Origin of the sequence: Streptomyces sp. NPDC053431 (assembly GCF_044544925.1) — a bacterium.
Lineage (GTDB): Bacteria > Actinomycetota > Actinomycetes > Streptomycetales > Streptomycetaceae > Streptomyces.
Window position 1 is genome coordinate 690953 of record NZ_JBITXX010000002.1, and the last position, 47969, is coordinate 738921.

The window sequence follows — 47969 nt, forward strand, 5'->3', positions numbered from 1 at the left end:
GGGGTGGGGGGGGGCCGGGGGCTGGGCTGACGGGTTCGGGGGCGGGCTGGGCGGCGCCGGGGGTGGGTGGCGCCCCCCCCCCCCACCGCAGGACCCGCACTACGCGGTCCCGGCCGGACTCTCTCCGGCCGCGCGCCGCCTGGCGCCGGGTGAGGTCGGTCTGCGAGACCACGCCCATGACCTTGTCGTCGTCGTCCACCACCGGCAGACCGCTGATGCGGTGGGAGGTCAGCAGGCGGGCGAGCTCCTTGAAGGAAGTGTCGGGGTGTGCCTGGACCACTTCGCCGGTCATCACCTCGCCCACCGTCCGGTGCTTCACCACGGTCCTCATCTCCATTCGCCTGATCGACTCTTGCCGGCTGCCCACGGCGTCACGGTCTTCGTCCCCAGCAGGGGGGAACGGGTCTCGGGGGTGCGGATGTGAGGGTCCACTTCGAGGGAGGCCGGGGTGCTTCACATGCCGAAGACGATGCGTGCCTTGACCCGGCCGTCGAGCACCTCGTCGATGCATTCGTTGACGGACGAGAGGGGGCGGGTCTCGTAGAACACGCGGGTGCGTCCGGCGGCGCCGCGTGGATGTCCGTGTGACACAGCCCGGACGCCTCGACACGGATGCGTACCTGCCCTGGGCCGGGCACGGGATCGGGCCGCTCCTCGATCACCAGCGGCTCTCCCAGCGCCTTCACCACTGCTGCCTTCATCGCCTGCTCCTCTTGTTCGTCGTTACAGAGTGGTGCGAGGCGCCAGGAGAGGACAGAACCGGTCAGGACCCGTATCGCGGGCCGTTCGACCCATGATCCGCCGGGCCGCTCGGCACGTGCGGGAGACGAGGGCCCAACGGCCCTGGGGCATCCCGTTCGACCCCTGCCCCGCGGCAGGCGGGCGCCCGCACGCTGACACCACCTGCATCGGCACCCGGGGAGGGCGACGGCCATGACCGTACGCATAGGAATCAACGGCTTCGGACGCATCGGGCGCAACTACCTGCGCTGCCTCATCGGAACGTGCGGAGGCCGCCTGCGGCACCCCCGTGGAAGTGGTCGCCGTCAACGACCTCGCCCCTCCGGCCGCGCCGGCCCACCTGCTCACCTACGACTCCACCCACGGCAGGCTCGGCCACACCGTCGAGCACGATGACGAATCGCTCACGGTGGACGGGCACCGCATCGCCGTCAGGTCCCGCTCCCGCAGCAGGCGCGAACGCCTACGAAGACCAGTCGGCCCCGGCCAACCCGCGCATGCCGATGCTGGACGACATGGAGGAGATCATGCGAGCCGCCTACTACGCCGGGCCCCGGCCACTGCCTTGATCTGACGCTCCGGGCCACCCGCTCGGCCATTAGGCTGTCACGATACGGGCGGGTGATCGACGGAGGAGGCCCAGTGGGCGTGGAGGAGCCGCTGTCGCGGATGCCCCAGATGCGGCTCGACGAGCTGCTGGAGGAACTGCAGGCGCGCATCAACGCCGCACGTGGCACCCGGGACCGTGTGCACAGCCTGCTGGAGGCCGTCGTCTCGGTCGGCCGGGAACTGGACCTCTCCCAGGTGCTGCGACGGATCGTGGAAGCCGCCGCGCTGCTCGGCGACGCCCAGTACGCGGCGCTTGGAGTGATCGGGCCGGACGGCCGGACCCTGTCGCAGTTCCTCACCTTCGGCCTGACCGAGGAAGAGATCGCGAAGATCGGCCCCCTGCCGGCCGGACACGGCATCCTGGGTGAACTCATCCGCAAACCCGAGCCGCTGCGCCTGACGGAACTCGGCGCCCACGAGGCGTCCTACGGTTTCCCTGCCCACCACCCGCCCATGCGGACCTTCCTGGGCGTGCCCATCCGGGTGCGCGATGAGGTCTTCGGCAATCTCTATCTGACCGACAAGCACGGTGGTGTGGCTTTCGATGCCGAGGACGAGTCGGTGATCTCCACGCTGTCCGTCGCCGCCGGTGTCGCCATCGACAACGCGCGCCTGTACGACGCGTCGCTGCGCCAGCAGCGCTGGCTCCGGGCAAGCGCGGAGATCACCAACCGCCTCCTCTCCGGCAGCCCGCGGCTGGCGGTGCTGGAGCTCATCGCCCGTCGCGCCCAGGAGATCACCGGGGCCGGACTCGCCGACGTCTCCGTTCCCGTCCCCGGAACGGACGACCTCGTCGTGGAACTGGCCGTCGGAGCGGACGACAGCACCCGCAACGGACTGGTGGTACCGATCGAGGGCACCCTTTCCGGCGCCGCGCACCAGGCCGGCACGCCCGTGACCACCGTCGCCCTCGCGCAGGACGACCGCTACACCGCAGACCCCCGCCGCTTCGACGGACTGGGCCCTGCGGTCGCCGTGCCCCTGGGAACCGCCGCCAAGGACACCCGCGGTGTCCTGTTGCTGGCCCGGCACCAAGGAGACCCGGTTTTCACCGAAGCGGAGCTGGAGCCGCTGCTCGCCTTCGCCGGACAGGCCGCGCTCGCCCTGGAGCTGGCCGAGCGCCGCAGCGACGCCGAGCAGCTCGCCCTTCTGGAGGACCGCGACCGCATCGCCCGTGACCTCCACGACCTGGCCATCCAGCGGCTGTTCGCGACCGGCATGACCCTGCAGAGCGCGGCGCGTCTCGTGCAGCACGAGGGCGCCGCCGAACGGGTCTCGCGGGCCGTCGGGGACCTCGACGAAACCATCAAGATCATCCGCTCCACGATCTTCGGCCTGCGCGCCCGCGAGGAGGACACGGGACCGAGTCTGCGCGCACGGGTCGCCCGCGCCGTGGGCGAGACGGCGACCACGCTCGGCTTCCCGCCCCGTCTGAGCATGGAGGGCCTGCTCGACACGGACGTGCCGCCGCACGTGGCCGATCATGTCACGGCAGCCCTGACCGAAATGCTCAGCAACGCCGCCCGCCACGCCCACGCCACCCGGGTCGAGGTCACCCTCCAGGCCACCTCCGACGAAGTCGTCCTCACCGTCACGGACAACGGCCGTGGCATCCCCGCCGACGGCAGGCGCAGCGGCCTGAGCAACCTCGGGGAGCGGGCCCGCAGCGTGGGTGGCGCCCTGGAGATCGTCTGCCCTGAGGAGGGCGGCAGCCGGCTGGTATGGCGCGCGCCTCTCATCTCCGGCCCCGCGGAGTAGCCGCCGTATCCCCAGCCGGAGCGCGTCCGCTCCTCCCGGGTGGGACCGGGTCCGGTGACCCGTCTGCCGGCCTCCCGCCGCTCCGAGGGGGTGCCGTGCAGCGGGTGCCCGCAGTCCCGGTGGCGGGGGCGTGTGCCGCCGCGGAATTCGGCTGTCCGCACGACCGGCAGGCCCCTACACGGTCAGTTGCATGCCCGTCACCAGGTCCGGCCGGATGCGCAACGCGGTTGTCGTGGCAGGGGTTTGCGCCCATGGGCGCAGACGGGCGGCGAAACCCGCGAGTTCCCCCTCCTCGGTGACCCGGCGGGCGTATCCGGTGACCACCACGCTCCAACCGAGGTGCGTCTCGGGGTCGATGACGTCAGCCTCGTAAGCCACCACGACACCTGCGGCCTGGGTAGGCGTCACGATGGAGGCGAGCGTGGCGCCGTCGTGCAACTGGACGATGATGTCCTCGCCGTCCATGACGTGGTTGACCGGACGGATGGCCGGCAGGGCCTGATGCGTGAAGACGATGCGCCCGAGCGAGATGCTGCCGAGCAGCTGCAGAGCCTCGGCACGGCCGAGCTGTCCCATTCGTCGCGGCGCCACCGCCTCACGGTGGTCGTCCACCGTGGTACTCGCGGCTTCGTCCTTCATCGTGCTCACCTTCTGCTCCGGCTCGGCCCCGGACGGCTTCGCCGCCTCCGGCCAGCGTCTCCCCTTGAACGGCGGCTCGGTAGGGCCGAACGGACCTTCTCGGCCGTGCCGGTTGCCGGCGGTTCCGAAGGCTGCGTCTTCGCGACGGGTCACGCGAAGGAGCAGGGCACAGCGCGGTCCACGCCCAGGGCGCGGATGACACGAGCGGGAAGTCGCTGGATGCGGCACAGGCGCAAACGCACACCGGCCGCTGCGCACCGGCGGTGCATGCGCAGGAACAGCGCCACGCCGGAACTGTCGCAGAAGGTGACGTCCGCCAGGTCGAGCAGCAGTTCAGCCTCGGTCTGCCGTGCCAGGTGGGTCAGCTCCGCCTCGATGCGCGCAACGGTGTACAGGTCCAGCTCCCCGATCAGGGCGACTGCCGTCGTGCTGGGGTCCAGCGGGGCCGTGGTCAGGCTGATCGGGAACGTCGTCATGGCGGCTGCCCAGCTTTCTTGATTCAGGCGTGTTTTCTGGGGACTGAGTGCCCCGGCCGTGCCGGCGCCGGAAGTCCATCAGTGCGCGAGCGTGGACAGCAGGTCCAGCGGGCCCGTACTCAGAGGGCCGAACGTCCCTCGCGGCGATGCCTCGGCGCAGTGGAAACACGTGGCCGAAGGGCGAGGAGGGCGACGGGTGCCGTTCAGCCGGCTCGTGATCGTCGGCCCCAGGATGGGCAGGGGATCTGCGACATCGGATACGGCTGTTTCCGGACCCTGGCCGGCTATGAGGGCCATCCGGCCCTGGGCGATGGTCCCGCTCGCACGGCACGATGCGTGTGGAGCCCTCAGGGGCGGAGAACTCGGCGAACACGGAGTGTGTGATGACGGACAGCAGCGGCGGCCTCACGGAGAAGGAGCCGGTCAGGGTCTTCCTCCTTGACGACCATGAGGTGGTGCGTCGCGGTGTGCACGACCTCCTGGACGCCGAGCCCGATCTGACGGTGGTCGGGGAGGCGGGCACGGCGGAGCAGGCGCTGGTGCGGGTGCCCGCACTGCGCCCGCAGGTCGCCGTTCTCGACGTGCGACTGCCGGACGGGGATGGTGTGAGCGTGTGCCGGGATCTTCGCTCGCGCATGCCCGACCTGGCCTGCCTGATGCTGACGTCCTTCGACGACGAGGAGGCACTGCTCGACGCGATCATGGCTGGCGCGTCCGGCTACGTCCTCAAGCAGATCACCGGCACCGACCTGGTCAACGCCGTGCGTACGGTCGCCTCCGGCCAGTCCATGCTGGACCCCGGCGCCACGGCCCGGGTCATGGCCCGGCTTCGTGGCGGGTCCCCCCAGGAGGAGCAGCGGCAGGGGCTGCCGGGACTGACCGAGCGGGAGCGGGAGATCCTCGCTCTGGTGGGGGAGGGACTGACCAACCGGGAGATCGGCAAGCGGTTGTATCTGGCGGAGAAGACGGTCAAGAACAACATTTCCCGACTGCTCGCCAAGTTGGGTGTCGAACGCCGGGTGCAGGCCGCCGTCATCGCCACCCAGGCACTGGCTGCCCGGGTGGACCAGGGTGGTGCGGCCGGGCGGTAAGGCCGCCCGGGAGTCTGAAGCCGGTCCGACATGCGGATGTGAACCGGTGAAACAGCCCCTGCCTGGTCCTCCACCAGAGCTGAGCAGGGGCCGCGGTCGGCATTGAGCGATGTACGAAGAACGCGAAGGGGCTCGGCAACAGGCCGCCGGGCCCCTTCTGCTTCGATCCCGGCGACGTCTGGACGGGCCCTTGTCGTGCATATCTCCTCGACTCGGGTTCGGATGTCGCTGCCGCCTGTCTTCGTGATCGATGCCAGTGCGTTTCCAGATGTCACCCGGCCATCGCGACGGCCGTCGGTGTCATGAGGAATCGGGTGTAACGGTTCGTGTTCCTCGAGGTAGGCAGCTGCCGTGTTCACACGACAGCGGAAGCCGGACGAGTTGCCGCCGACCGAGCTGTGGCATCACGCGGGAGGGGACTACGAGGAGGCTGTCAGTCGTGCGGTACGACGGCGACGGGACTGGGGGCATGGTGCAGGGCGGCATGGGCGACCGACCCGATGCGGGTACCGACAGATGCCCGGCGCGTCCGTCGGCCGACCACGAGCAACTGCGCGTCCGACGCGGTGGACAGCAGTACCTGGCCCGCGCTGCCGATCTCGACGTGCTCAATCACCGGGACGTCGGGAAACCGTGTGCGCCACGGGGCGAGTGCCTCCGCCAGGGCCTTCCTCTCGAACGGCTCCAACCCTCCGGCCTCGTCCGCGAGGAGCATCGAGCCGGGGCTGTATGCGAAGACCGGCGGCAGGCTCCAGGCCCGTACCGCACGCAGGGCCGCGCCGCGTGCTGCCGCCTCCTCGAAGGCGAAGCCGAGTACCGAGGCGCTGTCCTCCGGCGTGCCCTGCTGGCCCACGACGATCTCGCCGCCCTCCGCCCGGGGCGTATGCCCGTCGCGTGCGCGCACGGAAACAACGGGCCGTTTCGCGGAGGCGATCACCTGCTGACCGTAGGAGCCGAGGAGGAAGCCGACGAATGCCCCGTGACCCCGCGAACCCAGCACCAGCATCTCGGCTGCTTCGGCTTCCTTCAGCAAAGCGGCGACCGGGGTGTCCTGGACCACTTCGGCGGTGACCGTGAGGGCCGGGTGGCAGCCGGCGACGCGCGTCTCGGCCTCGCGGAGCACGGCGCGGGCGGACGTGGCCTGCGTCTCCCTGTCCTGGACGACGGGGACGTCCAGGGGCTGCCAGAGCCAGGCGTGCACGATACGCAGCGGCATACCCCGCAACTCGGCTTCGCGCGCCGCCCAGTCCGCCGCTGCGAGGCTCTCCGCGGAGCCGTCCACTCCTACGGTGATGACGCTGGTCATGAGGGTGCCTCCATACGGTTCGAGGGCATGGCCGCTTCGGCCGTGCTTCCTGTCATCAGCCTCTCTGGGGACGCGGTGGTCCGCCGAGGGCCCATCGGCCCTGTCTCCCGGCCATTCGGTCACGGCGGCGTGGCGGTCCGGCCGGTGAAGTGTGGTGGCGGGGTCTGTCGGCCCACAGCAGGGACCTCCGGCCCCCTGCGCGCACTGCCCAGGCCGATCACTGTGGGGGACAGGCCCGCCCAGCAGCGCCCCGGAGTGCCGGAACGGCGATCTTCGGGTCCCTGAGGACAGCCCGCGTACGCCGCGTCCGGCCCGCCCGGCCGCCAGACCCATGGAGTCTCCATGTCCCGCACCGTCACCGCCGGCCTCGACGGATCCCCCGAAAGCCTCGCCGCCACGCAGTGGGCCGCCCAGGAGGCATGGCGACGTGCCGTGCCGCTGCGGCTGCTCCGTGTCTGGAGCATCGACGAGGATCCCCGCACCCGTGTGGTCGATCCGGCGACGGCACGGGAATGGGGCGAGCACACGCTCGCCATCGCCGAAAGGCGGCTACGGCGCCGCCACCCGGGTCTGGACGTCGAGACGGCGTGGGTGGTCGGCGACCCCGTGGAGGAGCTGTGCGGTGCTGCCGATGAAGCGGACCTGCTGGTGCTCGGCTCCCGTGGTCTGGGTGGCCTGGCCGGTTTCCTCGCAGGGTCGGTCTCCCTGGCGGTGCTCGCCCGCACACGGCGACCAGTCGTTCTCGTCCGCCCGCACGGCCTCCTGGAGCCCGAGGAAGAACGTACGGGGGAGGTGGTCGTCGGTCTGGACGTGTCCGCCGCCGGCGACGAGCTGCTCGCCTTCGGCTTCGCCGCCGCCGACCGGTACGGCTGCGGACTGCGCGTGGTGCACCGGTGGGCCGTTCCGGCGCTCTACGGACCCGACATGGTCGGCGCACTGCCGCTGCTCATGACGGAGGTCGCCGCGGACGCGCGGAGGGCGCTCGACGAGGCGCTGGCTCCCTGGACCGAGAAGTTCCCGGACGTGGCGGTGGTCCGCGACTGCCGCCAGGGCCGGCCGGCGCAGGACCTGACGGAGCTGTCGCGCGACGCCCGGCTCGTCGTCGTCGGCCGCAAGGTCCGCCCGTCACGGATCGGCACCCACATCGGGGCCGTCACGCACGCGGTCCTGCACCACTGCCCGGCTCCGGTCGCTGTCGTACCTCACGACTGAACGGGCCCTACCGCAGAGCGGCGCGCATGGCACCGCCCGTTGCGGCATCGTCCCCGGACGGCTCGGGCAGCCATGCCGCCCAAGCGGCTGCCTCGCCCTCTCTCAGCGGCGACACCGCGCGGCTCGTGAGGGAGGGCACAAGGTCCCTCGTGTTCTCCGGCGACCCCACCTGGGTCACCGAGTCCATCGGCGGCATCGGGGAGGACAGCCGCCCCCTGGTCACGCGCACCTCCTTCCGCTTCCTCCAGACCCTCTACAACCTCGGACCCGCTCCGGAGCCCAACCCGACCGTGCTCTGGTCCGGTCGGCTGCCCGAGGGGTTCAAGCGGTTCTGCGCCCAGGTCTCCATCGACACCAGCTCCATCCAGTACGAGTCCGACGAACTGCTCCGCCCCCGCACGGGTGACGATTCGGCGATCGCCTGCTGCGTCTCCGCGATGGCGGTGGGCAAGCAGATGCAGTTCCTCGGCGCCCGCGTCAACCTCGCCAAGGCCCTCCTGTACGCGATCAACGGCGGTCGCGACGAGATGACCGGCGAGCAGCTCGCCCCGACGACAGCCCCGCTGACCGGCGAGTACCTCGAGAGGGCCGCGAGTCCCGGCCAGAGTGATCGCCAACAGGGCCGCCCTTCACGCAAATGCCAGCCGCTCGATGTCCGGCAGGCGTTCCTGAGCCCCACGCGGCAGCGACAGCCTTGTGCAGACCAGTGGCCGTTCCAGAGCCCGCGTGGTCCCCGCCCGCGACCACACCGTACCCTTTTGAAGAATTATGCAATTCGCTAGTTTCATCGGCGGGCATCTTCCGAGAGGGCATCAGGTGGCCGGGTCCGCCGACGCTGTGCGCCCAGCCCGCAGCCCGAAGGAGGAGTGGACACCATGAGTGGCACCTCGGACGACGAGGACCGGAAGGAGAAGGGCGTCTGGTTGCGGGCCTTCTTCTACATCTTCGGCACGCACCTGTTCGCCGGGTTCGTCTGGCTGCTGTTCTACGTCGGCCAGCACGCCCAGAAGTAGAGGGTTCCTCTCGCGTTCGCGCGGGACGTGCCGGCCCGCCTCGGTGTGGCGAGGGTGATCACCTGAGCCGCCCGGCTGGCCGCGCCCCTGCGCGAGGGGCCGATGGGGCGGAGGAGAGGGCTGATCATTCTGACGCAGCATTGAGCACGGTGAACGGCGACTTTGCGGACAGCCTGCCTGTGTCCCGGCCGAAGGGCGGGTGATCTGGGCATGGTTCCGGGAGCCGTGCACCTGCGACGGCTTCCCGTCCACAGCGCGGGGGCGCCATGGAGGTGGCCGCCGCCCGTCGTCCCGGAGGTGCTGTCCATCGGGGACGTCGGACGGCGACCACCGGTCAGCGACCCGCCCCGCGGGCGGGGACTTCAGCCAACTGCTGCGCGCGGAGGTGGCAGAGGGTTTCGGCCTGGGCGGCCAGGACCTCGGAGAGGATCTCCCCGGCCACCCGGAGCAGCTCCGCCATGCGGCCGCCGGTCAGCGAGCAGAAGGCAGCGGTGCCTCCTTCAGAGGTGACGACCCCTCGTCCACGTGGTAGGTGACCGACCGAGGGACGGAAGCGGCCTGGACCGGCGTTCTCCCCGCTTCTCCCGCCTATAGGTGTTGGCGCTCGCGTGCCGGTCAGATCTTCTTGACCACGCTCGACTTGAGCTGCATGTTGCCGAAGCCCTCGATGCGACAGTCGATGTCGTGGCCGTCGACTCCGTCGACCAGTTTGATGTTGCGCACCTTCGTGCCGGCCTTGATGCCGGAGGGGCTGCCCTTGACCTTCAGACTCCTGACCACGGTGACCGTGTCACCGTCGGCGAGGACATTGCCGACGGAGTCCTTGACGACCTTGTCGCCCGTACCGTCGGCGGCCGCGTCCCCGGCGGGCTGCGCCCATTCGTGGCCGCACTCGGGGCAGACGAGGAGGGCGCCCATCTCGTAGGTGTAGGCACCGGCGCACTCGGGGCAGGGCGACAACTGGTTCTCGGCGTTCTGGGCCACGGGGAAGATCCGTTCCACTTGGTCGTTCTCGGAAGTTCATAATTGCATAATTCTGCAGTTCGTTAGATGCTTGAGTGGCCGCGCCCGCAGGTAGCCGCGGGCGCGGCACCCAGAGCCCGAGACTTCTGTGACGGGCTCGGCGAACGAGGAGGGTAGGGGCGTGCCGGTTCCGCTGTACCAGGCGAAGGCCGAGTTCTTCCGGATGCTGGGGCACCCGGTCCGCATCCGGGTTCTGGAGCTGCTGCAGGACGGGCCGATGCCGGTGCGCGACCTCCTGGCGGAGATCGATATCGAGGCGCCGGCCCTGTCGCAGCAGCTCGCCGTGCTGCGCCGGTCCGGAATCGTGAACTCCAGCCGCGAGGGATCAACGGTCGTCTACACCCTGGCCGGCGGTGACGTACGTGACCTGATGCAGGCCGCGCGCCGGATCCTCACCGAAATGCTGGCAGGGCAGAACGAGCTCCTCGCCGAGCTACGGGATACCGAGGCGGCGGAGCGGTGAGCACGCTGGGGAAGCGGATCCGTTCCCTGCTGCCCACCCGCGCCGACACCGCCGCGATGGCCCGAAACCCGCGGCGCGACCTGCTCGCCGGTCTGACGGTCGCCATCGTCGCCCTGCCCCTGGCTCTCGGCTTCGGCGAGACGTCCGGGCTGGGCGCCGCGGCCGGTCTCGCGACCGCGGTCGTCGCGGGCGCGCTCGCCGCCGTGTTCGGCGGCTCGAACCTTCAGGTCACCGGCCCGACCGGGGCGATGACCGTCGTCCTCGTCCCCATCGTCGCCCAGCACGGACCGAGCGGCGTGCTGACCGTGGGACTGCTCGCGGGCCTCATCTGCGTCGGCCTGGCCCTGCTCCGGGCCGGCCGCTACATGGCCTACATCCCCGCCTCCGTCGTCGAAGGCTTCACCCTGGGCATCGCGCTCGTCATCGGCCTCCAGCAGGTCCCCAACGCCCTCGGTGTCCCCAAGCCCGAAGGCGACCGGGTCCTGGCGGTGACGTGGCGCGCCGTCGGCGAGTTCGCCCAGGCCCCGAACTGGACGGCCCTCGGGCTCGCCCTGGGCGTCGCCGCCCTCATGCTCGGCGGTGCCCGGTGGCGGCCCACGGTTCCCTTCTCGATCCTCGCGGTGATCGCCGCCACCGTGGTGGCGCAGGTCTTCCACCTGGACCGGGCCAAGCCGATCGGCGAGCTGCCCGCCGGCCTGCCCGCCCCTTCCCTCGGCTTCCTCGACCTCTCCGCGCTGGGCTCCCTGATCGCTCCGGCCGTCGCCGTGGCGGCGCTCGCGGCACTGGAGTCACTGCTGTCGGCGAAGGTCGCCGACGGCATGACCGTCGGCCAGAAGCACGACCCCGACCGTGAACTGTTCGGGCAGGGCCTGGCGAACATCGCCGCCCCGCTGTTCGGCGGTGTCCCGGCGACCGGCGCAATCGCCCGTACCGCCGTCAACGTCCGTACGGGAGCGTCGTCCCGGCTCGCCGCGCTCACCCACGCGGCGGTACTCGCCGTCATCGTCTTCGCCGCCGCCCCGCTCGTGTCGAAGATCCCGCTCGCCGCCCTGGCCGGTGTCCTGCTCGCGACCGCGGTCCGGATGATCGAGGTCGGCTCACTGCGCGCCATGGCACGGGCCACACGCTCCGACGCCGTCGTCCTGGTCCTCACCGCCGTCGCGACCCTCGCGCTCGACCTCGTGTACGCCGTCATCATCGGCCTCGCCGTAGCGGGCGCCCTCGCCCTGCGAGCGGTGGCGAAGCAGGCTCGCATCGACCAGGTGGACTTCCGCCCCGACCTGCCCGGCGAGCACTCCGACGAGGAACACGCGCTCCTCGCCGAGCACATCGTCGCCTACCGGATCGACGGACCCCTCTTCTTCGCCGCTGCCCACCGCTTCCTCCTCGAGCTGTCCGACATCGCCGACGTCCGGGTCGTCATCCTGCGCATGTCACGGGTGACGACCATGGACGCGACCGGTGCGCTCGTCCTCAAGGACGCGGTGGAGAAGCTGAACCGGCGCGGCATCGCTGTCATGTCCTCCGGCATCCGGGCAGGGCAGCGCCAGGTCCTCGACTCCGTCGGCGCCCTCGACCTGCTGCGGTACGAGGGCCGGGAGTACGCGACGACCCCCGAGGCCATCGCGGGCGCGCGCGCCCACCTTCAGACGGCGGGCCTGCTCACCGCCGTTCCCACGCAGAAAGCCGGTGCCCCGCCGAGCCCTCGCGCGGGGAAACGATAAGCACCACACCGGAGCCGATGCCGTTCCGCCACGTCCTCATCGCACCGACGAGACCCGCCTCGCCTCGGTGCGCCTGGCACGCGAGACCACCGAGATGACCTACGCGGAGTGGTCAGGGTGAGGTGATCTTCTCTCCCGCATGCCGTGCCGGGTGGGCGACGAGTTCGCGGACCGTGAGGACGACCCCAGCGGCGGCCTCACGGCCGGGCCGTAGTCCCAGGCCGGCCAGGAAACCTCGGGCGACAGCGCGGGCTCCGGAGGGCGAGGACACTCCCTCGAATTCGACTGTCCGCGTCCCGGCGCCGATGCTGGTGTCGTCGGTCCCCGCCACACCTCCACTTCACCGTACGCGGGAGCGGTCACCCGCTTGCGTAGCGTGCGGAGGGTGCCGGGACGGACGCCCCGGCACCCTTGACCAACAGTCGCGGCGTGGGGAGCGTCAGCTCACCAGCACGGACCGACCTGCTCGCCCAAACCGCCCCGGCGCCCCGCAAGGGTGCACCGGGCGAGCTCGTGCTCCGGGGGGTTAGCTGGAGGTGTACCGGGGCTCGCGAGGCGGCCGACCGGATCCGCCGGCCTGCGGTGCGAAAGGAGGCACCTGTGATGTCCAGCACCGTCAAGGACATGCTCGCCACCTACCCGGCCGACCTCGGCGACGTCGACCGAGACAAGCTGACCCGCTGCATCGAAGCGTGCATCGCCTGCGCGCAGGCGTGTACCGCGTGCGCGGACGCCTGCCTGTCCGAGGGCATGGTGGGCGATCTGACCAAGTGCATCCGTACCGACATGGACTGCGCCGACATCTGCACCGCCACCGCGTCCGTGCTCTCCCGCCACACCGGCTACGACGCGAACATCACCCGCGCCATGCTCCAGGCCTGCGCCATGGCCTGCAAGGCGTGCGGCGACGAGTGCGCCTCCCACGCCGACATGCACGAGCACTGCCGCATCTGCGCCGAAGCCTGCCGCTCCTGCGAGACGGCCTGCAATGAGCTGATGGGAGCCCTGGGCTGAGCTCTGCGAGCGCCGCCGCGGACCCGGTCAGCCCGCCGAGCCGCGAAGGGCACGCAGGGGGGCGGCGTCGCCGAGGTGCCGGCGGACCGCACTGCCATGCCGCTGTCCGGCTGCCCGCCGGGGCGCCGCCTCAGCGGGCGTCGGGCTCTGCTCGCGCTGCAGGTGATGCCCGTATCCCGTCTCGGGTTACGCCGCGGCTCGAACACCGACAGGGCGGCCGCCGCGTACAGCACTACCAGGGCGGCGGCCGCGTGCGCGATCAGCTGCGTGCCACCCTCGACCCCTGGGGCATGTCCCTCACTCCTGAGCACTACGTCATCCTGGACACAGACCGGGGCGCCATCCGTCACCTCTTCATGCCGGGAAGCGGCTGGGACGCGCTGACAGCACTGCGCACCTCATGCGAGGGACCGGAGCTCGCTCAGCCGTAAGAAAGCGACTCGTCAGGCCGCTTGGTGCGTGGGGTCAGTGTGGTGGTGTGTTGCGGCGTGGGGTCGGTGTGATGAGTCCCGTTTCGTACGCGGTGATGACGGCCTGGGTGCGGTCGCGCAGGTGGAGTTTGGTGAGGATGCGGGTGATGTGTGTTTTGACCGTCGCCTCGCTCAGCTGGAAGTGGGCTGCGAGTTCGGTGTTGTTGTGGCCGCGGGCGAGTGCTTTGAGGATCTGCAGTTCGCGGGGTGTGAGTACCGCTAGGTCCCGGTGGGGGACGGCCGTTGCCGGGTCGGTCGCCGGTGAGGTGAAGCGTTCCACGAGTCGGCGGGTGATCGTCGGTGCGAGAAGTGCGTCGCCTTGCCGGACCATCCGGACGGCTGCGGTGAGCTGTTCGGGGGTGACGTCCTTGAGGAGGAAGCCGCTGGCTCCGGCGTGTAGCGCGGAGTAGACGTTGCGGTCGAGATCGTAGGTGGTGAGGACGAGGATCCGGGGTGGCGGTTCGATGCCGGTGTCGGCCAGGATGCGGCGGGTCGCTTCGAGGCCGTCCGTGCCGGGCATGCGGATGTCCATGAGGACGACGTCGGGGCGGGTGTGGCGGACCGCGGTCACGGCTTCGTCGCCGTCGGCTGCTTCGGCGACGACGTCGATCCCGTCGGCGGTGAGGATCATCCGGAATCCTGTGCGCACAAGTGCCTGGTCGTCGGCGATCACCACGCGGGGTGTGTCGGTCACGTGTCCTGCCTGACGGTGTGTTGCGGGCCGTGTGGTGGGGGAGTGGCCGGTAGGGGGATGACCGCTCGGACGTGGTAGCCGCCGCTGGGGCGGTGGCCTGCCTGCAGGGTACCGCCGTACACCGCCAGTCGTTCGCGTAGACCGATCAGGCCACGGCCGCCTTCGTCGTCGTTCGTTCCGGTTCGGGTTCGGCCGCCGTTGTCGGTCACTTCCACGTGGAGTTCGTCGGGCGTGTGGCTCACGGCGACGGTGACCTGGGCGCCTTCGGCGTGTCGTATCGCGTTCGTGAGTGCCTCCTGCACCACGCGGTAGGCCGCGAGTCCTATCCCGTCGGCCGGTTGGATGGGTGTGCCGTGCACTGTCAGTTCGACCGGGAGGCCGGTTTGTCGCACTCGGTCGACGAGTTCTGTCAGTTGGTCGAGTCCTGGCTGCGGTGCCAGGTCGGGGTCGGTCAGCTCGTTGCCGGGGCCGGACGGTGAGCTGTCGGATGCCATGGTCAACAGGCCCATGACGTGCCGCAGTTCGGACATGGCTGTGCGGCCGGCCGTCTCGACGGCGTGCATGGCCTGGCGGGCCTGCTCGGGAGCCGTGTCCAGTACTTTGCGGGCTGCGCCTGCTTGGATCGTCATCATGCTGACGTTGTGGGTGACCACGTCGTGCAGCTCTCGTGCGATCCGGGCCCGCTCTTCGGCGACGGCTCGCCGCAGCGCTTCCTGCTGCTGTTCGTGCAGGAGCCGTGCCCGCCGCCGCCAGGTCTGTACGGCCTGGGCGGCGAGCCCGGCCGGCAGCAGCACGAGCAGCGGGATCAGGCCGGGGTTGACCTCCGGTACCAGGTGCAGCGCCGGATACAGCACTACCCCCAGCGACAGCGATGCGACCGCGGCCTTGCGGTGCGGACTGTGCACGACCGCGCTGTAGGCGGCGATCAGACCGGATGTGAAGGTGATGGTGGTGGCGTCGGGCGCCGGATCCCCCCACAGGTGCAGCGCCGCGGTCAGCGCGGTCACCGCCCAGAACACCGCGAGGGGAAAGCGGCGGCGCAGCACCAGCGGCAGGGCGGTCAGCAGGACCAGGGCCAGCTCCCACGGCTCGGCCGCCGGGAGCGTGTGCTCGACGGCCGGCACCGGACGTGGCACGGGCGCGCCCCCTGTGGCTGTGGGCGCCGGCAGGTCCGGCAGCTCGGGCAGCTCCGGCACCCGTGGGGGCGTGTCGCCGCCGTCGGTCCGGAGTTCCACGTACGAGCGGTTCAGGTCTCCGGCCACCGCGGCGACGGCCAGAGCGACGGCGAGCAGCCCATCCGCCGCCCACGACCAGCGGGTCAGCCCCGCGACTGCCTCTTTCCAGCGCATCCGCCCAGTCTGCCAAGGCGGCGACGGCGGGAGATCGCCCACGAGGCGCAGAGCCGTCGTCCTCCGGCGTACATCTCAGGGATGACGCCGGCGGGCGTCAGCCCGGCACGGTACGGATCTTCGTCACCACGGCCGACGCGCCCCCGGGGGCCCCACGCCTAGCGTTCCGGACGATCCCGAACCGACCCGCGACGCCACCGAACGCTTTCCGGAGGACACGTGCCCGGCATGACAGACGAACCATCCCGCCCCGATCCGACCCGCCCCGATCCGGCGGGGCGTGGGTCCCGCCCCGATCCCGCACGCCCCGATCCGGCCCGCCCCGACCCTGCGCGCCCCGATGCCGCCCGTCTCGATCCGGCCCGCCCCGACCCTGCGCGCCCCGATGCCGCCCGTCTCGATCCGGCCCGCCCCGACCCTGCGCGCCCCGATGCCGCCAGCCTCGGTCCGGCCCGTCCCGATCCGACCCGCCCCGGTTTCGTACGGCCCGCTCCCATCGCCCCGATCGTCGACGTGTGCGGGGTCAGCAGGACGTACGACGCGGACCGGGCCGTCCTGAGCGATCTCACGCTTCAGATCGAGGCCGGTGACGCGGTCGCCGTCCTTGGCCGTTCGGGCAGTGGGAAGTCGACGCTGCTCAATCTGATCGCCGGTCTCGACCGGCCCACCTCCGGCACCGTGACGGTCGACGGCCGGCGTGTGGATGCCATGAGCGAGACCGCCTCGGCCCGTTTCCGGCGTTCGCACATCGGGATGGTGCACCAGTTCTTCCATCTCCTCGACGATCTGACGGTCCGTGACAACGTGTTGCTCCCCGCGCAGCTGGCCGGAGTGCCGCGTGCCGAGGCCGCCGCCCGCGCCGCGGAACTCCTCGACCACCTGGGTGTCGCCCGGCATGCCTCGGCCCACCCGGGCACCCTGTCCGGCGGTGAACGCCAGCGCGTCGCCGTCGCCCGGGCCCTGATGAACCGTCCGCTCCTGCTTCTTGCCGACGAGCCGACCGGAGCTCTGGACTCGGCCTCCGGCGCGGACGTACGCGGACTGCTGCGGGAACTCAACGCCGAGGGGCAGACGATCGTCCTGGTCACCCACGACCTGGCTCTCGCCGAGGCCTGCGCCACCCGCACCGTCGAGCTGACGGACGGGCGGATCACGCGGGACGAGCTGACGGACGGGCGGATCACCCGGGACGAGCGGGCGGTGTGCCGATGAGCGGGCGACAGGGCACCGCCCTGGGACGCGTGGTCCGCGCCGGTGTCGCGCGGCGACGGGTGCAGACCGCCGTGGTGGTCCTGACCACACTGCTGTCGGTCGCGGCCGCGGTACTCGCGCTCGGCCTCCTGGTCGTCTCGCAAAAGCCCTTCGACCGTGCCTTCGCCCGGCAGAACGGCGCCCACCTGACGGCACAGTTCGACGGCACGGCCGTCACGGCCGGGCAGGCGGCGGCGACGGCCCGCGTCACCGGTGTGGCCGAGACGGCCGGCCCTTTCGCCGTCGTTTCCGTACGCCTCTACGGTGACAGCGCGCCGCCCGGCTTCGAACCGCCGCCGCTGACCGTGGCCGGACGTTCCTCTCCTGACACCGTGGTGGACCGGGTGAGCCTGGTGGAGGGCCGCTGGGCGAGGGCACCGGGCGAGATCGTGCTGGAGAAGGGGTCCGAGCTCCCGTACATGCGCCCGGGCACCGTCCTGACGGCCCGCCAGGGCACGAACGGCGGCGGCTCCGGGCCGGGCGGCAGGCAATCCACCCCGGACGCGGCGCCGGGCCTCCGGCTCACCGTGGTCGGGATCGCGGAGTCCGTCGGGGAGAGCGCCGACGCGTGGGTGGTGCCCCGGGCCGTCGCGGCCCTCGCCGGCGGCCGCCCGGACCGGCCCGACCTGCAGATGCTGTACCGCCTCGACCGTTTCGCGACCGCCGCGGACATCGACGCCGCCCGGGCCGCCGTCGCCGCCGTCGTCGGCCCGCGGGCCACGGCCGGCACCCAGTCGTACCTCGACGTGCGGCAGACGGCGCAGGAGAACACCGCCGCCTTCATCCCGTTCGTCACCGCCTTCGCCGTCCTGGGCCTGACGCTGTCCGTCCTCGTCATCGCGATCGTGGTGAGTGGCGTGGTCGGTGCCGCGACCCGGCGGATCGGCGTCCTCAAGGCGGTCGGCTTCACCCCGTTCCAGGTCGGCCGGGCCTATGTCGCCCAGGCCCTGCTCCCGGCGGCCGCCGGCGCCGTGCTCGGCGTGGCCCTCGGAAACGCCGTCGCCGTCCCCGTCATGGCCCAGCTGGCGACAACCTACGGGACCGCCGAGATCCTCCTCCCCCTCTGGGTCGATCTGGTCGTGCCGACCGGTGTCCTGCTGGTCGTGGCCGGCGCCGCGTACGGACCCGCGCTGAGGGCGGCCCGCCTGCCGACCGCCGACGCCCTCACCTCCGGCGGGCCCGGGCGGGCAGGACGCGGCGGACTCGCGGGAGGAGCGGGCCGGCTGCTCGGGCGGCTGCCGTTGCCGCGCCCGGCGGCCCTCGGCCTGGCGGGCATGGTCACCCGCCCCGGCCGCTCGGCCACGACGGCCGCCGCCGTCGCCCTCGGCGCGCTCACCGTGACCTTCGCCGTGGGCCTGGGCGCGACCCTGGCCGCCATCACGACCGATGGCGACCCGGACTCCGCGGTCGACGTCGTCGGCCGCACGCTCCTGCCCCTGGACACGGGCCCCGCGGCGACGCCCGCCGCTCCCGCCGACCCGGCCCAGGTGACCGCCGTCCTCCACTCCCTCCCGCAGACCGACCACTTCTACCGCACGGCCCGCACCCAGGTGGGCGTCGCCGGACTCAAGGGCGGCGTGCCGTTCGTGGGCTACGAGGGCGATTCCACGAACGGCGGACACACCATGGTCACCGGCCGGTGGTTCACCGCCCCGGGCGAGGCCGTCGTCCCCTCCCGTTTCCTGCAGACCACCGGCCTGTCGGTCGGTGACACCCTCACCCTCCGGGAGCAGGACCGCACGGCGCGGCTGCGGATCGTCGGCGAGGTCTTCGACCTCGGCGGACAGGGCATGGCCATCCGCGCCCAGACGGCGTCCGTCTCGGCTCTCCAACTGCGCTACCTGCCCTCCGAGTTCCAGATCACCCTCGAACCGGGCACGGACGCCGAAGGCTACGCCGAACAGCTCGACACGCGGCTGCGGCCGATCGGAGCACAGGCCGAACCCGCCGAACCCGGCACGTCCAGCGTCATCCTGGCCATGCAGGCCCTCATCACCATGCTGACCCTCATGCTCGTCGCCGTCGCCGCCCTCGGTGTCCTCGACACGGTGGTCCTCGACACCCGTGAACGGGTGCGCGACCTGGGCATCCTCAAATCCCTCGGGATGACACCGGCCCAGACCGTCGCGCGCGTCCTCACCTCGGTCGCCGCCACCGGCCTGCTCGCGAGCGCCGTGGGCGTTCCGCTGGGCGTCGCCCTGCACCGCGCCGTGATGCCGGCGATGGGCCGCGCCGTCGGCACCCCCCTCCCTCCGGTCGACCTCGACGTCTACGGCGCTCCCCTCCTCGCGGGCCTCACCCTCGCCGGAGTGCTCATCGCGACGGCCGGCGCCCTGCTCCCGGCCGGCTGGGCGGCCCGCACGGACACGGCCCGGGCCCTGCGCACGGAGTGACCACCCCTGAATGGGCCCGCCACACAAGGCGGAGGAGAGGGCCCGGGGCGGACCCCCCAGGCCCCTCCCCGCCCGAGCGGCACGCCGGCGGCCTCACAGCCCGCCCCATGACGCCGTCCCCGGCGCAGGCCCGCCCGACCGGCACGCCGGAGGCCTACCGCCCGCGCCATGACGCGGCGCCCGCCCCGCCGGCGGCTCGGCCGCCGGCGTGGAGTTCCGCGATGCAGTTCCGCTCAGCCACCGCGGCCGTCAGACGCACGGCCTGTGGAGCACCGCCGTACGTAAACGGGTCACTGCTTGCCGTGCGTGGGGCGGGTCGGAGTCTGCTGTGTGTGTGGGGGGCGGGGCGGGGGAGGTGGCGGGCGGGCTGGGGGCCCTTGTCCGACCGCGAGCTCGGCGGGAAGTATGTCCGCGTGCATTCCCGAACGGATCTTCACGAGCTGCTTTCATGCGTCGGTCTCACGGTCGTGGGGGAGGTGCGCCCGGGCAGCTTGTTGCCGCCGGAGGCCGGCTGGCGTATCGCGTACGGGATCGCGGCGCCGGACGGAGCGGTCCGGAAAGCGCTCGACGTTTCGTGGTGGCGCCGCCTTGCAGGTGCCGGCGGTGAGTTCCTGGTAGCCGTCCTTGGTCATCGAATCGGCGGCAACGACTCCTGGTGGACCCGGGTCCGCCACACCGACGCCCCAGGTGGTGTGCCGGGGCTGAGCGGGGATCCCGGCTTCGTGGCGCTCTCCCTCGACGGGCAGGTGCTTGTGGCGATGGTGCCGGGTGCCGGCGGGCCTCGGGTGACGGCCCTGGACCGGCTGCCGGAGCGGTTGGAGGAGGCTGCCGCGGCCGTCGGGCGCGAGACGCAGGCCGAGCGCGCCGAGGTATGGGCTACGGTGCCCGGCCGGCCCGCGTGGCCTTGGCACTGGGCGGAGGGGATCGGTTCCAACCCAGCCGCCCCGGACGAGCTGCTGATCCGACTGCTGGACGTGGAGGAGGGCTTCCTGCACGGATGCGACCGCCCCGCCGTCCTCGACGCCGCCGTCTCACACCCCGACCCGCACGTACGCTCCAGGCCCGCCGACACCTTTCGACCCAAACTCGCGCCCGATCAATGGCTCCGCCTGATCCGCGCCGAACCGTCACCGAACCGGCGCGTCCTGTGGGCCGAGCACGCCCGCGTGTGGGGCACCCAACTCCCCGAGGATCTGTACGACGACCTCCTGGCCGGCCCGTCCCGCGCCTCGGCCGCCGAACTCCCAGGCCTCCCCGCCCACCACCTCCCAGGGCTCGCCACCGACGCCGACCCCCGGGTACGCGCGGCCGCCTGCACCCGCTGGCAGGACCTTGCCCCACCGCTGCGGGACCGCCTGCTGGCCGACACCCACGAGGGCGTACGTACCGCAGCGCTGCTCGCCCACCACACCGACACCCCCATGCCCCGCGAGGTCCTCTCCACGCTGCCCGAGCCTGGGCGCGCACTCGAACGATGCCGCCTCTCATCGGAGCTGGAGACGACACTCGTCCGAAACGGCGACGCCGAAACCCGCCGCGCGCTGGCCACCAACCCCCGGCTCAGCGCACACGGCATCACGGTCCTGGCGCAGGACCCGGACGACGACGTCCGCTCCGCGACAGCCCTACGGCCGGACCTCACCGAAGAACAGCGCGCCGCCGTGCGCTACGCATTCGACCCCACGTCGATGTCCCACACCCTGCCCTGGGTGGAGCGCCTGCACGGCGACCCAGACGCCATGCGCCGCCTCGCCGCCTCCTCCCATCCACTCATCCGACGCAGCGTCGCCCGCGCCGGACACCTCCCACCCGACGTCGTGGAGCGCCTGGCACAGGACGAGGACCGCACAGTCCACCTCTTCCTGGCCGAATCATGCGAGGACGCACCAGCCGACATGCTGCTGGACGTCTGGCGCTGGTGGGACGGCAGCTTCACCCACCCCGGCCGCCCCCGCAACCACCCCAACTTCCCCCGCACCGACCTGCTCCGCTACATCGACGACCCCGACGGGCGCATGCGCCGCCTGGCCCTGGACGATCCACAATCCACACCCGACCACGTCGCACGCCTCACCCGCGACCCGGAAGCCGAGGTACGCCACCGCGCCGCCGAAGACCCCCGACTCTCGCCGGCCGACGCGGTGCGGCTGCTGAACGACCCGGCCGCCCACGTCCGCGGAACCGCGATCCGCAATCCGCGGCTGCCGGCCCGCGTTCTGGCCGGGCTGCTGCACCATCCCGACACGGCACGCGCGGCGGTCGCCAATCCCGCGATCCCGATCCCCGTCCTGCACCGCATCCTGCACGTGGCCGAGGCCGCCGTGGCAGCCCGGCGCTGAACACCGCCACCTCACAAGCGCCGCACCTGCTCGCCGCGAACGTCCTCGGTCCGAGGACGGCCCGTCTCTTCGAGGCGTGACGGCGGGACGGGCGCACGGTGTGGTCACCGTGCGCCCGCGGCGTTCGCTGATCAGTCGATGGTGTCGACGATCTCGCCGAGGTCGACGAACTTGAAGCCGGTGGCCTCGCGGTCGCCGTCACCGGGGGTCTCCTGGCCGTCCTGGACGACGAGGAGGCCGTGGGGGTAGCGCGTGCCGAGCGGGGCGTTGAGGGCGGCGGCGCCGTCGCAGACCTCGGAGCCGTCGAGGGTGGTGGAGGCCGCGGCGATGCGGAAGGCGTGCTCGTACTCGTTGTCCTCGTCGCGCTCGCGGTCGTAGGCGACGAAGGTGTTGTCGCCCTGGCTGGAGGCGAGCAGGTAGCCGTCGCCGTCCGGCTCGTCGACCAGGGTCAGGCCCTCGACGTCGGCCGTCAGGTGCGTGCCGCCGAAGCCGGGGTCGGCGCCGGGCGTGCACTGCTCGGTCTGCTCGTCGTACGTGCCCGGGACGCCGTATTCGCGGACCTTGTCGATCAGGGTCGGCGTGCCGGTCAGGCCCGCGTCGATGCGCCAGATGCCGACGTCCTCCTGCCCCGCGTACAGGGTGCCGTCCGCGGGGTCGACCACCATGCCCTCGACCTGCGGAAGTTCACCCGGCTCGGCGCAGGGCGTCCAGGCGGCGCCGTTGGGCAGGCGGAAGGAGGAGGGCAGGTCGAGGGTGCGGACCTGGCGGTAGTCGACGGTGCCGGCCGCGGTGGGGAGCAGTTCCAGCAGGGCGATCCGGGTGCGGTTGCGCCGGCTGACCAGGGCGTAGGAGCGGCCGGTGGTGCGGTCGGTCCAGGTGGCCAGGCCGTACGCGGTCTTCTGCTCGTTGATCTCGGCCTGGTCGGCGGAGAACACGGGCCGCACTCCCGGGTCGGTGACGTCGGTGAGCGGGCCGCCGGGCTTGTTCCGGTCGATGCGGTAGATCCGCAGCCGGTCGTTGCCGCGGTCGCTGACCACCGCGACGTCCGCGCGCACGCCGCCCAGACGCAGGCCCTGCACCAGGTCGACGTTGTTGAAGCGGCCGGGCTTGTCGTCGGCGCCCGGCCCGGCCGGCGCGGGGATCGACTGCACCTGGCGCGCGTCCAGGTCGTAGACCCGCAGGCCACCCTGCTTGGCGGTCGCGATCACCAGGCTGCGGCCCGGGTCGGCGGCGTTGCGCCAGATCGCCGGGTCGTCCGCGTTGGCGTTGCCGCCGGCCTCGTCGTCGAACAGCGGCGCGGTCTCGGCCTTCGGCCGGACGCTGTCGATCCCGGAGGCCTGCGCCGGGAGGGTGAAGGAGGTCGCCAGTGCCGTGCAGAGAGCGAGCGCGGAGGCGCGGGATGCCAGACGTATCGTCATATTTCTTCCTTGTATGCGGGGTTTGCCCTGATGAGGAAGATGTTCACGGTTGTATCTGTCATGTCCACGATTAAAAGGTGGCCGGTGGTTGAACACACCGCGAAGCCCGCGGAGTGAGGACCGGGCCCCCTGCGCATGCGGTCGCTCCTGCGACCGGAGCACCCGAGCAGGGGCTCCGGCCGCAGGAGTGCCGGTGGTGAGCGGGACCGGTCAGCCGATGGCGATCTCGTCGACCAGGAAAATGGTCGACAGGTAGGTGTCTTCGGTGCCGGCGAACTCCAGCTTCACCGTCTGCCCCTGGTAGGCGGACAGGTCGACGGTCTTCTGGACGTATCCCGCGCTCGCGTTGGCGTTGGAGTAGGTGGCCAGCGTGGTGCCGTTGACGTTGACCTTGAGGGTGTCGTAGGCCGCGGAGCCGGACTCCTGGGTGGAGACCTTCAGCCAGAAGGTGAGCTTCGGGGTGCCGGTGGAGGGCACCGCGATGTTCGACTGGGACAGGGACTCGACGGCGTCAGCGCCGTAGCCCATCATCCAGGCGTACCAGGACCCGTCACGCGCGGCCTGCAGGGACGAGTTGGTGATGATGCTGTCGCTCTGGGTCCAGCCGCTGGTGCCCTGCTCGAAGCTGCCGTTGGCCAGTGCGTTCCCGCTGGGAGGCGTGGTCGGCGAGGGGGTGGGGGTGGACGGCGAGGGGGTGGGGGTGCCCGTGCCGGGGTCGGGCAGCGCTGTGCCGACGCTGACAGCTGCCCACGCCTTGGAGACGAGGTAGCGCTCCTGCGAGTTGGTGCCGTACAGGTCGGCGGCGGCCTGCAGGGTGGCGGTGCGGGCGCCGGCGTAGTTGGTGGTGGAGGTCATGTAGGTGGACAGTGCCCGGTACCAGACCGCGGCGGCCTTGTCCTTGCCGATGCCACTGAAGGTGTCGTTGTTGCAGGTGGTGCCGTTGTGCGAGCGTCCGCCGATGGTCTTCGCCCCGGTGCCCTCGGCCGCCAGGTAGAAGAAGTGGTTGCCGATGCCGGAGGAGAGGTGCACGTCCACCGAGCCGGCGCTGGAGTTCCAGCAGGACAGCGATCTGCCGTCGGCGGCGGGGTTGTCCATCCGGCGCAGGTAGCCGCCCGACATGTTGAGCTTCTCGCCGATGTAGTAGTCGCCCGGGTCGCCGGTGTTGTTGGCGGAGAACTCGACCATGGTGCCGAAGATGTCGCTGGTGGCCTCGTTGAGGCCGCCGGACTCGCCGGAGTAGTTGAGGTTGGCGGTGGCGGCGGTGACGCCGTGGCTCATCTCGTGGCCGGCCACGTCCACCGCGGTGACCGGGGTGTTGCTGTTCTGCGAGGAGCCGTCGCCGAAGTACATGCAGAAGCAGTTGTCGTCGTAGAAGGCGTTGAGCAGCCCGGTGTCGACGTGCACGTAGGCGGGGGCGCCGCGGCCGTCGTTGCGGATGCCGGAGCGGTTGAAGGAGTTCTTGTAGTAGTCCCAGGTCTTCGCCAGGCCGTAGGAGGCGTCCACCGCGGCGCTCTCGCGGCTGGAGCTGGTGCCGTTGCCCCAGGAGTTGGTGGTCTTGGAGAAGGCCCGGACGTTCTGCCTGGGGTTCGACTGCGGGCTGTTGTACGAGTCGTAGACGATCGTGCCGCCGTGCGCCGCGTCGGTCAGGGTGTAGCCGCTGCCGGTCTGGGTGGTCTCGATGGAGACCTGGCCGACGGTGACGCCGTTGCCGGTGCCCGTGATGCTCTGGTGCAGCTCGTACTGGTCCAGCGCCGCGCCGCTGGACGCGTCGACGATCACCGCCTCCCGCGAGGCCGGGCCGGCCTCACCCGCGCCGGTGACGGTCGAACGGTAGGCGAGAACGGGGATCTTGCCGACCGCGTACACCACCAGGGTGCTGTCCTTGCTTCTTGCCTTGGCGTGCTTCACGTGCTTGGCGTGCTTCACGGCCTTGGCCGAGGCGTCGGCCGCCGTCAGCTTCGGGGTGGTGCCGGCGACCCGGATCGCGCCCTGGTGCGCCAGGTCAGAGCCGGTGATCGTGCCGTTCTTGGCGAGGTGCACCACCAGGTCGCCGCCGATGACGGGCAGGCCTCTGTAGGTGCGGTCGTAGCGCACGTGCCGGGAGCCGTCGGCGTCGATCAGCACGTCCTTGGCCACCAGGCGCTCGTCGGGGCCCAGGCCGAGCGCGCGGGCGGTGGCGGCCGCGTTCCGGCCGGCCGTGCGTATGGCCTCGCCGCGCGCGTCGGCCGTCATCGCCTGGAACCCGGCGCCGGGTCGGGCGGCGGAGGTACGGGCGGCCGCGGTGGGCCGGGGGGCCGCGGTGGACTGGGTGGCCAGCACGGTCACGGAGCCCAGGGCGAGGGCTGCCGCGACACCGGCTGCCAGGGCGTTCTTGCGGTTCATCGCAATCCTTCCGCCGGGCCTTGTCGGGGAAACGCCGCGGAACGTCATCTGAGGTGCGGGGGGCGTTCAGCAGCGGTTGGCTCGGCTGTGGCCATGAGGTTAGGGACGCGGGAGGCAGCCGACATCGGGGCAATCCCTTGACCTGGACCGGGGAGGGCCGGCGGGCGCACCATGGCCCGATGCCAGACTCTGCGATGTGGATAGACGCGTCCCACGAGGCCGGTCCCGTGCTGCCGGTGGTCCCGGAGGACGTGCACGGCACCCGCCGGATCGTCTTGTTCGGGCCGCCCGGAAGCGGCAAGACCACCGCGGCCGGGGCCTTGGGGCGACGGCTGGGCCTGCCCGTCCTGCGGCTGGCCCCGCGTCCGCAGGACGCCCGGGTCCCCTGCGCCGGGCTCCTCGAACTCGCGCTGGCCCTCCAAGCACTGCCCGCCGCGCGGGAGCTGACGGCGGCACTCGACGACGCCGCCGGCCGGCCGAATTTTCCGGACGATGCCGGTCGGGCCCTGCGGCTGCGCCGGCAGACCGCCGCCCTGCTGCGGGACGCACCCCCCATGACGCTGGTGGTGGACAACGCCCAGTGGCTGGACACGGCCAGTGCGGCCGTCCTGGGTTGGTCGCTGCGCCTGACCCCGGACCTGCCCGTCATCGCGGCCGAGCGCACCTGGCGCCCGGGGGGCGCGGGCCACTGGTGCGGGGAGGACACGTGCGCGGTGCGCATCCCGCCCCTGACGGCCCCTCAGGTCGCGGCTCTGCTGTCCCCGTACCGGCTCGCCCCCCGCGAGGTGACGCGCATCCACACCCGCAGCGGCGGGAACCCGGCCCTGGCCCTGGCGCTGGCCGACGCCTCGCGCCTGCTCCCGGACCGGGAGGGTGGAAGCGAGTCGGCCCTGCCGCCGACGGCCCGCCGACTGGTGGGCGAGTGGCTGGACGAGGTACCGGCCCAGGTACAGGAACTGCTGACGTTCGCCGCACTGGACGACCGGCCCGACCTCGAACTGCTCGGCCGTCTCGCCGGCCCGGCAGTCGAGGCCCCCCTCGCCCAGGCCGAGGCAGCGGGGCTGCTCGACATCGGACGGGTGGACGGGAGCGTACGGTTCACCGCCTCCGCGATCGGCACCGAACTCGCGGCCCGACTGCCGGGCCACGCGCGCAGGCTCCTGCACGCACGCCTGGCCGAGGCCAGCCACGACAGCGTCCGCCGCGACCGGCACACCGTGCTGGCGTCCGATGCCGCCGACCCGCGGTCGGCCCGCCACGCCGCCCGCGCCGCCGTACGCGCCCGGCAGCGCGGCGACCACGCGCTCGCGGCAGAGCTCTCCCTCCTCGCCGCCCAGCGCACCCCGCACGACGACAGCGACCTGCTCACCGAACGGGCCCTGACCGCCGTACGCGACGCCGCCCACTACGGCGACCTTCCCCGCGGCCGGGCCGCCGCCCGCCTCGTCCTGGGCCACGACACCACCCCCGCCCAACGCGTCGACGCCCTCGTCGCCCTGATCGACGCGAGCGGCCAGCACCTGCAGAGCGCGGACGAACTCTTCGCCGACGCACTCCACGCGGCGGCCGGACGATCCGACCTCACCGCGCAGATCCTCATCCGCCGATCCGTCTGGGCCAACGTCAACGAGGGCGACCCCCACAGGGCGTGTGCCCTGGCCGGCCGGGCCGCCGCCCTCGCCGAGGCCGTAGGCGACACCGCCACCACCGTCATGGCCCTCACGATGCAGGCCCGCCTTCAACGCGTCCTCGGACACCCCGACGCCGAGACTACGCTCAGCCGCGCCCTGTCCCTGCCGCGCGCCGCCTCCATCCCGGTCAACGGCACACCTCGGCACCTCGCCGCCCGGCACGCTCTCTTCGACGACCGCCCCGAGGAGGCCCGCACCGCGCTGCTTCCCCTGCTCGTCGAAGCCGAGCGGACGGGAGACGCCGAGGCGACCGTGGACATCCTGCGCGGTCTCGCCGAGGCCGAACTCCGCGCCGGACGGTGCACCAGGGCGCTCGACCACGCCCACCGCGCCCAGGCGCTGACCGACGCGACCGCCCTGTCACCCGCACCGGCGTGCTACACCTCCGCCCTCGTCGAGGGCGCCGCCGGGCGCACCGACCTCGCCCTCGTCCACGCACGCCGCGGAGTCGACACCGCCCGGCAGGAGGACAACAAGATCTTCCTCTCCCGCAACCTCTTCGCCCTCGGTGGCCTCCTCCTGGCCACCGGCCGCCTCAAGGAAGCCCTGGAGGCCCTGGAAGAGGTCCGCGCACTGGAGGAGCTCCAGCAGGTCCGCGACCCGTCCGTCCTGCGCTGGCATCCCGAACTCGCCGAGACCCTCGTCGCCCTCGGCCACCTCGACCAGGCACAGAGCCTGTTGGACGACACCCGCCGCACCGCGACCGACCTCGGCAGGGACACGGTCCTCCCTTCGCTCGAACGCGCCCAGGCACTTCTGGACGCCGCCCGCGGCGACTACGGCACCGCGGCCCAGCGCCTCGACGACGCGGCCGACCGCCTCCGCCACCTTCCCCTCGAACGCGGCAGGACCCTGCTGGCGCTCAGCCACACCGAACGACGCGGACGCCGACGCGCCAGCGCCCGCACCGCCGCGCAGAGCGCCGCCGACCTCTTCACCGCCCACCAAGCACACCCCTGGGCCGAAACCGCCGCGCACACCCTCAGCCGACTGGAAGCCACCCCCACGGACAACAACGCCCATCCCAGCCTCACCTCCGCCGAACAGCGCTGCGCCGAACTCGCCGCCGCCGGAGCGAGCAACCGCGACATCGCCACCACCCTCACCGTCAGCGTCAAGACGGTCGAAGCGACCCTCACCCGCGTCTACCGGAAACTCGGCCTGCACTCACGCTTCCAGCTCGCGCACACCGTCACACCAGCACGTGAGTGACCAGCCCGTACGGCTCCAGGAGCCGCCGGGTTCAGTCGTGCACCGGGCGACGACGTCCGGCCTGCACCACGGATCGTCAGAACCCTTGCCCGCCACTGCATGACTGCACGTGTCGAGGGGCTCGGAAGCGGTGACGGCCCGCAGCGACAGTTCCGAGGTCTGCCGTGGACCCGTCGGCGGCACAGACCCCGGGCACCACATCAGGGCCGCTCGGTCGCCTGCCGGGCCGGGCCGCGCATTTCGAACCCGGTGCAGCCCCAACCGTAATTCGTCAATTGCCAAGCCGTCCTCACCCTGGAGCGGCAACGCTGAAGAAGCTCACTGATGGGTGTCACCGTGCTCGGCTATGACGGCCAGCTCGTAGAGATCGGAGCCGTCGCCGCCGTGCTTGATTGCTGACCCGACGGGCCGTCCCTGCCGGCGGGCGGTCCCTGCCGCGGGCCATCTCTGCCGAGGGATCAACCGTCCCGCCTGAATCTTGGCTCCGGGCACGACCGGGTACCAAACAAGAAGATCGAGAACGCGTTACAGGCGGTGGCTTCGTTCACTTCAAGCGACAGCGTTCGTCCGTGGGTTCTGACAGCGTTCAGTGGTCACCTGCACGCTGGCTGTTCACGGAATATGGTTCTGGCTCACTCTCCGTGGAGGGCTGACTGAGTGTGATGTCAGTGGCAGGGGAGAGGATGCCGGTATGACACTGCTGCCGATCACCGCGCCCGCGTCCCTGCTGGACGTGCACCATCTCGATCCCGAAGCCGGCGGGTGGGGATTCAGGGTCGATCACGCGGTGGCGACGGCGGCTGGCGACACCTACGTGCTGACCGGCCTGCGCCGCTACCGCAGGCATGCAGCCGGCTCGGCCGACCCCGCCGAGCAGAATTTCGGCTACCAGCTGATCACCCGCTACGGCTCCGACGGAAAGCCCACCGCCACCGCCGTGTTCGGACAGCCGGTTCCGGGCGGCGGCCCGTCGGCCATACCTGAGCGCGACGGGACGACCCTGGCCGTCCTCCCGGACGGCGCGATCGCCGTCAGCTCCAAGCCCGGCAGCACCCACCTCCTGTCCCCGGACCTGGACGAGGTCCTCGCCTCCTGGCCGATGTCCTGGGGCTGGGAGAACCGGCAGGATCCGTCGGAGGATCCGTTCGCCGCGTCGATCGCCGTCACCCCTGCCGGTCGGCTGCTGTGCATGACCTCCGAGTACGGGCTCAGCAACTGGGCCGGCGCCCACGCCAACATCGTCGCCGTCTCCGAACCGGGCATTACCCTCGGCCCGGGCCGCAAGCCCGTGCTGCGCGCCATCGCGACCCTGGACGCACGCACCGATCGCCAGAGCGACACCGACTCGTACGCACACGTGCGATACGGCGACGAGCCGGTGGGGCGCGGCAACCGCCCCTCGCCTTCGTTGACCGAGGCCCTGTCGGAACTCACCGGGACCAGCGGCAGCCTCTACGGCTACCGCGACTCCACGATGACCCGTCCGGCAGCGCTCGGCGACGACCTGTTCGTCGTCCCGGTGTTCGGGAAGATCTACCGTTCGACCAACCGGGGGCAGGAGTTCAGCTTCGCCCTCGTCGACGACCGCGGGGTGTTGCAGGGCCGGCTGGGAGGCTTGCACCTGCGCGAGGACAGCCCGTTCACCGGCTTCGACTTCACCGTCGTCGCCGACCCGTACCGTGCCCGTGCCTTCCATCTCAACCGCTACGGCCTGTACGCGTGGAGCGCCGACGGGGTGTTGCGCGCCCGGATGCCCACTGCGGAGAAGCCCTTCAAGCCCCTCGTCCACTTCGCCCTGCTGGAGTGCACACCCGCAGGGGAGCTGCTCCTCGCACACCGCAAGCAGCGCCTGCTGCTGCGGGTGCCGGTGCCGCAGGACCTGGACGACCTGGCGGCGGCGGTGGAGACCACGCTGAAGGGCTACGGGCGCGAGCGCACCGCGCTGAAGAAGCAGTACTCACCCGTGAACTGGCTTTGGTCGGACAGCGCGGCCACCGTGCACCATCTCTGACGACCCATCATTTCGATCGCGGTGTGCCGGGTGTGCGGTGTGTCTGTGAGTGCGGGCCGTGGAGGTCAAGTCCGTGCCGGCTTGCGACGCAGGCGGGGTATGCGGGGATCGATGGTGCGTCTTCTCTCCTGACCGGGTTCTGCGCCTGGTGGATCCGCCGCCGAGTGACCTGACAGACGCCAGTCCCGTTACGGGAGAGACCGCGAGGGACGGCCGGGTCCCGGCTGCCCTCGCGGCGTCGCCATTGCTCCTCTCGCCCCGACGACGTCCGTGAGGTGGTCATCGTCGGCTCCGCCCCCCGCCGGGCACACCGTTGGGTGGCGTTCCCAGGCCATGCGACGAGGACCCGCAGGCCGCGGCTGCTTCCTACGGGGTCGAGGGGCCGTCGGAAGAACCCGGGCAGTTGACGTTGAGGCTCTTGAAGTCGGTCCATTCGTAGGTGCCGGTGGCGTTGACGATGACGAGGCGTTCGAGGCCGATGCTGCCGTCGTGCTTGCAGAACTTCTTGCGCCCCTGGGCGTACGCCTTGTGCTTCAGGACGCGCTCCAGGTCGGCCCTGGTGTAGTAGTAGCCGCCGCCGACGTTCGGTTCGAGGTTGATCTGCACGACGCGTTCGAAGCCGGGCGGGGCCTGCTCGGGGCCGCGCTTGCCCTGGGGCTTGCCCAGCTTGTGCTCGCCGTTGAGCTGCTCGACGGCGTCCCCCATCCGTTCCCAGAGCTTTTTCCAGGACGTGATGGTCTTGACCTGGACGGCGCGCTTGAGTTCCTGTCCGTCGCGGGTGCTGGTGAAGATGTAGTCCGTCTTGTACGTTTTGCCGTCGCCGGCCTTGTAGCCGCCGTCGAACCAGACGTGGGCGTTGGGGTCGGTCTTCAGCAGGTGCGCGACCTGTTCCAGTACGCGGACGCCGCCGATGGCGTCGGTGCCGTCGAGGCTGTCGGCGAGGTCCCCGAAGTTCTGGAGGCGGCCGGAGGCGGCGATCGTCATGAGTGCGGAAATCTGGCCGCGCATGTTGGCGTCGCGCAGGGCGTTGACGGCTTTCTGGTTGGCGGCTGTGTCGTCCGCGGGCAGGTGTCTCGTCATCTGGTCGAGGATGTTCGCGACGGAGGGCATCAGCGGTGTGGCGACGAACACATCATCGGGTTCCAGCTGCCGTGCGTGCAGGCGCCGGCCCACGTCGGGGTCGGGCCCGTACAGGGCGGTGGAGTACACCCACGAGTAGTCGGTGTGCCGGATGGTACGCCCGGTGCCCTTGGCGATGTTGGGACGGGATCCGCTGACCTGCTTGGACTGTCCGGGTGCGATGGTGCCGAGCGGGTGGACTCGCTCGTTGGTGCCGGGGAAGGTCAGGTGCAGGACGGCTTCGCCGGGCTGGTCTCCGTTGTTCGTGACGGTGAAGGCGTACGAGCACGGGTCTTCCGAGCACAGGGAGGGGGTGTCGGAGGTGGTGTCGAACACCGGGCCCTGCGTTGCCTTGACCTTCGCGGCGGACGTCAGCGGCGGCTTGGCGTTGGCCTTGGCGTCGTCGGCGGACGCGCGAGCAGCAGCGGTCTCCTTGTCCGGGGCCGGGGTGGGTTTCGCCACCAGGTACGGGTTGTAGAACCGGTCGTCGCCGTCGTCGGACGGCACCCGGTACACCGCGGACACGGGCCTGCTGTCCATGGTGGTGCGCCAGGCGGCCGTCTTGACCGGGCTGGCATCGGCAGGGTTGATGCCGACGACGAACACCGTGTGCGGGGCTTCGTCGGCGATGACGACCGTACGCTCTTGTGCGACGTACGAGGTTGCCTTACGCCCGTACGCGGTTCCGGCGTCCTCCGCGACCACCGCGGGGTCGGCGGTGACCTCCCGCACAATCGAAGCCAACGCCTTCGGCGTCAGCGAGCCCGCATTCACACCGAAGGCATCGAGCATGTGATACCCGGAGCGTTTGACCGGCGCCACCCAATGCCCGCCACTGGACAGGTCGGTGCCGTAGTGCGGACTCTGCTGCGCCCAGAAGTCGTTGTCGCCCTTGATGTACAGCTGGTTGCCGGACCAGGCGATGGCAGCCTGCCCGGTCACGGGCATCCGCAGGGTTCCGCTGGCTATGCCGTCGGAGGTGACGGTCAGCTCGGCCAGGGTCTGCGGATCTCCGTCGCCGGGGGCGTAGGCGGCCGACAGGTGCACGCCCGGCATGGCTTCCAGCTCCCGGGCGGCCGCCGTGCCTCTGGCCGGCGCGACGGCCACCCGGGATTCACCGCCCCCACCGTCGGATCCCGCACCGGAACTGTCGGAGCCGTCCGGCCAGAGGATCGCACCGGCGGCCACGATGACGGCGGCGGCCAGCGCCAGGGCCGCTTGCAGGTGCCGCCCCTTGCCCGCAGGGCCGGCCGGTGGCACGGCCGGCGGATGAAGCGGCGGGGGCGGGAAGACGGCCGGGGGTGCGGCGGGCGGATGGAGCGGCGGGGGAGGGGGGACGATCGGGGGAGCGGGAGGCAGGGATGGCGGGCCGTCCGGGCGCGGTGGGTGGGGCGGTATGGCAGGTGGGGGCACGGTCGGCTGCTTCTGCGGCTCTGGTTCGTCGGCACCACTACCTGGCTGGTGCTCGTTCACGCTGCCCCCTTCGTCGTGTCCAGCGGTTGACTGCGCCCGACGACGGATTCTTCGGTGCCGGAGGCTGTGTTACGCATCTGGGGACACTAGGCGGACGCGCACGGGGCCCTTCAGCCGGTTACCGGCCATCGTGTGGCAAGTAACCAGCTACCGGGGCGCCGGTAAGAAGGTCCGCAGCCGCAAACCGAGGTGATCTTGTGTGTGGGGGGGGCACCCGTGTGGGCGGGTTCAGGGTTGTGCAGCTGAGCGGAGTGAAGCCAGGAGGGGACGATCCACGACCGTGGCTCGTGAATTTTCGGGGCCGGCGCTCCCCGGCGGGTAGGTCGGGGTTCGAGGCCGGGCCGCCGAGGGCGGCCGCTCATGCGGCTCCCACCTCGCCCAACAGCGGGAGCTGACGCCCGCCGACGCCCCATCTCCCGCTCGACGACCAGCGGGGTCCCGCATGTGTCCTTCCGGATGTGAGAGGCGGGCCGATCGGCCCGCGGTCGGCAACCGCCCACACCGTGGCGACCTCGACGGCTCACCACCCGAACGCCCCGAGGGACTGTTTCAGCTTGTTGATCGCTCGCTCGATGGTGTCGCGTTTCTTGGCCGAATGGCCGGCGGCCGCCCACGGCCGGGCGGGGGCGGCGGCGGTGCCGTTCGCGGGCACGTTTCGAAAGCCTTCGAAAGGCTGTCGGGCCGGCGGGCCGCCCCGCGAGACTCCTCGGTACCGGGGCAGGCCGCGACCGGTTCGCGGCCGGAAGGCATCGGGCCCTGGTGACCTACGCATGTCAGGAGCACATCAGTGATGAGGAGAGCGTTCTCCCGGCGGCCGGGCGGGATCGGCCGGCGCCGGCTGACGACCACGGCGCTGGCGGGGACGGCCCTCCTCCTCGCCGTCACCGGCTACGTAAGCGCCGGGGCACCGGCAGGCGAGGGCGGGGCCGCGGCACCAGCGGGGACCGTCGCCGTCACCACCACCGTGGGGCGGAGCCTGCTGCACGACGCCGAACAGGAGCTCCAGCGCCGGTGCATGACGGCGGCCGGGTTCCGGTACTGGGCCAAGCCCGAGAACCCACTGCCCGAGGCGCGCGACTTCCCGTACGTCGTCGACGACGCGCAGTGGGCCGGGCGGTACGGCTACGGCAGCGTCCTCAAACCGCGGGTCGAGGCGCTCCGCCGCCAGGACCCGAACCGGGTGTACCTCGGAGGCCTGCCCCCAGAACGCCGCCACGCCGCCGTGACCGCCCTCAACGGCACCACCGACGGGCAGGGGCTGCGCGCCGAACTGCCCGGCGGCGCGGTCGTGGGACACAACGGCAACGGCTGCCGGGTGACGGCCTGGCGCGCCCTGTACGGAGACGTCGCCGGCTGGTACGCGGCGAACACCCTCGTTGGCAACCTGGGCGGCATCAGGCGGCAGCGGGTCGCCGCCGAACCCGAGTTCGCCGCAGCCGTACGGGCCTGGTCGGCGTGCATGCGCGAGCACGGCTTGCCGTACCGGACCCCGCGCGAGGCCAGGGACGCCTTCCTCGGCGAAAAGAGCGCTCCCGACAGGGCCCGTGAGGTGCGCGTGGCCGTCCGGGAGGCGCAGTGCGCACACGACAGCGGCCTGGCGGCCGTCGCCCAGCGCCTCGACCACCACCACGACCGGGAACTCCGTCGTGAGCACCGCACTGCCGTGGAGCGGGTGGAGCGGCTCCGGGCCGCCGCCCTGCCGCGGGCGCGTGCCGTACTGGGCCGCTGACCGGCGGTCCGCCACACCATGACCCCCGCGCGCACCAGCGCGGGTCGCTCACCCCTGCACCGACAGCTGACATCACATGAGGAGAGTCCATGCCCAAGAACCGCATCACCCACCTCACGGCCACCGCGCTGGCCGCGGCCACGATCGGCCTGTTCCCGGCAGCGGCGCACGCCGCGACCGTGCCGACGGCCGGTACCGTGGCGGTGGCCGGCACCACCACCGCGGCGGCCGACGGCTACCTGTACGCGTGGGAGCACTCGTGGAAGGGCGGGCGACAGGCCAGCTGGTCCGACGACAGCGGCAACTGGGCCGACCGGAACATGCGCAACCAGGCGTCGTCGGTGCACAACAACGGCTTCGCCGGCGCCTACGAAGACGTGCGGCTCTTCTGGGACACCGACCAGGGCGGGGCCTGGTACTGCCTGGGCAACGGCAGCTACCTGATGGACATGCGCTACGACCGCTTCCCGTACAACGGAACCGGCGGCGGCGAGCCGCTGAACGACAACATCTCGTCGCACGACTGGGTCAACGCCTGCTGATCACCCCGACCGCACACAGGGCTCGACCGCTCACCGGCCCGGCCCCCTGCCCCCGCCGCCCGCGCGGCGGGGGTTTCGGTCGTTCTCCCCCACGATCCGGCCAACACCCTTCCGGGAAGAGGCCGCTCCTCTAGGCTCCCAGCCGACCGGGGACGACCGGTCACCCAGGGGACCCATCGGGGGATGGCCATGCCCAAGGAACCGACCGTGCCCATCGGCCCCGCGGAAGACCTGCGACTGTCGGTCAGCAGGCTCCCGGGCACCACGCTCTTCTCCGTCATCGCCGACACCTTCGGCCAGGCCTCCCACGGGATGCCGCCACAGTGGCGGCGCGTCATCCGCGACACGGCACCTCCCGCAGCCGCGGCGACCCTGCAAGCACTGCTCACCTCCAGCCATCCTTGGGCACCCGATTCGCTCGCCCTGACGTCGGGCGCCGACACCGGGGGCGGAACGGGCACCGCGACCTCGATCACCGACGAGCTGGACCGCATCGAGCCGGACACCCTGCTCGGTGAGGTGGAGCACCGGTTCGGCAGCGCCGTCCCCGCGCCATGGCAGCACGTGGCCGAAAGTCCGGGGCAGTTCCTCGACACCTACCGGACCCTCACACGCGCCGTCTGGGACGCCTTCGCCCCGCTGTGGCACCAGGCGGACGCACTGCTGGGCCGCGAAGTGGAACGCGTCGGGGTCGCCTCCGTCACCGGCGCGCTCGACACGGTCATCAACGACCTCGGCGCCCCCATCCGGTACGCCGACGGCCAGCTCCACCTGCCCCATGCGTGCTCACAGCACGCCACCGGACCGGGGCGGCGCCGGTTCGTCCTCGTCCCGCTGGTGTCCGGGTTCGGCGCCTGCACATACAGCGCGGAGGACCCAGACCTGATCTGGGTCGGCTACCCACTCCCGGGGCTGGGCCGGCTCGCCCACCGGTCCACCGAACCGCACCCGCCGCCCGCGCAGGACCGCCTCGACCTCGTACTGGGACCGGTCCGCGCCACCCTCCTGCGCCACGCGCGCCGGCGACCGTCCGTGTCGGAAGCCGCGAGTCTCGCCCACATCACCGTCAGCACCGCCACCTACCACTGCGACCGGCTCGCCAGCTCGGGCCTGCTGCGGCGCCTACGCCACGGCCGGGAGATCCGCCTGTGCCTCACGGACGACGGTGCGGCTCTGCTCGACCTGCTGGCATGAGCGTCATTGGCAGGTCGCCGGTTCGGGGAGCACCGAGTGGCAGGAACGGCCCGCGGCGTGGTGCCTGCCGAGCTCGCACATGCGGCCTGCGTGTCGTCCTGCTCGTGGTCCTCGCCGTGGCCCCCGCCGCCGGCCGCGACGATCCGCCCGTCCTCGTCGCGCCGCAGGTGGACCTTGCGTTTGCCGCTGGTGAGCTCGCGGGAGGCGAGCTGCACGACCAGGCGCTCGTCGCACGCGGAAGGGGGCCCTGGCCGACCTCGAGGACGAGCTGGGCATCAAGCACACCCGCGCCATCGCGCTCCTCGACCACCCCGACGCCGACGAGCGCGACACCCTGGAGCGCTACCCGGCGGAGTACATCGACATCAACGCCTCCCGCGAGGCCGTCGACTACCTGGAGCAGGTGCGCAACGACCCGCGCAACCAGGTCCTGTGTGAGGACTGCGGGTGGACGAACGGGATGGTCCGCGGACAACGGTGCGTTCGCGTGGGTCACGGTGTCGTCGTGGCCGTACGGGACGCGTGGTGGCGTGCGCCGGTGACGATGAGCGAGACGTTCTGCCCACCGAAGCCGAAGGAATTGCTGAGCACGGCCTCCTGGGGGACGTCTCGTCGCTCTGCGACGACATCGAGATCGATGTCGGGACCGACTCCGACCGCGGTGAGGTTACGGGTCGGCGGGATGACGCCGTGTTCCACACTGAGGACGGCGATGAGTGCTTCGATCGCGCCGGCGGCGCCAAAGAGATGACCGAGCGCGGCCTTGGGGGCTGTCACGGTGGCGCGGCCGAAGACCTCCCCGATCGCGTGCGCCTCGGCTACGTCGCCGACCGGGGTTCCGGTGGCATGGGCGTTGATGTGGCTGATCTGCTCGGGAGCCAAGCCGGCTTGTGCGAGAGCCTTCCGCATGGCCGAGATCTGACCGGAGCCGTCGGCAGCGGGCGCCGTGATGTGGTGAGCGTCGGCGGCGATGCCGGCGCCTGCGAGTACCGCGTGGACGCGCGCGCCTCGGGCGCTGGCATGCTCAGCGCGTTCGAGCACCACGACGGCAGCGCCTTCACTGAGGACGAATCCGCTGCGGTCCGCGGCGAACGGCCTGGACGCAGAAGCGGGTTCGTCGGTATGCCGCGACAGTGCTTGTGCCTGGGCGAAGCCGGCAACGGTGATCGGGGTGATCGCGGCCTCGGTCCCGCCCGCGATGACCACGTCCGCCTCGCCGGCGCGGATGAGCCTGGCCCCAAGGGCGATCGCCTCGGCACCGGAAGAGCACGCCGAGACGGGCGTGTAGACCCCGGCCCGTGCACCGAATTCGATACTGATCAGCGCCGCCGCCGCATTGGGCATGAGCATCGGGACCGTGCGGGGCGAGACGCGCCGGGTCCCGGCCGCCTCCAGTACGTCGTCTTCCTTCAACAGCGTCCGTATACCACCGATACCCGTGCCGATCGCCGAGGCGAGCCGGTCCGGGTCCACCTCCGGGGCGCCCGCGTCGGCCCAGGCTTCGGCCGCCGCGACGAGCGCCGCCTGCTGTGAGCGGTCGAGCCGCCTGGCCTGTACCGGCGGCAGCAACTCGGCGGGGTCGATCGCCATCGTCCCGGCGACTGTGTCGGGAAGGCCGGCGTCCTCGTGGCCGCGCAGGACGCCGCCGCGGATGCCGGACTCGCCGGCAAGCAGGGCGTCCCAGGTGGACGCCACGTCCGCCCCGAGTGGTGTGATCGCGCCGAGTCCGGTCACGACGACTTCGGTCTGGTGCATGCCCTTCAACCTTTCTTGTATGCGATACAAGCGAACGCCATTGTTGTATCACATACAATTTCGGTATGGAGAAGAAGCGAACCGAAGCTCGATCGACGTCGGCTCGGTCGCGTGACCGCGGTCGCGCGACGAGGCGCCGGCTGATCGAGGCGACTGCACGGCTCTGCAAGGAACGGCCCGGCGCTGAGCTGAGCGTCGCGGAGATCGCGAACGCGGCAGGCGCCTTCCCCAATCAGGTCACCTACTACTTCGGCTCCAAGGACTCGCTCCTCGTGCACGCCGCCTTCTTCGGCTTGCTGCACGACGCCCGACGGATCGAGCGCATCGGTCGCCAAGCCCCCGACGCGGCGACGTTCCGACGCAACATCGCCCGCGCCGTACTTGCCATGCCCTCGCTCCCGTCAGTCACGCGAGCACTCGCCGCAGGGATCTCCAAGCCCGACCTCGCCCCCGTGGTCGACCGGCACCTCCAGTTGCTGTTCCGGCAATCCGAGCGCTTCGTGAGCCAGCTCATCGACAGTCGCGGCTGGAGGACCCGTCGACCGCTCAACGTGGAAGCCAGGACGTTCTGGAGCACCGCGCTCGGTGCAGTGCTGCTCGTTCGCGCCGGGGCACATGGCACCGTCGCCGACCTCGACCTCGCCGGAGCATTGACCATCCACGACGAACCCGATCCCGGTTAGCCCAGTCGAACAGGCCGGCGACGACGTGTGGTTTCCGCGCGGCGGTGGCCTTGTCGCGGTCGGCGTGTTTGCCGTCGCCGACGAACTCCACTGCTGCGGCTGGTGACCTGAGTCAGAGGTTCGTCGGGAGATCGGCGTCATCCCCCGCCTGGCGGGGGATAGGCGTCTCCCGCCAGGCGGGGGATGACGCCCTCCTGGCCGGCCGAGCGGAGGTCCACGCCACGCTGATGGTCAACCCCGCCGCCGGCGACGGGAAGGTCATGCGACCTGACGAGGGCTGGCTGGGGGTACCACGAGATCGGTGTCGTCCAACCATCACCCGCCCCCTGCCTTGAGTGTATGGGCCGGTCAGTGCACGCCTGACAGCCAGCCACGACCTCCAGGACTTGGCCCGCACCGGGCTCGTCCGCCTGGTGGCCCGTGGAGGCGGGACTGAGGTGGAACTGACTGGCCAGACCTTGTGGCAGGCCGCCGAAAGCCTTGCCCCGGGCGCGGGAGGGCGGACCGCCGAGCTCGCTGTGCGGGCAGTCGTCGCCGGCTACGTCGCCGACTGGGGGCCGCCGAACGCGTCGAAACCCCGAGAAGCGATGGAAGGGGGACGAACTACGCCTGGCTATGGGACAGTTCGTGATGCCGCGTCACCGGTTGCCGGGAGAAGGGCACGATATGGCTGGGGAGTCGGCGGGCGACTGGCTGACGGCGCGCCAGGTGAGCACTTTGTGGCCGGGCGTCGGTGCTCGCTCGGTGTATGTCAATGCGCTGGCCCATGGAGTGCGGGTCCGTACGGACAGCTGGATGACCACCACCGGGTCCGCCAGTAAGACGTGGTATCACGCCGACGACGTGCGCCGAGTGGCCCCGCAGATAGCAGCCCAGCCACCGCTCAAGGGGCCGTCCCCGCTGCCGTGCTGTCTACTGCTGATCGTTCTGGCAGCGGTACCAGCCGTCTGGCTGGCGCTGGCCATACGAGACACGGTTTCTCCCTAGTGATTCGAGTCGGAGATTCGTCGGCAGTAGGCAGCGACTTTGTCGAGGATCTCGTCGGCGGTCTTCGTCCAGACGAACGGTCTGGGGGTGCCCGTTCCAGTCGACGAGCCAGGCCCGGATGTCGCGTTCGAGGGCCTGGACGGATCGGTGGACGCCCCGTTCGAGCTTCTTGTGGCTCAGCTCGGCGAGCCACCGCTCCACCAGGTTCAGCCAGGACGCGCTGGTCGGCGTGATTTCGCCGCAACTGTTGTCGCGTAGGTCGGTGGAGGGGGCGGCGGTTGCGGCTGGGATCGCGGCCACGAGCGCCGCAGCGGCAGCCCACGACGGCCGCGCGTGCGCGGTACGGGGAAGTGATCATGCGCGGTACAACGACGGCCCCCAGCGGAGTTGCCCCGGTCTCAACGGCCGTGCGCAGATGAAGAGGCCGCCGGCTCTGGCAGGCCGGACACAGCTGCTTTGGCGGATGGCGGCCGCCCGGGCGGCCGGGATCGCGGCGACGACTGTTGCGGCGGTCAGCGCGGCCGCCGCGTGCTGATCGGTCATGGCTCCCTGAGTCCTTCGGTTGCGGGTCGCCATCGGCGGGAGGGCCGGTGTCAGCGTCGTCCCTCCCGCCTCCGGCTTTTCTGTGTCAGCCGGGCCAGGATCCGGTCAGGGAGCGGGTGCGGTGGTGCCGGCGCGGTCGAGGGCCGCTTTGGCCGCGGCGAAGATCGCGCCTTGCGGGATGGCGGATGCCGCTGACGGCCCCGAGCGCCGGCCGACCGGCTTGTAGGCGATCCTCGATGCCTGCACCTGGATCACCCCTTGCGGCGGCGGCAGGCCAGCCACACCAGGACGACCGCTCCTGCCGCGGTCAGCAGCACGCCGCGGTTGTCCCGCGCCAGGCGCATCCCCTGGGACGTCGTGTGCCGCACGGGCTCAGGCGCCTTCTCCTGCCACAGCTGACCGGCCTGCCCCGCCTTCGCCCTGGCCTGCTCGGCGGCCTGGGCGGCCTTGCTCTTGACCGGATCGGGCAGCCGGTCCTGCGCCTGGTGGGCCAGGTCGGTGGCCTTCGCCTTCAGCTCCTCGGCCTTGGCCGCGGCCTGGTTCTTGACCTCGGCGGCCTTCTCCTGGGCGCGGGCCTTGACGTCGGTCTTGGCCGCCAGCGCCTCGACCGTCTGCCCGAGCTCCTCGCGGGTGTGGTCAATTTGCTCACGCAGCTCGTCGGTGCCGGGGGCGGTGGGCTTGTCGTGGGGTCGCTCGGTCATCGCTGGGCACTCTCCTTGATCTCGGCCACATCGGCCTTCACGCTCTGAGCCGTCTGCTCGGGCGTGGGCGGCGCGGCCTGGTCGACCTGCTTCTTCCCGCTGAGGGCCATCACCGCGGCGACCACACCCAGCACCGCGGTGACGATCAGCGCAGCAGCCCACACCGGCAACACCACCGCGAGGGCGGCAATCGCGGTGGCCACCAGCGTCTGCAGCATCAGGAAGCCGACCACACCGGCGCCGCCGAACAGGCCGCCGCCCTTGCCGTAGCGCTTGCCTTTCTCCTTCATCTCCGCCTGCGCGAGACGCAGCTCGCCGCGCACCAGCTCCGTCAGTTGCTGCGAGGCCCGCTGCACCAGTTCGCTCACCGGCTCGTCGGCGCGCTGCCGGGTGCGGCCGCGGTCAGGGGGTGGCTGCATGGTCGGCACGACGATCACCTCCGTAGTGGTCCTGATCCGTGAACGGCAGCCCAGCAGTGGACCACCGCATGGCGCGCGTGTACCCCAATCAGATCGGGGCGCACCTGGCGCGCGGTAGTCGAGCGAGGGGCTGCGAGTGGCGCAGGATCAGATGCGGTGCGCGGTGGGTGAGCCAGGCGCTGGCCAGGCCGATGGCGGCCCCGGCGGCGACGTCGGTGGGGTAGTGCGCGCCGCTCTGCACGCGTTCGACGGCCACCATGGCGGTCGGCACCGTGCACAGCGCGCCGGCCAGCGGCCACGCCGGGGCGACGGCGGCGGTGAAGGCGACCGCGGCGGCGGTGTGCCCGGAGGGGAAGGAGGAGGAGTCGGGACGGTCCTCGACCTGGTCACGAGGAAACCACTCCTTCGGCGGCCGGGGCCGCTCGGCCAGCTGCTTGCACAGTCCGTTGGAGATCAGCTGGGCCATGGTCAGGGCGGCCAGACCGCACACCGCCGCCTTGCGGCCCCGCCACCCGCCCCGCCAGGACATCGCGGCGGCGGCGGCGCACCACAGCTTCGTGCCCTCCGCCGTTTCCTCGACCGCAGAGAGCACCTTGCCGACGCCCGGCGGGACGCGGGATGCCGCCTGTTCGCTCAGCGCCCGATCAGCGTCGCGCAGCCCTGCCAGCAGCCTCATGAGAGGCGGATATCCGCCTCGCACCCGCCCTACACCCCGTGCTCGGTGCACGCCGGTCACGTCTCGTCCAGGCGGCGCCGGTCCTCCTCGTCCCAGGTCCGGGTGTCGCGCGGCTGGGTGTACGGCTCGGCATCCGGCGGCAGGCCCCCGGCGATGGCCCGCTGGCGCACCGTCTCCGCGTCGAACTCCAGGCCCAGCAAGATCGCCAGGTTGGAGATCCACAGCCAGATGAGGAAGACGATGACACCGGCCATGGTGCCGTACGTCTTGTTGTAGGAGGCGAAGTTCGCCACGTAGAAGGCGAAGCCAGCCGAGGCGATCATCCAGATCACCAGGGCGAGGAAGCTGCCCGGCGTGATCCACCGAAACCCCTTCACCTTCGCGTTCGGGCTCGCCCAGTACAGGATCGCGATCATGACGGTGACCAGGACCACCAGCACCGGCCACTTCGCGATCGACCACACCGTCACCGCGGTGTCGCCGACTCCCAGTGCCGTCCCGGCCCGGCGGGCCAGGTCCCCGGTGAACACCACGATCAGCGCGCTGGCCACGGCCAGCACCATCAGCACGACGGTCAGCCCCAGCCGTACGGGAACGATCTTCCACACCGGTCGGCCCTCGGGCATGTCATAGACGACGTTCGCCGCGCGGATGAACGCGGCCACGTAGCCGGAGGCCGACCACACCGCCAGCACGATGCCGACGACCGCCATGATCGAGCCGATGCCGGCGTTGCCCTGCAGCTGCTCCACGGCCCTGGTAATGATGTCCCGGGCCGACCCGGGCGCCAGTTTCTGCAGGTTGGCCAGCACCGCGTCCGTCGCCGACTTGCCGGTGATGCCCAGAATCGACACCAGCACCAGCAGTGCCGGGAACAGCGACAGCACCCCGTAGTACGTCAGCGCCGCCGCGCGGTCGGTCAGCTCGTCGTCCTTGAACTCCCGCAGGGCGCCCTTGAACACGCCACCCCAGGCACGCCTGGGCAGCTTCCCCGGCGTGTCCGGGGCCGGCCGCTCCACCTCGGGCCCGGGCCCGACCTCGTCAGATGCCGGCCCTTGGTGCGCCTGCGCCTGGTCACCCCGATGCGCCTTACGTCCGGAAAGATGCAGTTTCGCCATACCTGGCGGATAACCCTCCACGCCCGCCTTACGCCACCAGAGCCGTCCCGCTTGCATCGGCAGGCGCAGCAGGACGTGATCAGGCCGCGTCGTGGTACCGCAGTGACCGGTCCGCGCTCCGTGGCTGGCGCGTTCGGCTCAGCACGTGGCACGGCATTTCCGACGGTGTGGCCGATGATCGATCGCTTATGCCGGCGGCCTTGAGGAGCGGCGCGGCAACGGGGTGGGGACTACATGCCGGCGGACGCGGAGCGGGCTTCGGTCGTGGGCGGGGAGGCGGTCGTGGACGAGGCCGCGGGACATCGTCGAGGGCGGAGTTGGGCGGCTGCCCGTGGTGGCCCTGGTCGTCGTGCGGGGAGGCTGCGGCGCCATCCTGGGCGGCATCCTCTCCGACGAAGGCCTGCTGCCCGGCGATTCGACGGAGCTGGCCTGGCAGACGCCGCCCGACCCCGGCGCTCCAGCCCATGGCAACGGCCACTGGTTCGTGGGAAGCACCGTCATCCGCAGCCGGTTCGACGCAGTCACGGCCTTCGACGTCGGATCGAGTCAGCGCCGCTGGGAGTACGCCGTGCCGGCCGCGACGAGATCTGCGCCGTGAGCAAGCAGGCCGACGACTCCGTGGCACCGCTCGCCCACGGCGAGGCACGGCGGGACAGAGGATGCGACACCGTCACTGCCCTCGACCTGACTAGCGGCCGGGAACTGTGGCATGCCCGCCGCGCCAGCGAGACCGGTGAGCCTGCCGCCAAGCCCGATCTCCTCGCCACCGGCGGGGGCCTTGCGGTCGTCCGTGACAGCGACATCCTGCGAGGCGATCATGCCGTGCGTACCTTCGATCTGCGCACCGGCGCTCCACGCTGGAAGGCCGCGGTCGCTCAAGGCTGTGTCCCGCACCGGGTTGCCGCCGCTGCGCGACAGGTCGTTGCCGTCCTTGTGTGCGACCAGGCCGAGTTGCGGCTTGCCGCCTTCGACTCAGCCGATGGCAAGGAGCGGTGGGCCGTCCCTCTCGACCGGCGTTCGATCGATGTGGGCGCCATGTGATGTTCACGTCCGCCCACCCGCTCGTCGTACGGGTCGTCGAGCCCGAGGCGAGCGGGCTGCGGGCCTACCTCGCCTTCAGCCCGGACGGCCGCCCCCAGGGGCGTGTCGATTTCGACAGCGATGCGGGGAAGATCGACAGTGCGACCAGTCGTCTCCTTCGACCTGTCGGATGGCCGCGAGCTGTGGCGCACGCTCCTGCACAATCAGGACGAGGCACTCGCCCTGAGCGCCGTAGGCCTCGACGCCGCCACCGGCGACGAGGAAGACCGACGCAGCTACGCGGAGGATGTCAACCGTCGAAGCCCGTCACCGACCTCTTCGTCCACGACAAGCTGGTCATCGCCGTGCAGTGGGGCGGGGGAGTCCGCCCCTTTGCGGCCTACCGCCCCTGGTGACGCAAAGCCGCGTGCATGCGGAGGACTGCCGGATGACGCATCCTCGAATGACGACCGGCTCGCACACACCACTGTGCGAGCCGGCCTGCTCGCCGGCCTGCTCCCTGTCGGGCCCCAGCCGCGGGCCCGTGGAGTGCCCCAACCACTCGGCGCTTCTGCCCGCGCGCCTGGCTTTCATTCACCCGTTTCGGCCTGGGAAGGCATGGTTTGAGGTGTAGCCCCGTGGGGCGGGCGGAAGCGTTGCCGCCTGCGGAGCCCCCCGAGTCGTGGACGGCGACGACGGGCTCCCGCCGCCTGCGGTTCCTCCCCCTTCCCGCAGGCGGCGCCCCCATGGCGGCGGTGCTCAGGCGGACGTGGTGGGGCGGGCGCCGGCGGGCAGTCCTCCCACGAGCCAAGTTTCCTGATCATGCAGGGGGGCGCCCCGCCCGAGTGGCCGAGGCCCGCCCCGGGCGCGGCGGCCTGGGGTGAGGGCGGACGCCCGGTGCCGGACAGGGGGCACGCGAGGGTTGCCGGATGACGAGCCGCAACACCAAGCCGGTCACCGCTACGGAGGCCCACCGTGCCATCACCGACCAGGGTGGCTGGGTCCGACACCTCCGCTCTGTGCTCGGCTGCAGCGCGACGACGGTTGGCAACGCCTCCGCCGGCCTCAGAGGCGCGGCCGTCCTCCTTCGGGGTCATCGAGCGGACCTCGTCGAGGACGAGGTTCTGCCGGGCGGTCGACTGGGGTGACTCGCCCGACGCCCCGTCCGTACGGAGGATCGGACCCCCTCTGCCATCAAACCCTGGCAGCGATCGCCACCCCGCACCTTCGCTGAGTGGCCTCCGCCCGGTGGCGTTCACTTCCGCGGGGCGGGTGCGGGAGCTGCTCCACGTGGATCAGCTCCCAGCCATGAGGAAGCTGACTGCAGTGAGTAGCGGCGGGGGAGTGGGGTCCCTGCCTCGCCGACGTGGCAGGGACCCCCGGCGTCCCGAGCCGTGGGGTCACGGGGCCGACTTGTGTGTACGGCACCGTAGTGGGCCGGGAGGCTGCGCGGGGCCGAACGCGGCGAACGGTGGCACGGATACGTTCAGGGGTGGGAGGCCTCGCCGGCTTGGTCGGGGACCGTCACGGCGATGCCGCCGTCCCTGGGCGCGAGAGTGAGCAGGCATGGCGCCGGCGCGCTGCCGGCGTTGATGACCAGCTCGCTTAGAGTTCGACGGAAGATTCTTCGCCCTGTGGCCACCCGCGAATCTCGGCCCGGAGCAAGGCTCGCCCGATGACACGGGGGCAGGGGATGCACGACGATCATCGTGCCATCACGGTCTTCACCACGGTCATCGCCGGCCCGGAGGGGAGAGCCGTGTGTCCTGCGGGTGGTCGCCAGCCGGGGCCGCGCGGCATGAGCTGCTACGACGCGTCCTGACTGTCATGCTGAGAGGTTGGAGAGCTCTGGGTTGCCTGGCTCTGTGCGGTTTCGTCTGATGGCCTTTGCGCCGGTCGGCGTATTCCCGACGAAACACGTAAACCTACCTCAATCACTCATGCTCCGCGTGAACCAGATGCTCTACCAGCCTAGGACGAAAACGGGCTCACTGGGTGCGAAGTCGAGCAGCGTTTACTCAGTCGCGAGGCTTGTCGTCGCGGACAATGATGCACAAGTGACTACAGAAGGAGAATTCCTTGTTAAGTGGGGTTCGAAGAGTTGCGGCCATACTGGTCGGTGTAGTGGTAGCCGGCGTCGCTTTGTCAGGGGTTGCTCATGCAAGTACCACGCAAAAATGCTCAGGATGGTACGCCCAAGGCGCTGTCTGGTTTAAAACCTGTGTTCTGTCGAGCGGGCAGTACGACCGCACAATGACACAGGTTTACAACAGTGGCGGTTCAGGGTGGACGGCTCACCTCACTTCCGGACTCATGGGTACCGGGAACTGGAATCAATACTGGGTGGGCGCTTACCCGAAGGGGCCATTGGCTTCCGGTGACCTTTGGGTGGGGCCCGGGAAATACGGAACGATTTATTCGAACTGGACCTACGATAATTCAGCCGACTACGAGTACTCCGCGGCAACTGTCTTCGTAAACGGCGGCGGGCAGTATGTTTCTGCTAGCTGGGGCTCTGGGCCAGTTTGATCCGGAACTGTTGCGCTTCCTCAGCGTGATTCCCCTCCATTAGCGGTTGAAGAAGCGCGGCTCGGGCGATGCCGTTCCCTGTTTGCGCCGGTGGCCGGCTGACCATGGGCCAGTCCCCGCTCAGCAGCATGGTGCGCGGATTGTGGATGCTGGACCGGGCCCGGACAGACGGTGTCGGTAAGAGTCGGCAACCGCCTTGTGCAATGCGGGAGCACGTAGGGCGAGCGACAGTGATGCCAGGTGTGGAACCGCGCGCAGCGCCGAAGCCCCTACAGCGGGATCCGTCCGGTACGGACGGGACGTAGTCCCACCGAAGGTCCCTTGTGCGCGCTCGAGTATCAGTTATCCGTCCACCTGCCGGCTCTCCATTTCAGGGGAAAGCCGGTCACACCTCTCGGCTCTGTTTCCACGAGCTTACCTAATGATCACGTGACTGAACCCTGGCGCGGCAGTCCTGCGGCCTCATGATATCTGTAGGCTTGAGCTGCGAGAACACCCATTTCCTCACTGAGCCCTTTTCATCCGGCCTCTGTTGGGGTGAAAAGGGATCAGTTAGACGGAGGGCGTGTTGGCGACATGGCGAGGCGCCCCGAAGGCTTGCCCCGTAAATGATCTTCGGGTGGCCTCAGGCACGGTTGCCCGCTGTGAGTCCCGTTGATCTATTCGGCGAGGGCGAGGTTGCGGATTTTCCGGGTGCTCGTCGGCTCACACCCCGGTAGTTCGGTCAACAGGTCCTCCATGCCGTCCTGGTAGTGCTGGTAGAGCTGCCCGGCCCGGCCGTGGAAGATCTTCTGGGCGAGCGTGTGGCGGCCCTCCTGGAGCACCTTGATCTGGCGCCGGTAGCCGGGCTCGTCGGCCAGGCGCAGGATGTGCAGCGTCTTGGCGATCCGCCCGTAGTGCTCGATCGCGTCCCCCAGCGGCGTCGGGCGGCCCTCGCACGACAGCATCCGGATCACGTCGTAGGCGCGGACGGCTCCGGTGTGGATCGAGCCGATGATCCGCAGGATGTCCTCCCAGTGCCGCGCGGTCGAAGCGCCACATCTTCTGGTCCGGCGGGTCCGCCAGCGGCGGCGCGTACGCGAACCCGGCGAGCGTGAGCAGGCCTAAAGAGGTCCTAACAAAGGCGTTGGACGTGTCGGTGGGTGATCAGGCAGGTGGCGAGGCCGAGGAAGGCTTCGTGGATGTCGTCGCGTCGTTCCCAG

General features: G+C 71.1%; 35 protein-coding genes and 7 pseudogenes. 22 read left to right on the forward strand and 20 right to left on the reverse strand.

Annotated features, from left to right (window positions below; genetic code table 11):
• Both ACIGXE_RS09190 and ACIGXE_RS09195 read right to left on the reverse strand, forming a co-directional pair.
• Positions 1 to 511: pseudogene (locus ACIGXE_RS09190) on the reverse strand (CBS domain-containing protein); the annotation flags it as partial.
• A 22-nt stretch (positions 512 to 533) separates the two neighbouring features.
• A pseudogene (locus ACIGXE_RS09195) lies at positions 534 to 701 on the reverse strand (zinc-dependent alcohol dehydrogenase); the annotation flags it as partial.
• A gap of 232 nt (positions 702 to 933) precedes the next feature.
• On the opposite strand from ACIGXE_RS09195, the pseudogene ACIGXE_RS09200 reads away from it, so the two are divergent.
• A pseudogene (locus tag ACIGXE_RS09200) lies at positions 934 to 1174 on the forward strand (glyceraldehyde 3-phosphate dehydrogenase NAD-binding domain-containing protein); the annotation flags it as partial.
• A 209-nt stretch (positions 1175 to 1383) separates the two neighbouring features.
• Positions 1384 to 3108, forward strand: a complete 1725-nt coding sequence (locus ACIGXE_RS09205) for a GAF domain-containing protein (RefSeq protein ID WP_399745072.1) — start codon at positions 1384 to 1386, stop codon at positions 3106 to 3108.
• A 174-nt stretch (positions 3109 to 3282) separates the two neighbouring features.
• Here the strand turns inward: ACIGXE_RS09205 and ACIGXE_RS09210 are convergent, their stop codons facing one another.
• Together ACIGXE_RS09210 and ACIGXE_RS09215 are read right to left on the reverse strand one after the other, a co-directional pair.
• The gene (locus ACIGXE_RS09210) at positions 3283 to 3900 is read right to left on the reverse strand and encodes a pyridoxamine 5'-phosphate oxidase family protein (RefSeq protein ID WP_399745074.1); all 618 of its coding nucleotides are present in this window, start codon (positions 3898 to 3900) and stop codon (positions 3283 to 3285) included.
• The gene (locus ACIGXE_RS09215) at positions 3897 to 4223 is read right to left on the reverse strand and encodes an STAS domain-containing protein (protein WP_399745076.1); all 327 of its coding nucleotides are present in this window, start codon (positions 4221 to 4223) and stop codon (positions 3897 to 3899) included. Before ACIGXE_RS09215 ends, ACIGXE_RS09210 begins: the two co-directional genes overlap by 4 nt.
• A gap of 383 nt (positions 4224 to 4606) precedes the next feature.
• Here ACIGXE_RS09215 and ACIGXE_RS09220 point away from each other — a divergent pair, with 383 nt between their 5' ends.
• Positions 4607 to 5314: a response regulator gene (locus tag ACIGXE_RS09220; RefSeq protein ID WP_399745078.1), complete on the forward strand. Its 708-nt coding sequence runs from the start codon at positions 4607 to 4609 to the stop codon at positions 5312 to 5314.
• Positions 5315 to 5747: 433 nt separating this feature from the next.
• On the opposite strand, the gene ACIGXE_RS09225 is transcribed toward ACIGXE_RS09220, so the two are convergent.
• Complete coding sequence (locus ACIGXE_RS09225; RefSeq protein ID WP_399745080.1) at positions 5748 to 6620, reverse strand: universal stress protein; 873 nt, start codon at positions 6618 to 6620, stop codon at positions 5748 to 5750.
• A gap of 342 nt (positions 6621 to 6962) precedes the next feature.
• On the opposite strand from ACIGXE_RS09225, the gene ACIGXE_RS09230 reads away from it, so the two are divergent.
• The 3 genes and pseudogenes from ACIGXE_RS09230 (at position 6963) to ACIGXE_RS09240 (ending at position 8845) form a co-directional block, all read left to right on the forward strand.
• Positions 6963 to 7832 carry a universal stress protein gene (locus ACIGXE_RS09230; RefSeq protein WP_399745082.1) on the forward strand — a complete coding sequence of 290 codons (870 nt, stop codon included), beginning with the start codon at positions 6963 to 6965 and terminating at the stop codon, positions 7830 to 7832.
• A gap of 26 nt (positions 7833 to 7858) precedes the next feature.
• Positions 7859 to 8416 (forward strand): annotated as a pseudogene (locus ACIGXE_RS09235) (pyruvate formate lyase family protein); the annotation flags it as partial.
• Between the two features lie 291 nt (positions 8417 to 8707).
• Positions 8708 to 8845 carry a DUF6126 family protein gene (locus ACIGXE_RS09240; protein ID WP_399745084.1) on the forward strand — a complete coding sequence of 46 codons (138 nt, stop codon included), beginning with the start codon at positions 8708 to 8710 and terminating at the stop codon, positions 8843 to 8845.
• A 334-nt stretch (positions 8846 to 9179) separates the two neighbouring features.
• On the opposite strand, the gene ACIGXE_RS09245 is transcribed toward ACIGXE_RS09240, so the two are convergent.
• Together ACIGXE_RS09245 and ACIGXE_RS09250 are read right to left on the reverse strand one after the other, a co-directional pair.
• Positions 9180 to 9305 carry a hypothetical protein gene (locus tag ACIGXE_RS09245; protein ID WP_399745086.1) on the reverse strand — a complete coding sequence of 42 codons (126 nt, stop codon included), beginning with the start codon at positions 9303 to 9305 and terminating at the stop codon, positions 9180 to 9182.
• Positions 9306 to 9460: 155 nt separating this feature from the next.
• Entirely contained in the window at positions 9461 to 9829 is a 369-nt protein-coding gene (locus ACIGXE_RS09250) for a zinc ribbon domain-containing protein YjdM (RefSeq protein ID WP_399745088.1), read from the reverse strand.
• A gap of 160 nt (positions 9830 to 9989) precedes the next feature.
• Here ACIGXE_RS09250 and ACIGXE_RS09255 point away from each other — a divergent pair, with 160 nt between their 5' ends.
• The 4 genes from ACIGXE_RS09255 to ACIGXE_RS09270 all read left to right on the forward strand — a co-directional run bounded on the left by ACIGXE_RS09255 (position 9990) and on the right by ACIGXE_RS09270 (position 13500).
• A complete protein-coding gene (locus tag ACIGXE_RS09255) occupies positions 9990 to 10331 on the forward strand; it encodes an ArsR/SmtB family transcription factor (RefSeq protein ID WP_384410684.1) in 342 nt (113 codons plus the stop codon).
• 56 nt (positions 10332 to 10387) lie between these two features.
• Positions 10388 to 12055 carry a SulP family inorganic anion transporter gene (locus ACIGXE_RS09260; protein ID WP_399745186.1) on the forward strand — a complete coding sequence of 556 codons (1668 nt, stop codon included), beginning with the start codon at positions 10388 to 10390 and terminating at the stop codon, positions 12053 to 12055.
• A 603-nt stretch (positions 12056 to 12658) separates the two neighbouring features.
• On the forward strand, positions 12659 to 13069 hold the full coding sequence (locus ACIGXE_RS09265) for a four-helix bundle copper-binding protein (protein ID WP_399745091.1): 411 nt from the start codon (positions 12659 to 12661) through the stop codon (positions 13067 to 13069).
• Positions 13070 to 13320: 251 nt separating this feature from the next.
• Positions 13321 to 13500: a hypothetical protein gene (locus tag ACIGXE_RS09270; protein WP_399745093.1), complete on the forward strand. Its 180-nt coding sequence runs from the start codon at positions 13321 to 13323 to the stop codon at positions 13498 to 13500.
• A 34-nt stretch (positions 13501 to 13534) separates the two neighbouring features.
• Here ACIGXE_RS09270 and ACIGXE_RS09275 read toward each other — a convergent pair whose 3' ends face one another.
• Both ACIGXE_RS09275 and ACIGXE_RS09280 read right to left on the reverse strand, forming a co-directional pair.
• Positions 13535 to 14233, reverse strand: a complete 699-nt coding sequence (locus ACIGXE_RS09275; RefSeq protein WP_399745095.1) for a response regulator — start codon at positions 14231 to 14233, stop codon at positions 13535 to 13537.
• Positions 14230 to 15582 carry a sensor histidine kinase gene (locus tag ACIGXE_RS09280; RefSeq protein ID WP_399745097.1) on the reverse strand — a complete coding sequence of 451 codons (1353 nt, stop codon included), beginning with the start codon at positions 15580 to 15582 and terminating at the stop codon, positions 14230 to 14232. Before ACIGXE_RS09280 ends, ACIGXE_RS09275 begins: the two co-directional genes overlap by 4 nt.
• A gap of 495 nt (positions 15583 to 16077) precedes the next feature.
• Here ACIGXE_RS09280 and ACIGXE_RS09285 point away from each other — a divergent pair, with 495 nt between their 5' ends.
• From ACIGXE_RS09285 to ACIGXE_RS09295, 3 genes are all read left to right on the forward strand, one after another.
• Positions 16078 to 16794: an ABC transporter ATP-binding protein gene (locus ACIGXE_RS09285; RefSeq protein WP_399745188.1), complete on the forward strand. Its 717-nt coding sequence runs from the start codon at positions 16078 to 16080 to the stop codon at positions 16792 to 16794.
• Entirely contained in the window at positions 16791 to 19226 is a 2436-nt protein-coding gene (locus tag ACIGXE_RS09290) for an FtsX-like permease family protein (RefSeq protein WP_399745099.1), read from the forward strand. Before ACIGXE_RS09285 ends, ACIGXE_RS09290 begins: the two co-directional genes overlap by 4 nt.
• 692 nt (positions 19227 to 19918) lie before the next feature.
• Positions 19919 to 21565: a hypothetical protein gene (locus ACIGXE_RS09295; RefSeq protein ID WP_399745101.1), complete on the forward strand. Its 1647-nt coding sequence runs from the start codon at positions 19919 to 19921 to the stop codon at positions 21563 to 21565.
• A 131-nt stretch (positions 21566 to 21696) separates the two neighbouring features.
• Here the strand turns inward: ACIGXE_RS09295 and ACIGXE_RS09300 are convergent, their stop codons facing one another.
• Positions 21697 to 22983, reverse strand: coding sequence for a phytase (locus ACIGXE_RS09300; RefSeq protein WP_399745103.1), 1287 nt, complete (start codon positions 22981 to 22983; stop codon positions 21697 to 21699).
• Between the two features lie 210 nt (positions 22984 to 23193).
• Entirely contained in the window at positions 23194 to 25365 is a 2172-nt protein-coding gene (locus ACIGXE_RS09305) for a M4 family metallopeptidase (RefSeq protein WP_399745105.1), read from the reverse strand.
• Between the two features lie 179 nt (positions 25366 to 25544).
• Between ACIGXE_RS09305 and ACIGXE_RS09310 the strand changes: the two genes are divergently transcribed.
• The 3 genes and pseudogenes from ACIGXE_RS09310 to ACIGXE_RS09320 all read left to right on the forward strand — a co-directional run bounded on the left by ACIGXE_RS09310 (position 25545) and on the right by ACIGXE_RS09320 (position 30279).
• Positions 25545 to 28268, forward strand: coding sequence for a LuxR C-terminal-related transcriptional regulator (locus tag ACIGXE_RS09310; RefSeq protein ID WP_399745107.1), 2724 nt, complete (start codon positions 25545 to 25547; stop codon positions 28266 to 28268).
• 315 nt (positions 28269 to 28583) lie between these two features.
• Positions 28584 to 28667 (forward strand): annotated as a pseudogene (locus ACIGXE_RS09315) (RidA family protein); the annotation flags it as partial.
• Positions 28668 to 28959: 292 nt separating this feature from the next.
• A complete protein-coding gene (locus ACIGXE_RS09320) occupies positions 28960 to 30279 on the forward strand; it encodes a hypothetical protein (RefSeq protein ID WP_399745109.1) in 1320 nt (439 codons plus the stop codon).
• A 366-nt stretch (positions 30280 to 30645) separates the two neighbouring features.
• Here ACIGXE_RS09320 and ACIGXE_RS09325 read toward each other — a convergent pair whose 3' ends face one another.
• On the reverse strand, positions 30646 to 32658 hold the full coding sequence (locus ACIGXE_RS09325; protein WP_399745111.1) for a hypothetical protein: 2013 nt from the start codon (positions 32656 to 32658) through the stop codon (positions 30646 to 30648).
• A 733-nt stretch (positions 32659 to 33391) separates the two neighbouring features.
• Positions 33392 to 33523: a hypothetical protein gene (locus ACIGXE_RS09330; protein ID WP_399745113.1), complete on the reverse strand. Its 132-nt coding sequence runs from the start codon at positions 33521 to 33523 to the stop codon at positions 33392 to 33394.
• 138 nt (positions 33524 to 33661) lie between these two features.
• Here ACIGXE_RS09330 and ACIGXE_RS09335 point away from each other — a divergent pair, with 138 nt between their 5' ends.
• The 3 genes from ACIGXE_RS09335 to ACIGXE_RS09345 all read left to right on the forward strand — a co-directional run bounded on the left by ACIGXE_RS09335 (position 33662) and on the right by ACIGXE_RS09345 (position 36336).
• A complete protein-coding gene (locus tag ACIGXE_RS09335) occupies positions 33662 to 34600 on the forward strand; it encodes a hypothetical protein (RefSeq protein WP_399745115.1) in 939 nt (312 codons plus the stop codon).
• Positions 34601 to 34689: 89 nt separating this feature from the next.
• Positions 34690 to 35142 carry a hypothetical protein gene (locus ACIGXE_RS09340; RefSeq protein WP_399745117.1) on the forward strand — a complete coding sequence of 151 codons (453 nt, stop codon included), beginning with the start codon at positions 34690 to 34692 and terminating at the stop codon, positions 35140 to 35142.
• 207 nt (positions 35143 to 35349) lie between these two features.
• Entirely contained in the window at positions 35350 to 36336 is a 987-nt protein-coding gene (locus ACIGXE_RS09345; RefSeq protein WP_399745119.1) for a hypothetical protein, read from the forward strand.
• Between the two features lie 492 nt (positions 36337 to 36828).
• Here the strand turns inward: ACIGXE_RS09345 and ACIGXE_RS09350 are convergent, their stop codons facing one another.
• On the reverse strand, positions 36829 to 38091 hold the full coding sequence (locus ACIGXE_RS09350) for a beta-ketoacyl-[acyl-carrier-protein] synthase family protein (RefSeq protein WP_399745121.1): 1263 nt from the start codon (positions 38089 to 38091) through the stop codon (positions 36829 to 36831).
• 65 nt (positions 38092 to 38156) lie between these two features.
• Between ACIGXE_RS09350 and ACIGXE_RS09355 the strand changes: the two genes are divergently transcribed.
• Entirely contained in the window at positions 38157 to 38774 is a 618-nt protein-coding gene (locus ACIGXE_RS09355) for a TetR/AcrR family transcriptional regulator C-terminal domain-containing protein (protein ID WP_399745123.1), read from the forward strand.
• Between the two features lie 983 nt (positions 38775 to 39757).
• On the opposite strand, the pseudogene ACIGXE_RS09360 reads toward ACIGXE_RS09355, so the two are convergent.
• From ACIGXE_RS09360 to ACIGXE_RS09380, 5 genes and pseudogenes are all read right to left on the reverse strand, one after another.
• Positions 39758 to 39992 (reverse strand): annotated as a pseudogene (locus ACIGXE_RS09360) (IS630 family transposase); the annotation flags it as partial.
• A 563-nt stretch (positions 39993 to 40555) separates the two neighbouring features.
• On the reverse strand, positions 40556 to 41005 hold the full coding sequence (locus ACIGXE_RS09365) for a DUF3618 domain-containing protein (RefSeq protein ID WP_399745125.1): 450 nt from the start codon (positions 41003 to 41005) through the stop codon (positions 40556 to 40558).
• Positions 41002 to 41424, reverse strand: a complete 423-nt coding sequence (locus ACIGXE_RS09370) for a phage holin family protein (protein ID WP_399745190.1) — start codon at positions 41422 to 41424, stop codon at positions 41002 to 41004. The genes ACIGXE_RS09365 and ACIGXE_RS09370 overlap by 4 nt, the downstream gene beginning before the upstream one ends.
• An 88-nt stretch (positions 41425 to 41512) precedes the next feature.
• Complete coding sequence (locus tag ACIGXE_RS09375; protein WP_399745127.1) at positions 41513 to 42100, reverse strand: phosphatase PAP2 family protein; 588 nt, start codon at positions 42098 to 42100, stop codon at positions 41513 to 41515.
• 56 nt (positions 42101 to 42156) lie between these two features.
• Positions 42157 to 43218, reverse strand: a complete 1062-nt coding sequence (locus ACIGXE_RS09380) for a YihY/virulence factor BrkB family protein (RefSeq protein ID WP_399745192.1) — start codon at positions 43216 to 43218, stop codon at positions 42157 to 42159.
• 334 nt (positions 43219 to 43552) lie between these two features.
• Between ACIGXE_RS09380 and ACIGXE_RS09385 the strand changes: the two genes are divergently transcribed.
• Positions 43553 to 43816: a hypothetical protein gene (locus ACIGXE_RS09385; RefSeq protein WP_399745129.1), complete on the forward strand. Its 264-nt coding sequence runs from the start codon at positions 43553 to 43555 to the stop codon at positions 43814 to 43816.
• Positions 43813 to 44259 (forward strand): PQQ-binding-like beta-propeller repeat protein, encoded by a 447-nt coding sequence (locus ACIGXE_RS09390; protein WP_399745130.1) that lies wholly within the window; start codon positions 43813 to 43815, stop codon positions 44257 to 44259. Before ACIGXE_RS09385 ends, ACIGXE_RS09390 begins: the two co-directional genes overlap by 4 nt.
• Before the next feature lie 3224 nt (positions 44260 to 47483).
• On the opposite strand, the pseudogene ACIGXE_RS09395 reads toward ACIGXE_RS09390, so the two are convergent.
• Positions 47484 to 47907: pseudogene (locus ACIGXE_RS09395) on the reverse strand (Tn3 family transposase); the annotation flags it as partial.
• Positions 47908 to 47969 lie beyond the last annotated feature (62 nt).

Coding starts and splice junctions, on each gene's coding strand:
- ACIGXE_RS09240 (WP_399745084.1), top strand. CDS start 8,708: ATGAGTGGCACCTCGGACGACGAGGACCGGAAGGAGAAGGGCGTCTGG.
- ACIGXE_RS09350 (WP_399745121.1), bottom strand. CDS start 38,091: ATGCACCAGACCGAAGTCGTCGTGACCGGACTCGGCGCGATCACACCA.
- ACIGXE_RS09370 (WP_399745190.1), bottom strand. CDS start 41,424: ATGCAGCCACCCCCTGACCGCGGCCGCACCCGGCAGCGCGCCGACGAG.
- ACIGXE_RS09280 (WP_399745097.1), bottom strand. CDS start 15,582: ATGCGCTGGAAAGAGGCAGTCGCGGGGCTGACCCGCTGGTCGTGGGCG.
- ACIGXE_RS09245 (WP_399745086.1), bottom strand. CDS start 9,305: ATGGCGGAGCTGCTCCGGGTGGCCGGGGAGATCCTCTCCGAGGTCCTG.
- ACIGXE_RS09290 (WP_399745099.1), top strand. CDS start 16,791: ATGAGCGGGCGACAGGGCACCGCCCTGGGACGCGTGGTCCGCGCCGGT.
- ACIGXE_RS09380 (WP_399745192.1), bottom strand. CDS start 43,218: ATGGCGAAACTGCATCTTTCCGGACGTAAGGCGCATCGGGGTGACCAG.
- ACIGXE_RS09310 (WP_399745107.1), top strand. CDS start 25,545: ATGCCAGACTCTGCGATGTGGATAGACGCGTCCCACGAGGCCGGTCCC.
- ACIGXE_RS09365 (WP_399745125.1), bottom strand. CDS start 41,005: ATGACCGAGCGACCCCACGACAAGCCCACCGCCCCCGGCACCGACGAG.
- ACIGXE_RS09305 (WP_399745105.1), bottom strand. CDS start 25,365: ATGAACCGCAAGAACGCCCTGGCAGCCGGTGTCGCGGCAGCCCTCGCC.
- ACIGXE_RS09230 (WP_399745082.1), top strand. CDS start 6,963: ATGTCCCGCACCGTCACCGCCGGCCTCGACGGATCCCCCGAAAGCCTC.
- ACIGXE_RS09260 (WP_399745186.1), top strand. CDS start 10,388: ATGGCCCGAAACCCGCGGCGCGACCTGCTCGCCGGTCTGACGGTCGCC.
- ACIGXE_RS09375 (WP_399745127.1), bottom strand. CDS start 42,100: ATGAGGCTGCTGGCAGGGCTGCGCGACGCTGATCGGGCGCTGAGCGAA.
- ACIGXE_RS09300 (WP_399745103.1), bottom strand. CDS start 22,983: ATGACGATACGTCTGGCATCCCGCGCCTCCGCGCTCGCTCTCTGCACG.
- ACIGXE_RS09340 (WP_399745117.1), top strand. CDS start 34,690: ATGCCCAAGAACCGCATCACCCACCTCACGGCCACCGCGCTGGCCGCG.
- ACIGXE_RS09215 (WP_399745076.1), bottom strand. CDS start 4,223: ATGACGACGTTCCCGATCAGCCTGACCACGGCCCCGCTGGACCCCAGC.
- ACIGXE_RS09320 (WP_399745109.1), top strand. CDS start 28,960: ATGACACTGCTGCCGATCACCGCGCCCGCGTCCCTGCTGGACGTGCAC.
- ACIGXE_RS09265 (WP_399745091.1), top strand. CDS start 12,659: ATGTCCAGCACCGTCAAGGACATGCTCGCCACCTACCCGGCCGACCTC.
- ACIGXE_RS09225 (WP_399745080.1), bottom strand. CDS start 6,620: ATGACCAGCGTCATCACCGTAGGAGTGGACGGCTCCGCGGAGAGCCTC.
- ACIGXE_RS09335 (WP_399745115.1), top strand. CDS start 33,662: ATGAGGAGAGCGTTCTCCCGGCGGCCGGGCGGGATCGGCCGGCGCCGG.
- ACIGXE_RS09220 (WP_399745078.1), top strand. CDS start 4,607: ATGACGGACAGCAGCGGCGGCCTCACGGAGAAGGAGCCGGTCAGGGTC.
- ACIGXE_RS09355 (WP_399745123.1), top strand. CDS start 38,157: ATGGAGAAGAAGCGAACCGAAGCTCGATCGACGTCGGCTCGGTCGCGT.